This window comes from Streptomyces sp. NPDC091209 (assembly GCF_044757755.1).
Lineage (GTDB): Bacteria > Actinomycetota > Actinomycetes > Streptomycetales > Streptomycetaceae > Streptomyces.
In genome coordinates, this window is the sequence record NZ_JBIVVR010000001.1 from 482,820 (window position 1) to 535,993 (window position 53,174).

Here is a 53,174-nt window from a genome sequence, read left to right on the forward strand (position 1 = left end):
GTTGCCTGCTCGTGAGTGAACCTCCGAGCCGCGTAGGTGCGACCGAGGACCAGCAGGAAGGCGATGAGGCCGCCCGTCACATGCAGTCCGTGGAAGCCGGTGGTCAGGTAGAACACCGAGCCGTACGGGTCGGAGGACAGCGAGAGCCCGTCCTTCTTGACCAGTTCGGTGTACTCGAAGACCTGACCGCCGATGAAGATCGCACCCATGACGAAGGTGACGATGAACCACATCCGGAGCTTCTTCACGTCCCCGCGCTCGGCGGCGAACACGCCGAGCTGACAGGTCAGGGAGGAGAGCACCAGGACCGTGGTGTTCGTCGCCGAGAACGGAAGGTTGAGATGGCTAGCCATCTCCTTCCAGTGATCCGGCCCGGTCACCGATCGCAGGGTGAAGTACATCGCGAAGAGGGCCGCGAAGAACATCAGCTCGGAACTCAGCCAGATGATGGTTCCGACGCTGGTGAGGTTCGGCCGATTGACCGACGGGTGCGCGTGCCCGGTTTCTACTGTCGTTGCTGTCGCCACGACCGACATTATGTCGGTCGCTTATCCCGCCCTCACCCCGGGGGGTGCCGTTCGGGGTGTTGACGGGGTGTGTCCAGCCCGTATGGCCCATCGAAGCCCTGTCCGAACCGGTGTTGACGAGGTGTTCAAGGGAGTAGCATCCGCGCATCGGGCCGGGGACGATCAGCCCGATCGCGTGCTGTCCGTACGACGCTGACGTCTCGGAGGAAGAATGCAGCCGACCGCCACGGTGCTGGTCTACAGCGACGACTCCAACACCCGCGCACAGGTGCGGCTCGCCACCGGGCGCAGGCCCGCACCGGACGTTCCCCTCGTCGAGTTCCTGGAGTGCGCGACGCCGGCCGCCGTCATCAAGGAGCTGGACAAGGGCGGCATCGACGTCTGCGTGCTGGACGGCGAGGCGGTGCCGATGGGCGGCATGGGGGTGTGCCGGCAGATCAAGGACGAAATCTTCAACTGCCCGCCCGCGCTGGTGCTCATCGGGCGCCCTCAGGACGCCTGGCTGGCCACCTGGAGCCGCGCGGACGCCGCGGTGACCCTTCCGGTCGACCCGGTGGAGTTCGCCGCCTCACTGGCCTCCCTGCTGCGCCGCAGGAACCTGCAGAGCGCCTGACGAGCCCGCGCCCCGCGAGGGCCTGTCCGACCCTGCGCGTCGTCGCCCGAAGGGCGGACGGGATGGGGCGGACAGGCCGTGGGACGCGGCCTCACACGCTCTCGGGGCGCAGTCTGGCGCGCTGGGCCGGGCTCGGGGCGTCCGGGGATCCGCCCACCAGGGCGCTGCCCGCGCGCCAGTTCTTCCAGCCGAGGTTCCAGTCGCCGAACCCGTTGCCGAACGCGTCCATCGTCTTGCCGTCGGAGTTGACGACCTTGACTATGTCGCCCTCGTTGAACGTGTCGAAGAACCACTCGGCGTTCTCGGTGCTCATACCGGTGCAGCCGTGGCTGACGTTGGCGTACCCCTGGGAGCCGGTCGACCAGGGCGCGGCGTGCACGTACTCGCCGCTCCAGGTGACCCTTGTCGCATAGCGCACCTCCAGGTCGTAGGAGTCCGAACTGCCCTCGGCGATACCGATGCTGGTCCCGCGCATCCGTACGAGGGACTCCTTGCCGAGCACGACCTTGACGCCGTTGCGGGTCTCGAAGCCGGGCTTGCCGGTGGTGACGGGGATCTCCTTGATGTCCTCGCCGTTGCGGTAGACGGTCATCGAGTGCGTGGCGGCGTCGGTGACGGCGATCAGGCGGTCGCCCGTGGTGATCTTCACAGGCTTGGCGTCGCCGCCCCAGAGGCGTTCTCCGATCCTGACGCCGGCGAGGTTGCTGTGCGCCGTGATCGTGGCGTGGACGGGCCAGTAGTCCTTGGGGCGGTAGTGCAGCGTCTTGTCGTCCACCCAGTGCCAGGTGCCGTCCACCGCGGGGGTGGAGTCGACCCTGAGGGCGCGCTCGACGACGGTGCGGGCCGCCTTGTCCTTGACGGGGGCGCTCAGTTCGGCCGTGATGGGCTGGCCGACGCCGTACTTGCCCGTCGTGGGCCCGAACGCGACGTTCAGCAGCTTCTTGGTCTTGGGCGTGCTGGTGTCGAAGCCGATGACCTTGCGGCCGGGGGCGCCGTCCTCGTCCTCGGTGCTCACGCGCACCGTGTAGTGGGCGCCTGCGGCGAGGGGGGAGGTGCTGTGCCAGCGGCTGCCGTCGGCGGCCAGTTCGCCCACGACATAGCGTCCTGACGCGTCCGTGGCGGTCACGTCGGTGATGCGCCCGGCGTCACTCTCGGAGGTGATTTCCAGGGGCTTGTCGGGGTCCACCCTCGTCGACTTGCCACTGTCTCCGGAGAGGCCCTTGAACGAGATCTGTCCCGCCGCGTCGTACGGCTTCGCCGAGAGCGGGTGGCCGTCGGAGCCGCAGGCGGTGGCGCCCGCTCCGAGGGCGACCACCAGCGCGGTGCAGCTGACGACCGTGCGGATTCGCGGTGAGTGGTTCATGAGCTCACGTTATGAACGCTCGTCAAGCACGGCGCGCCGAGTGAGCCGAGTGAGGGACAGAAGCCGCGGCAAACGAGGGAGCCCGGACTCTCCTGACGGAGTGTCCGGGCTCCCGGGCGTTCAGCGCGTGCTACTGGGTGCGGTTCTCACCGTGGTAGTACTCGAAGACCCAGCCCCACAGGCCGAGCACGATGAGCGGTGCCGAGAAGTAGAGCAGCCACCAGCCGAAGACGACGGACGTGAAGGCGAGCGCGCCACCGACACCGAGCGAGAGCGGCTGCCAGCTGTGCGGGCTGAAGAAGCCCACCTCGCCGGCCTCGTCCGCGACGTCGGCCTCCTTGTTGTCCTGCGCCAGCTTGTCGACCCGCCGGGCCGTGAAGGCCAGGTAGTAGCCGATCATCACGCAAAGGCCGAAGCCCATGAAGAGGGCCGTCGAACCGGCCGGCTCCTTGGACCACACGCCGTAGACGATCCCCATGATGAGGATGAACACGGCCAGCCAGAGGAACATCTTGCCTTGGACCTTCACTTGCCGGCCTCCTTTCCGCCAGGAAGGGCCGACGAACCGTGACCGGCGTTCTCGAGCTGGTCGAGAGCGGCGATCTCCGGGTGGTGCAGGTCGAACGCCGGGGATTCACTGCGGATCCGCGGCAGGGTGAGGAAGTTGTGCCGCGGCGGCGGGCAGGAGGTCGCCCACTCCAGCGAACGGCCGTAGCCCCACGGGTCGTCGACCTCGACCTTCTTGCCGTACTTCGCCGTCTTCCACACGTTGTAGAGGAACGGCAGGATCGACAGGCCGAGCAGGAACGAGCTGATCGTCGAGATCGTGTTCAGCGTGGTGAAGCCGTCGGCCGCGAGGTAGTCCGCGTAACGACGCGGCATGCCCTCGGCACCCAGCCAGTGCTGCACCAGGAACGTGCCGTGGAAGCCCACGAACAGCGTCCAGAAGGTGATCTTGCCGAGACGCTCGTCGAGCATCTTGCCGGTCATCTTCGGCCACCAGAAGTGGAAGCCGGAGAACATCGCGAACACCACGGTGCCGAACACGACGTAGTGGAAGTGCGCCACCACGAAGTACGAGTCGGACACGTGGAAGTCCATCGGCGGCGAGGCCAGGATGACGCCGGTCAGACCACCGAAGGTGAACGTGATGAGGAACCCGACGGCCCAGAGCATCGGTGTCTCGAAGGACAGCGAGCCCTTCCACATCGTTCCGATCCAGTTGAAGAACTTCACGCCGGTCGGTACGGCGATGAGGAACGTCATGAAGGAGAAGAACGGGAGCAGAACGCCACCGGTGACGTACATGTGGTGCGCCCACACGGTCACGGAGAGACCGGCGATCGCGATGGTCGCGCCGATCAGGCCCATGTAACCGAACATCGGCTTGCGCGAGAACACCGGGATGACTTCGGAGATGATGCCGAAGAACGGCAGGGCGATGATGTACACCTCTGGATGGCCGAAGAACCAGAAGAGGTGTTGCCAGAGCAGGGCTCCGCCGTTTGCCGCGTCGAACACATGCGCACCGAATTTTCGGTCCGCCTCCAGCGCGAAGAGCGCCGCCGCGAGGACGGGGAAGGCCAGCAGCACCAGAACCGCGGTGAGCAGGACGTTCCACACGAAGATCGGCATACGGAACATCGTCATGCCGGGAGCGCGCATGCAGATGATCGTGGTGATGAAGTTGACCGCGCCGAGGATGGTGCCGAAGCCGGAGAAGGCCAGACCCATGATCCACATGTCGGCGCCGATGCCCGGCGAGCGGACCGCGTCCGACAGCGGGCTGTAGGCGAACCAGCCGAAGTCGGCCGCACCCTGCGGGGTGAGGAAGCCACCGACCGCGAGCGACGAGCCGAAGAGGTACAGCCAGTAGGCGAACATGTTCAGCCGCGGGAACGCCACGTCGGGCGCGCCGATCTGCAGCGGCATGATCCAGTTCGTGAAGCCGGCGAACAGCGGCGTCGCGAACATCAGCAGCATGATCGTGCCGTGCATCGTGAACGCCTGGTTGAACTGCTCGTTCGAGAGGATCTGCAGTCCGGGACGCGCCAGTTCCGCACGCATCAGCAGCGCCATGACGCCGCCGATGAGGAAGAACGCGAACGACGTCACGAGGTACAGCGTGCCGATCGTCTTGTGGTCAGTGGTGGTGAGCCACTTGATCACGACGCTGCCGGGCTGCTTGCGCCGTACCGGCAGCTCGTTCTCGTACGAGTCTTCGGCTGCGGCGGCACCCTGGGGTTCGTTGAGGATGCTCACAGGTTGTTCGTCTCCCGGTTCTTCTCGTGGCCCGTCTGCTCAATGCCGGCCGGGACGTAACCGGTCTGTCCCTTGGCCGCGAGCTGCTTGAGGTGGGCCTCGTAGCGCTCGGGGGAGACGACCTTCACGTTGAAGAGCATCCGGGAGTGGTCGACGCCGCACAGCTCGGCGCACTTGCCCAGGAAGGTGCCCTGACGGTTCGGGGTCACCTGGAAGGAGTTGGTGTGCCCCGGGATGACGTCCTGCTTCATGAGGAACGGCACCACCCAGAAGGAGTGGATGACGTCACGCGAAGTGAGGACGAACCGGACCGTCTTGCCCTCGGGGAGCCAGAGGGTCGGACCGGGGTTGCCCGTCTGCGGGTTCTTCGTGGCGGGCGTGCCGACGTCGTAGACACCACCGGCGTTCGGCGGGAAGTCCTTCTTGAACCGGTCCGGAATGGCGGCCAGGTTCGGGTCGATCTTGGCGTTCCCGGAAGAACCGGGGACGTTCTCGATGTAGTTGAAGCCCCAGCTCCACTGGAAGCCGACCACGTTGACCGTGACGTCGGGCTTCGGGCTGAGGCTGAGCAACTTCGTCTCGTCACGGGCGGTGAAGTAGAACAGCACCGAGACGATGATGAGCGGGACCACCGTGTACAGCGCCTCGATGGGCATGTTGTACCGGGTCTGCGGAGGAACTTCGACCTTGGTCCGGCTGCGCCGGTGGAAGATGACGCTCCACAGGATCAGGCCCCAGACCAGCACGCCCGTGGCGAGCGCGGCCGCCCACGAGCCCTGCCAGAGGGAGAGGATCCGCGGAGCCTGCTCCGTGACCGGGGTGGGCATACCAAGGCGGGGGAAGTCTTCCCAGTTGTACGAGCAACCAGTGGCTGTCGCCAGGACCAGGCCCGCAGTCATTGCCTGCAGCAGCTTCCGCCGCATCGGGCGCCGCGGCGAGCGGTCGGAGCCGTTGGGACTCACGTAGCGCCTTCCCGAGAGTCTCGCCCGCGCTGTTGGCTGCGGCCTTCTCGCTGGTCCGGTCGCCGCCCTGCGTCGGGCAGGGGTTTGGATGTTTATGCGGACCAAACCCTACTGGACGCTATTTGGGGTCGCGCGGGGAGGGTGCCCAACGCGCCGCCCGACTCCCCGAAGGAGTGCTGTTTCGCCCGCAAGGCCATGTCAGGACACCTGGAATGCCCCAGTCCGCTGGCTTCTGACGCCCCCTTGGGAGGACGGGCTAGCGTGGTGGCGTGTCCTACTTCGACGCCGCGTCCGCGGCCCCGCTGCACCCCGTCGCCCGACAGGCCCTGCAGGCCTCGCTCGACGAGGGGTGGGCCGATCCCGCCCGTCTCTACCGTGAGGGCCGGCGGGCCCGGCTGCTCCTCGACGCGGCGCGCGAGGCGGCGGCCGACGCGGTGGGCTGCCGCCCCGACGAACTGGCCTTCACCGCCTCCGGCACCCGCGCGGTGCACTCCGGGATCGCGGGTGCCCTGGCGGGCCGGCGGCGCGTCGGACACCACCTGATCGTGTCAGCCGTCGAACACTCGTCGGTACTCCATTCGGCGGACGTCCACGAGGCGTCGGGCGGTGCGGTGACCCTGGTTCAGGTCGACCGCGCGGGCAGGGTGTCCCCTTCCTCCTACGCCGCGGCCCTGCGCCCCGACACCGCGCTGGCCTGCCTGCAGTCCGCCAACCACGAGGTGGGCACGGAGCAACCGGTGTCCGAGGTGGCACAGATGTGCCGGGGGGCGGGGGTGCCCCTGCTGGTGGACGCGGCGCAGTCGCTGGGCTGGGGGCGGGTGGAGGGCGACTGGTCCCTGTTGACGGCGAGTGCCCACAAATGGGGCGGCCCGTCGGGCGTCGGGCTGCTCGTCGTACGCAAGGGGGTACGGTTCGCGCCCCAAGGGCCCGCGGACGAGCGGGAGTCGGGGCGGGCGGCGGGGTTCGAGAACATCCCGGCGATCGTGGCCGCGGCGGCTTCGCTGCGTGCCGTCCGCGCGGAGGCGGCCGTGGAGGCGGCACGGCTGCGCGAACTGACGGAGCGGATCCGCGCGCGGGTGCCCGCTCTGGTGCCGGACGTCGAGGTGGTCGGCGACCCGGTCCGGCGGCTCCCGGGGATCGTCACCTTCTCCTGTCTCTATGTCGACGGAGAGACCCTGCTGCACGAACTGGACCGCACGGGCTTCTCGGTGTCCTCGGGCTCGTCCTGCACGAGCAGCACCCTCACCCCCAGCCATGTCCTCAAGGCCATGGGTGTCCTGAGCGAGGGCAATGTGCGGGTGTCGCTGCCGCCCGGCACGCCGGAGGAGGACGTCGACCGCTTCCTGTCGGTCCTCCCGGCCGTGGTCGCGGGGGTCCGCGAGAAGCTGGGGGCGCCGACGACGGTGACGAAGGTCCCCGCATCGGCCGACACCGTGGTGGTCGACGCGCTGGGCAGGCGCTGCCCGATCCCCGTCATCGAGCTGGCCAAGGTCATCGGGGACGTGCCGGTCGGCGGCACGGTCCGGGTCCTGTCCGACGACGAGGCGGCCCGCCTCGACATCCCCGCGTGGTGCGAGATGCGGGGCCAGGAGTACGTCGGGGAGGAGCCGGCGGACCACGGCTCGGCGTATGTCGTCCGCCGGCTGTCCTAGGGCAACCCGCGCACCGGGGCCCGGCCTCCGCCGGACAAGAGCACGGGCCCGCCTCCGCCGGACGGAAGGCGGGCCCGGACCCGGGTCGGGTGTCCGCGACTAGGAGAGGTGCGCCCGGACCTCGGTGGCGGCGTCGTCGCCGTACGCCTTGGTGAAGCGGTCCATGAAGTGGGCGCGGCTGAGCTGGTACTCCTGCGTGCCGACCGTCTCGATGACCAGGGTGGCGAGCATGCAGCCGACCTGGGCGGCGCGCTCCAGGGGGACACCCCAGGCGAGACCGGAGAGGAAGCCGGCCCGGAACGCGTCACCGACGCCCGTCGGGTCCGCCTTGAGCTCCTCCTCGGGGCAGCCGACCTCGATCGGGTCGTCGCCCGCGCGCTCGATACGGACACCGCGCGAGCCGAGGGTGGTCACCCGGTGGCCGACCTTGGAGAGGATCTCCTCGTCGGTCCAGCCCGTCTTGGACTCGATGAGTCCCTTCTCGTACTCGTTCGAGAAGAGGTACGTCGCGCCGTCCAGCAGGACCCGGATCTCGTCGCCGTTCATGCGCGCGATCTGCTGCGAGAAGTCGGCGGCGAAGGGGATCGCGCGCGAGCGGCACTCCTCGGTGTGGCGGAGCATCCCCTCGGGGTCGTCCGCGCCGATCAGGACGAGGTCGAGACCGCCGACCCGGTCCGCGACGGCCTTGAGCTCGATGAGGCGGGCCTCGCTCATCGCGCCCGTGTAGAAGGAGCCGATCTGGTTGTGGTCGGCGTCCGTGGTGCACACGAAGCGCGCGGTGTGCAGCACCTCGGAGATGCGCACGGAGGCGGTGTCGACCCCGTGCCGGTCCAGCCAGGCGCGGTACTCGTCGAAGTCGGAGCCCGCCGCCCCGACCAGGATCGGACGGGTACCGAGCTGGCCCATGCCGAACGCGATGTTCGCGCCGACCCCGCCCCGGCGGACATCGAGGTTGTCGACCAGGAAGGAGAGGGAGACCGTGTGCAGCTGATCGGCGACCAACTGGTCGGCGAAACGGCCGGGGAAGGTCATGAGGTGGTCGGTGGCGATGGAGCCGGTGACTGCGATACGCACGGCTAGGACACGCTCCTGCGAGGGGAGGGGGATTGACACTTAACGCTACCGGGTCCGCACACGACCCCTGAAGGGCCAAAACTACCCGATAGTAGATCTTTCTTCGTGACGGCAACGGTGCATACGGTTCCGGTATGACGAACCTCAAGGTCCATGACACCGCTCCGCTCGGCCCGGTCAGTGACCTGGAAGGCGATCTGGCGTCGCTGCGCGGCGACTGCGCCCGGATGGCCGGGCACTGGTCGGCTCCCGCACCGGTCCCTCCCCTCCACGTCTCCCTCTCCCTCATCCACGGCGTGACCGTTCCGCCCACCTCGGCACGGATGCTGGACGCGATGTCCGACTACGGCGACTGACCGGCGGTGGCCCGCGCGGTGCCGCCGTACGGGTGAGAGCCCCGGCGGCGCCGAACGGGTGAAGACGGAGTGCGCTCGCAGGGAACCGTGCGCTCCCCCGCTGCGTCCCATCGCCGTCCCCTGTATGGGGGATGCGCTATACGACCCTGGAGAGCCCGTCATTGACAGGGCCGGGTCATGCGACAGCAGTGGAGCCGAAGGAGCGATGCGGTGAGCACCGAGCGACCCGACTACGACGCGACCGATCCCGTCCAGGGTCACGCCAGGGGTCCCGTCGAGGACGCCGTCACGGGTCCCGCCGACGCAGGTCCCGCCGACGCGGCCGACGAGACGGTGGAGGGTTCCGCGGACGGAACCACCCCGGGCTCCGTCGCGGCTTCCGGCGAGACCGCCGACGAGGGCCCCGGCAAGGGCCCCGGCGAGAGTACGCCCGAGGGCGCCGACGCGGGTCCCGGCGCGGACGCCGTCGAGGGGGCCGGCGAGGGGAGCGCCAAGGCTTCCGCCGACAGTCCCGCCGAGAGCACCGGCGAAGGTCCCGCCAAGGAAGCCGTCGACGTGACCGTCGAGGGGACCGGCGGGGCTTCCGCCGACGGTCCCGGCGAGGGCGTCGGCGGGGGCCCAGGCGAGGACGCCGGCGGCGTGACCGCTGAGCGGACAGCCGACGCTTCCGCCGAGGGCACCGGCGAAGACCCCGGCGAACACTCGGCCGAGGGCGCCGTCGGAGGTTCCGGCGACGGAGCAGCCGAAGGTCCCGCCGAGAGCGGTGTCGCAAGGGACGCCGAGGAGGTCGGCGCGGATTCCGCGGAGGGCTCCGCCGAAAGCGACCTCGACGGTTCCGACGCGGGTTCCGGTGGGGCCCCCGTCGGAGGTCACGCGCAGGGCCCCGGCGACACTTCCGCCGAGAGCCCCGGCGAAGGTGACACCGAACGCCCCGTCGCGGGTCTCGCCGAAGCCGCAGCGGAGACTCCCGCCGCCGGTGGCGTCGCGGGTCCGGGCGAAGGTGCTGTCGCGGGTACCGCCGAAGGCGGCGTCGAGAGTCCTGGCGAAGGCACTGCCGACGGGCTCGCTGGGGGCACGCTCGATAGGCACGCCGAAAACACGCTTGAGCGGCACCCAGAAAACGCTGCCGACGGGCATGCCGAAAGCACTGGCGACGGGCAGGCCAGGGGCGCGCTCGGCGGGCAGGCCGATGGTGTTGTCGTGGGTGCTGGTGGTGGGTCCGGCGGTGAGCAGGGCGAAGGGGCGCTCGGCGGGGCTGTTCCGGAGATCGTCGGGAGTCACGGCAAGGGGGCCGGGGCCGGTGGGGGGCGTCGGCGGCGCACACCGGCGGCCGTCGCCTCGGTCGTCGCCGCCGTGCTGCTCGTCGGGGGCGGCGGCGCGTACTTCGCCGCGACGGCGTCCGGCGGCCGTTCCGGGACGCCCGGCGCCGACGCCACTCCCCCGCAGTTGGCCCTCGACGGCTACACCGGGAGTACCGCGGGCACCGGCACCACGGGCGGTACCGCCGGCATCGCGCCCGGCGAGCCCGACCCCTACGGCGCGACCTATCACGTGGTCGGCACGCTCCCCACGGGACCGCGCTCGGCGCACGTCCAGTGGGCCGAGGGCAAGGTGACCCGGGCCGAGGTGGCCCGGCTCGCGAAGGCCCTGGACCTGGCGGGCACACCCCGGCTCGACGGGAACGCCTGGACGGTCGGCACGACCAAGGACGGCGCCGAGCCGAACCTGCGGGTGAACGCGGACGCCCCGGGGAACTGGACCTTCCTTTCCTACATCCCGGGGACCGACAACTGCGCCAAGGGCAAGATGTGCCGGCCCGTCGGCTCCGGTTCCCTGGCCGGGACGGGCCCGGGCCCGGTGAGCGAGGCCACGGCCGAGAAGGCGGCGGCTCCCGTGCTGAAGGCGGTGGGCCAGGACGACGCGAAGCTGGACGCGAGCCAACTCATGGGCCGCGTACGGGTGGTGAACGCCGACCCGGTGGTGGGCGGACTGCCCACCTACGGGTGGACGACCGGCCTCCAGATCAACGTGGAAGGTCAAGTCATCGGCGGAAGCGGCCAGTTGAAGACGCCGGTGGAGGGAGACGCGTACCCGGTCGTCGGCGCGCAGAAGACGCTGGACCTGATGAGCGGGTCGGCGCCGGCGACGCACGACCCGCGTATGGGCATCGGCGGCTGCGCCAGTCCCGTACCGCTGAAGGACCGGGACGAGATGCCGTGCGGGCACCCGTCCCCGGCGCTGAGGCCGGAGTCGGTGACGGTCGTGAAGGCCACCTTCGGACTGGCGGCGCACCGTGCGAACGGGCGGCAGGCACTGGTGCCGTCCTGGCTGTTCGAGGTGCGGTCGCCCGGCGCGGACAACACCTACACCGTGACGCATCCCGCGGTCGACCCGAAGTTCCTGGCCTCGCCGGCCTCCTCGGCACAGCCGAGTCCGGATCCGACCGTGCCGTCGAGCGAGCCGTCCTCGCCGACGGCCACCCGTGACGTCGACGTCCAGGGCTACACCGCGGACGGCAAGGACCTGACGGTCAGCTTCACCGGCGGTGTGTGCGCCGACTACACGGCGTCGGCGAGCGAGAGCGCCGGCAAGGTCACCGTGACCGTGACGGAGCGGCCCTGGAAGAACAAGATCTGCATCATGATCGCCAAGATCTACGAGAAGACGGTGCGCCTGGACGCGCCGCTCGGCGGCCGCGAGGTCGTGGGGACGGACGGCAAGACGGTCCACCACGGCAGCGTCGACCTCCCCGGGACGTCCGGAACGGCGTCGGCGGGGACCCGGTAGCGGCTGCCCGGTCCCGGATACGCGAAGGCGGCGTCCCCCTCGGAGGGGGACGCCGCCTTCGTCCGTACTCGGCGTGCGCGCACGCGGTCGGCCGGAACCGTGAGCCGCGGGCTCGGCTCAGTGGCAGTCGGGGCCGGCCGAACACGGGCCCGGAACGATCTCGGGCCCCCGCCGGTTCCCGGACTAGCTGAAGGAGTCGCCGCAGGCGCAGGAGCCCGTCGCGTTCGGGTTGTCGATCGTGAAGCCCTGCTTCTCGATGGTGTCCACGAAGTCGATCGAGGCGCCGCCCAGGTACGGGGCGCTCATGCGGTCGGTGACGACCTTCACACCGTCGAAGTCCTTGACGACATCGCCGTCGAGCGAACGCTCGTCGAAGAAGAGTTGGTACCGCAGGCCGGAGCAGCCGCCGGGCTGAACGGCGACGCGCAGCGCCAGGTCCTCGCGGCCTTCCTGGTCGAGCAGGGCCTTGACCTTGGCCGCGGCGGCGTCGGACAGCATGATGCCGTCGCTCACGGTGGTGGTCTCGTCCGATACGGACATCTGCTTCTCTCCCGGGTTGTACGGAGACTGCTTGCCGCTGGTTGCAACCGGCGGGGCCGCGGATTCATTCCGGGGCCGAGCTCATGTCTTGTGCCTTCTCTCTTCATGCTCGCACATACGCCCGCGCACGAACACCGGCCTGTGGACAACCCCACGGACACCCGGGTGTCACCCGCCGGAGAGGCGACCGGGATTCACGTCACATGGACGCTATGGCCATCGTCAACGTGACGTGAAGCGGTTATGATAGATAGCGTCAATTCGACGAAAAGGCATCGATACGCCGGGCCCGCTCCCTTACGGGCCCGGCGACCCGCAGAACAGAAAGGGTGCGTGTCGTGACCACCGCCCAGACCCAGGAGCTCGACGTACAGCCGACGCCCCTCGCCCTGCTGCTGCTCGGCCGCCAGGCCGACCCGAAGAGCGAGCGGGGTGTCGAGTGCCCCGGCGACCTGCCCTCGCCGTCCGACCCGGACCTGGTCGAGCGCGCGCGTGCGGCCAAGGCGAAGCTCGGCGACAAGGTCTTCGTACTCGGCCACCACTACCAGCGCGACGAGGTCATCCAGTTCGCGGACGTCACGGGTGACTCCTTCAAGCTGGCCCGCGACGCGGCGGCCCGTCCGGAGGCCGAGTACATCGTCTTCTGCGGTGTGCACTTCATGGCGGAGTCCGCGGACATCCTCACGGGCGACGCCCAGAAGGTCGTCCTGCCGGACCTCGCCGCGGGCTGCTCGATGGCCGACATGGCCACCGCCGAGCAGGTCGCCGAGTGCTGGGACGTACTGACCGAGGCCGGCATAGCCGAGCAGGTCGTGCCCGTCTCGTACATGAACTCGTCCGCCGACATCAAGGCGTTCACCGGCAAGCACGGCGGCACGATCTGCACGTCGTCGAACGCCCAGCGGGCCCTTGAGTGGGCCTTCGAACAGGGTTCGCAGGTGCTGTTCCTGCCCGACCAGCACCTCGGCCGCAACACCGCCGTCCGCGATCTGGGCATGTCCCTGGACGACTGTGTGCTCTACAACCCGCACAAGCCGAACGGCGGGCTGACCACGGAGCAGCTCCGCTCCGCGAAGATGATCCTGTGGCGCGGCCACTGTTCCGTGCACGGCCGCTTCAGCGTGGACTCGGTGAACGACGTCCGCGAGCGGATCCCGGGCGTCAACGTCCTCGTGCACCCCGAGTGCAAGCACGAGGTCGTCGCAGCGGCGGACTACGTCGGCTCCACGGAGTACATCATCAAGGCCCTGGAGGCCGCCCCCGCCGGCTCCAAGTGGGCGATCGGCACGGAGCTGAACCTCGTACGGCGTCTGGCGAACCGTTTCGCGCCCGAGGGCAAGGAGATCGTCTTCCTCGACAAGACCGTCTGCTTCTGCTCGACGATGAACCGCATCGACCTGCCGCACCTGGTGTGGACGCTTGAGTCCCTCGCCGAGGGCAACCTCGTCAACCGCATCGAGGTCGACAAGGAGACCGAGGCGTTCGCGAAGCTGGCGCTGGAGCGGATGCTGGCGCTCCCGTAGACCCGACGGTTCAACTGCAAGGGGCGCCCCTCGGTCATGAGGGGCGCCCCTTGCCGTTGTCGTAGGGCGGTCAGCAGTAGAGGTTGGCTCCCGGCGTGACGCCGAGGATCGACGTGAAGCGCTGGTAGGCGTCCACGCGGCTCTGCACCTGCGCGGGGTTCCTGCCGTCGCACTCCAGCGAGCCGTTGATGCTGCGGATGGTCTGGCCGAAGCCCGCGCTGTTGACCATCGCGTTGTGCGGGGTCATGGTGCCGGGGCCCGACTGGGTGTTCCAGTACCAGAGGCCGGTCTTCCAGGCCACCGCCGAGTCGTTCTGGACGAGCCAGGGATTGCCCAGCAGGTCGATGCCGAGCGCGTCACCCGCGGCCTTGTAGTTGAAGTTCCAGCTGAGCTGGATCGGGCCGCGCCCGTAGTACGCCGCCTGTCCGGCCGGGCAGCCGTAGGACTGGCTCCAGTCGCAGTAGGTGGGGTAGTTGGCGGTGTTCTGCTCCACCACGTAGACGAGTCCGCCGGTCTCGTGGTTGACGTTCGCGAGGAACGCGGCGGCCTCCTGCTTCCTGACCGTGTCGCTGCCGGTCGTGGTGAAGGCGGGGTAGGCGCCGAGCGCGGCGGTCAGGCCGCTGTACGTGTAGAAGGAGTTCCGGTTCGGGAACATCTGGTTGAACTGGGCCTCGGAGACGACGAATCCGCTCGGGGTGCCGCCACCGCCGGTGGCCGGAGCCGTCCACTTCTGGTTCGCGCCGCCGGTGCACGTCCAGATCTGCAGCCGGGTGGAGTTGGCCGAGTTGTTCCCGGTGACGTCGGCGCACTTGTCGGCCTGGGGGTTCACGATGTCCCGGGCGGCGGTGACGACCCACTGCTGGTTGGGGCCGCCGGTGCAGTCCCACAGCTGGAGCTGGGCGCCGGAGGCGGTCGAGTTGCCGGTGACGTCCAGACACTTGCCGAGCGCCCGGATCGTGCCGTCCGCGCCGACGTTCCACTGCTGTGCGGGGGTGCCGTTGCAGTCGTAGAGCTGTACGGCCGTGCCATTGGCGGTGCCCGCGCCGGCCACGTCGACGCACTTGCCCGCGAGGCCGCTGATCTGCCCCGTGGCGGCGGCCGCCGGCGAGGCCGGGAGCACGCTGAGCAGCCCGAGGACAAGGGTGCCGACCGCGGCGACCGCCGCACGTCGCCATCGAATTTGCATGCCCATGTCATACCTTTCGCCGATGTGTGCTCCGGACGTTCCGGTGGGGGGGCCGAAAGAGAGGTGTTCATCAGTCGTTTTAAGGCGCAAGCAAAGCGGCGTCAAGGCTTTGGTATGGACCAATTCCGGAAGGCTGCGAAGTGGCCGGAATCCCAGTGACCCGGGTGCGGCCGAAAAGAAGCGGGCCCCCGCCCCGGCGCGTGAACACCGGGGTGGGGGCCCTTTCCTGGAACCGGATCAGACTCCGGCCGGCTCCGGGGACTTGTCCTCGTCGCCCACGGCGCTCTCGCCGGACTCGGCGTCCTTCGCCGCCGACTCCCGCTTCGCCGCCCGCTTCTTCGCCCGGCGCTCCTTGCGCAGTTCGAGCATCGCGTAGAGCGTCGGAACGAGCAGCAGCGTCAGCAGCGTCGACGTGATGAGACCGCCGATCACCACCACCGCGAGCGGCTGCGCGATGAAGCCGCCCTCGCCGGTCACGCCCAGCGCCATCGGCAGCAGCGCGAAGATCGTCGCCAGCGCCGTCATCAGGATCGGGCGGAGCCGGTGCCGGCCGCCCTCGATGACGGCCTCGACCACGCCGTAACCCTGGGCGCGGTACTGGTTGACGAGGTCGATCAGCACGATCGCGTTCGTCACCACGATGCCGATGAGCATCAGCATGCCGATCATCGCGGGGACACCCATCGGGGTGCCCGTGACGACGAGCAGGCCGATCGCGCCGGTCGCCGCGAACGGGATCGACACGAGCAGGATCAGCGGCTGGACCAGCGAGCGGAAGGTCGCCACCAGCAGCATGAAGACGATCGCGATCGCCGCGAGCATCGCCAGGCCCAGGTTCTTGAACGCGTCGCTCTGGTCCGACGAGACACCGCCGATCGCCGCCGTGGCGCCGGTGGGCAGCTTCAGCGTCTTGAGCTTCGCCGTGAGATCCGCGCTGACCGCGCCGGTGTTGTCACCGGTCGGCTTGGCCGTGATCGTGGCGGCCCGCTGGCCGTCGATCCGGGTCATCGAGACCGGCCCGTCGACCAGCTTCACGTCGGCGATGTCACCGAGCTTCACCGCGCCGAGCCGCAGCCCGCGCAGCTCCTGGAGCGTGCCGACCGGCTCGGCCGTCTTGATGACGACGTCCCGCTCGGTGTTGTCCAGGATCGCCTTGCCGCTGGTCGTGCCGCGGACCGCCTGGGTGACGGCCGCGCCGAGTGTGGCCTCGTTGAAACCGGCCGCCGCCGCCTTGGAGTTGGCCGTGACCGAGATGCGCGGCACGCTCTGGGAGAGGTCGCTGGTGACGTCGGTGACGCCGTCGAGCTTCGCGACCTCGTCGCGGACCTGGCCGGCCGCCTTGCGCAGCACGTCCCCGTCCGCCGCCTTCACGACGACCTTGAGGTCCTGGCTGCCGAACCCGTTGCCGGCCGAGACCGTGAGGGTGCCGGCGCCGGAGAGCCCGCCGAGCCCCTTCTCGATACGGGCCTGGACGTCCTTGGAGGACGCGGAGTCCTGCAGCATGACCTGGTACGACGCCTGGTTGGTGTCCGTACCGCCGCCGAAGGCCGCCAGGAAGCCGGACGAACCGATGGTGACCTGGTAGTCCTTGACGCCCTTGACGCCGGCGAGGACCTTCTCGACCTTCCGCGCCTGCGCGTCGGTCGCGGCCAGGCTGGTGCCCGGCTTCAACGCCTGCTTGACGGTGAGGACTTCCTGATCGCCCTGGTCGAAGAAGTTCGTCTTCAACAGGGGCGCCATGCCGAACGTGCCGACGAGGATCGCGGCCGCGATCAGCACGCTGGTCAGCCGGCGACGGGTCGCGAAGCGCAGGACGGGGACGTAGAAGCGCTGGAGACGGCTGCGCTCCTCCTTCTCCTCGGCCAGGCGCCGGGCCTCCTCGGCGTCCGCCGGGGTGCCCTTGGGGGCGCGCAGGAACCAGTACGAGAGCACCGGGACGACCGTCAGCGAGACGAGCAGGGAGGCGAGGAGCGCCGCCGTGACCGTCAGGCTGAAGGAGCCGAACAGTTCGCCGACCATGCCGCCGGTCAGACCGATCGGCAGGAAGACGGCGACCGTGGTGAGCGTCGAGGAGGTGACCGCGCCGGCCACCTCGCGGACCGCGGTGAGGATCGCCTCCTGGCGCTCCTCGCCGTATCCGAGGTGCCGCTTGATGTTCTCCAGGACGACGATCGAGTCGTCGACGACCCGGCCGATCGCGATGGTGAGCGCGCCCAGCGTCAGCATGTTGAGCGACAGGTCACGGGTCCACAGCACGACCAGGGCCAGCACCACGGACAGCGGGATGGACACCGCGGTGACCAGCGTCGAGCGGATCGACGCGAGGAAGAGCAGGATGACCAGGACCGCGAAGAGCAGGCCCAGGGCGCCCTCGGTGGTCAGCCCGTGGATGGACTTGGAGACCGCCGGGCCCTGGTCGCTGACGACGGTGATCGCCGACCCCGCGCCCAGGTCGGCCCGCAGGCCGGGCAGCTTCTTCTTGACCGCGTCGGAGATGGCGACCGCGCTGCCGTCGTGGGACATGGTGACGGTCACGGCGAGGCTCGGGCGGCCGTCGGTGCGCGTGATGGAGTCGGCCTTGGCCTCCTCCTGCCTGACGGTGGCGACACTGCCGAGGCGCACGGGCTTCTTGCCGGGCAGCCCCGTGACCATCAGGTCCTGGATCTGCTGCAGCGAGGTGAAGCCGCCGCCGACCCGCACGGTGCGGTTGCTGCCGGCCTCGTCGAAGGAGCCGGCCGGGACGGTCGCCCCGCCCGCCTGGAGGGCCTGGCCGAGGGCCGCCGGGTTGAGACCGGCCTTCGCCATCTTCTTGTCGTCGGGCGTGACGGTGACCTGGAGGTCCCGCACACCGGCGACATCGACCCGGCCGACGCCGTCGATGCCCTCGAGGGTGGGGACGACCGTGCGGTCGAGCCGGTCGGCCAGGGCCTGCTGGTCCTGGCCGGAGGTGACGGCCAGGACGACGGTCGGGATGTCGTCCGTCGAACCGGCGATGACCTGCGGGTCGACACCGTCCGGGAGCTGGGCGCGGGCCCGGTTGACGGCCTGCTGGACGTCGGCGACGAGCTGCTTGGTGTCGTTGCCGTAGTCGAAGGACGCCATGATCACGGCGTTGCCCTCGCTGGCGGTGGAGGTGACACCGGTGACGCCGTCGACGGCCTTGAGGCTGTTCTCGACGGGCTCGACGACCTGCTTCTCGACCACATCCGGAGACGCACCCTGGTACGGCGCGAGCACGGACACCACGGGCAGTTCGATGGTGGGCAGCAGCTGCTGCTTGAGCTGGGGGATCGCTATCGCCCCGAAGACGAGCGCGATGATCGACATCAGCCCTATGAGGGCCCGCTGCGCGAGGCTGAATCTGGACAGCCAGGACATGGGTGGTGGGTCTCTCTTCCGTGGTTCGAGCGGAATACGGGGGACGGGGGAACTCCCCATGTCACACCCTGGGCCATGAGCGGGCGGTGATCCGTAGCCCCTGGGTCCATTTCCTTACCCGGAACCTACTCCAGGCGCAGTACGAGCAGGTAACGCTCAGTCCACCCTCGGGCGTACCAGGCCGGACTCATAGGCGATGACGACCAGTTGTGCCCGGTCACGGGCGCCGAGCTTGGCCATGGCCCGGTTGACGTGCGTCTTCACCGTGAGCGGACTCACTTCGAGGCGCTCGGCGATCTCGTCGTTGGAGTGGCCCGCGGCGACCTGGACGAGCACCTCGCGCTCGCGCCCGGTGAGCGCGTCGAGCCGCTCGGAGCGGGCGGCGGCGCGCCCGTCGTCCGCGCCGTCGCCCTGCGCGAGGAACCTGGCGATCAGGCCCTTGGTCGCCGCCGGGGACAGCAGCGCCTCGCCGCCCGCGGCGATCCGGATGGCGTTCAGCAGTTCCTCGGGTTCGGCGCCCTTGCCGAGGAACCCGGACGCGCCGGCCCGCAGCGACTGCACGACGTACTCGTCGACCTCGAAGGTCGTCAGCATCACGACTCGTACGTGCGCGAGGCCCGGGTCGGCGGTGATCAGCCGGGTGGCGGTGAGACCGTCGGTCCCGGGCATCCGGATGTCCATCAGCACCACGTCGGCCCGCTCGTCCCGGGTCACCGCCACGGCCTGGGCGCCGTCGGCCGCCTCTCCCACGACCTCCATGTCCGGCTCCGAGTCGACCAGCACGCGAAACGCGCTGCGCAGCAACGCCTGGTCGTCGGCGAGCACGACACGGATCGTCATACGGGGTCCCCCAGGGCAGGCGCGTGGTTCTTGACCGGAAGGATCGCATGGACGCGGAAGCCGCCTCCGTAACGGGGACCGGCCGTGCAGTTCCCGCCGATCGCGGTGACACGCTCCCGCATGCCGAGCAGTCCGTGGCCGCCGCCGTCCCGCGGGGCGGTGTCCTGTCCGGGGTCGTCGTCGCGTCCGGGGCCGTTGTCGAGGACGGTCACCTCCACCACGGGTCCGACCCGGACCACACTCACCTCGGCCTTCGCCGCCGGTCCCGCGTGCTTCTGCACATTGGTCAGGGCTTCCTGGATCACCCGGTACGCGGCGAGGTCGGCGGCCGCGGGCAGAGCGGTGCCGTGGTCGGAACGGGCCACCTCCACGGGGAGCCCCGCGTTGCGGAAGGTGTCGGCGAGCTCGTCGAGCCGGGCCAGTCCGGGAGCGGGCTCGGTCGGGGCCTCGGGGTCGCCGGACTGGCGCAGCAGGCCCACGGTGGCGCGCAGTTCGTTCAGCGCGGACCGGCTGGCCTCCCGTACGTGGGCGAGGGCCTCCTTGGCCTGGTCGGGGCGCTTGTCCATCACATGGGCGGCCACTCCGGCCTGCACGTTGACGAGCGCGATGTGGTGGGCGACGACGTCGTGCAGATCGCGGGCGATCCGCAGCCGCTCCTCGGCGACGCGGCGACGCGCCTCCTCCTCGCGGGTGCGCTCGGCTCGCTCGGCCCGTTCCTTGATCGCGTACACGAAGGCGCGGCGGCTGCGGACGGCGTCACCCGCAGCGGCGGCCATGCCGGTCCAGGCGAAGACGCCGAGGTTCTCCTGCGCGTACCAGGGCAGCGGTCCTGCGAGCATCGCGACGGCCGTCAGGACGGTCATGGTCGCCAGGCCGACCCGCCAGGTGGTGGGGCGGTCGGTGGCCGAGGCCACGGTGTAGAGGGCGACGACGGCGGACATCGCGACCGGGGCGCGGGGGTCCGCGGTCACCAGCTCCACCAGGGAGACGGCGACCGTCGCCGCGAGGACCTTCATCGGGGAGCGGCGGCGGAAGACCAGGGCCGCGGAGCCGAGGACCATGAGGGCGAGGCTGAGGGCGTCCGGGGTCCGGACGCCCCAGGTCGTACCGTCGGGACCGTGCGCATCGACGAAGGAGCCGGCCACCATGCTGACGAGGACGCCCGCGGCGAGCGCGGCGTCCAGGGCGAGGGGGTGGGCCCGCAGCCAGTCCCTCATGCGCTCCAGGGTGCTCACCCGGTCCACGGTACGGGGCCCTGCCGGGCTTGAGACCGGCCGGTACGACGCCGTTCCCCACCCGGGAAGCCGACCGCGCGGCTCCCCGGGTGGGGAACGGACGTGCGGAGCCACCGACCCAGGGACGGGCCGATCGAGCTCGCCGGGCCCGGCACTGCCGTGCAGGCTCACCGGACCCGGCACTGCCGGTGCGGAGTCACCAGACCCCGGACGGGCGATGCGGAGTCACCGGGCCCCGGGGCGGGCCGATCGGGATCACCGGGCCGGGGGCGGACGATGGAGGCTCGCCGGACCCGGGGCGGACGAGCAGGGGCACCGGGCCCGGGGCCGGGCGGATCGGGGTTGCGGGGTCCGGGGGCTGGGTGTGCTTGCCCGGCGGGCGGTGGTTGTCTCGGCTTCGGGGCGGGTGTGCCGCGGGCCGCTCTCCCGCAGGGTCGGGAAGCGGGGTCGGCGTACCGCAGGAGTCAGCCGGGGATCAGGCCGTCGTCGCTGAGCATCTCGCGGACCTCTTCGAGGGTGGCGTCCGGAGACGGGAGGATCAGCTCCGACGGCTCCAGCGAGTCGTCGGGGAGCCGGGTCCCCGCGCCGCGCACCGCGTCCAGGAGTGCTCCGAGAGTACGGCGGAAGCCGGACTCGTCGCCCCTCTCCATTTCGGTGAGCAGTTCGTTGTCCAGCTTGTTCAGGGTGGTGAGGTGGCCGTCGTCCAGCCTCACCTGCCCCTCCCCCATGATCCGTACGATCATGTCGCCCTCCTCAGGCATGGGCCCGCTCAGGTCACTGCTTGTCGAAGCGCGGAGTGTCCTGCGGCTGCGTCGACGACTGGGCCTGACCCGTGCCGCCCTCGAGCGCCTGCTGCTGCGACGAGGAGCCACCGGCCAGCTCCGCCTTCATGCGCTGCAGCTCCAGCTCCACATCCGTACCACCGGAGATCCGGTCCAGCTCGCTCTGGATGTCGTCCTTGGCGAGCCCGGACTGGTCGTCGAGCGCTCCGGAGGCGAGCAGCTCGTCGATCGCGCCGGCCCGCGCCTGGAGCTGCGCGGTCTTGTCCTCGGCACGCTGGATGGCAAGCCCCACATCGCCCATCTCCTCGGAGATGCCCGAGAAGGCCTCGCCGATCCGGGTCTGAGCCTGGGCCGCCGTGTACGTCGCCTTGATCGTCTCCTTCTTCGTACGGAAGGCGTCGACCTTGGCCTGAAGACGCTGGGCCGCGAGGGTGAGCTTCTCCTCCTCGCCCTGCAGGGTCTGGTGCTGCGTCTCCAGGTCGGTGACCTGCTGCTGGAGCGCGGCGCGGCGGGACAGCGCCTCACGGGCGAGATCCTCGCGGCCGAGCGCGAGGGCCTTGCGGCCCTGGTCCTCCAGCTTGGTGGACTGGTTCTGGAGCTGGTTCAGCTGCAGTTCGAGGCGCTTGCGGCTGGTCGCCACGTCGGCGACACCGCGCCGGACCTTCTGGAGCAGCTCCAGCTGCTTCTGGTATGAGTAATCGAGGGTTTCGCGCGGGTCCTCGGCCCGGTCAAGGGCCTTGTTCGCCTTCGCGCGGAAGATCATCCCCATACGCTTCATGACACCGCTCATGGGCTTCGCGCGCCCCCTTCTGACGGACTCCAGCTCCAGGTACTGCAACAGGACCCACAGTACGGGCCCTGCATCCATTACCGCACTGTTCGGGGACGGATGCGCTCATCCCCAAGGACGACTGCGGCCGCCACCGCTCCGGCGTAAGGAGTAGGTGGTACCCGGGGTCCGCCCGGGGACGACATCCCCTCTGTCCCACTACAGACGCACGGTGTTGCCGGATCGTTCCCCACTCGATCGACGTCCATGCCCGCCGACCCCGTACCCTTGGGTTTTGTGTTCCGAAGCCGTGCGAAGGAAGAGAAGGCCCCCGCCGACAAGGCGCCGGTGACCGACTCCAAGATGACCCGTGACCCTCAGGCCCCCAAGGGCCGCCCCACGCCCAAGCGCAGTGAGGCCCAGACCCAGCGCCGCAGCGTCGCCCAGACGCCGTCGACGCGCAAGGAGGCGGCCAAGCGGCAGCGTGACGATCGCCGTGTCCAGATGGAGAGGCAGCGCCAGGCGCTGGCCAGCGGCGACGAGCGCTATCTGCCCGCGCGCGACAAGGGCAAGGTGCGCCGGTTCGCGCGCGACTTCGTGGACTCGCGGTTCTGCATCGCCGAGTTCTTCCTGCCGATGGCCGTGATCATCCTCGTCCTCAGCGTGGTGCCGATCCCCGCGCTGAAGAACGTCGCGCTGCTGCTCTGGCTCGTCATCATCGTGATGATCGTGGTCGACTCGATCGGCATCACGATCCGCCTGAGGAAGCAGCTCACCGCGCGCTTCCCGGACCAGCCCAAGAAGGGCGCGGTTCCCTACGCGCTGATGCGTACTCTCCAGATGCGTCGACTCCGGCTTCCGAAGCCGCAGGTCAAGCGCGGAGAGAAGCCCTGAGCACTACGTCGTTCTCCGGGGGCGCGGCGGATGCCTGGCTGAGCAAGCTGGGCGGGCTGCGGAATGTCGTACGGCAGGAGCTGGTGGCCCGGCAGCTCGATGAGCAGATAACCGGGCGGTATCCGGTGGGGCAGCGCCTACGGGTGCTCGACGTCGGGACGGGCCAGGGCACACAGGCCCTGCGGCTCGCTCGGGCCGGTCACCAGGTGACCGGGCTCGAGCAGGACACCACGATGCTGGCCATGGCCCGTCAGGCGCTGGCCGCCGAACCCGAGGGCATCCGGAGCCGGGTGCGCCTCATCGAGGGCGACGGGCGCGAGACCGGTGTGCACTTCCTGCCGGGCAGTTTCGACGTGGTGCTGTGCCATGGCGTGCTCATGTACGTCGAGGAGCCGGACGCGCTGCTTGCGGGGCTGGCGCGGATGCTGGCCCCGGGCGGGCTGCTCTCGCTGCTGGTGCGCAACGCGGACGCGCTGGCCATGCGGCCCGGAATCGGCGGGGACTGGGCGACGACGCTGGCCTCGTTCGACACGACCGCGTACACGAACCGGCTCGGTCTCGGCGTCCGCGCGGACCGGCTCGCCACGCTGACCGGCACGCTCGCCGGGATCGGGGCTCCGCTGCACGCCTGGTACGGGGTGCGCGTCTTCACGGACACGGCGGCCGACGGCGCGCCGGTTCCGCCGGACGCGGAGACGCTGCTGGCCGCGGAGGAGCGGGCCGGGCGGACGGATCCGTACCGCCAGGTGGCGGCGTTGCTGCACCTGTGCGGCGTACGGGGCTGAACCCGCGGGGCGGGGCTGCTCCCCTCGGGCGGGGCCGAGACAACTCGCCCGGACGGGGCCATCCCCCTCCGGGCGGGGCTATTCCCGCCCGGGGCACTGGGACGAGCCCTTCGGCACGGGGCCGGCCCCTTCCGGGCGGGGCTGACCCTCTCCGGGCGCTCCGAGACAACACCTTCGGAACGGGGCTATCCACCTCCGCTCGGGTGGATCCGGACGGCCGGCTCCTTCCGGTGGAGCCTCGGTGGCGGGTTGCCGGGGTGTGGCCCCGGCAACCCCTACCGGCCTACTCCGGTTCGGCGTGCAGGCTCATCGGACCGTAGATCTGTGTGCTGTCCTCGAAGAGGAACACCTGGTCCGCGCCGCCCGCCAGAAGGTCCTTCCACACCTCGCCGATCCAGGACTCGGCGTCGCCCTGAGTGGTGAACTCCTCGGGCTGGACCGCGGGTTGGACCTCTGTCCCGTCGGACTTCTCGAACCGCCACGTCCATGCCGCCATGTACGCCTCCAAGGTGTGAGCACACTGCACAGCGGAAGCCGGACAAGATCCGTCTTCCGTCAGAAGCCTAGCCGGACGCGCAAGACCTGCGGGGACACGGAAAAATCGGCGGCGTGGAACTGACTCTGCTCGGCACCGGAGCCCCCGCGGGCCTGCCCCGCCCCGACTGTCCCTGCGCCTCCTGCGCGACCGCGCTCGGCGAGAGGGCGCGGGCGGCGACCGCGCTGCTCGTGGACGGCACACTGCTGCTCGACCTCACCCCCGGCGCCGCGTTCGCGGCCGCCCGCGCCGGACACTCGCTGGGCGGCGTACGGCAGGTACTGCTCTCGCATCCGCACGACGGGCCCGCCGTGGAGGTGCCGGCCGGGCTGCCGCAGCCCGGCCGGGTGCCCGACGGACGGGAGTTGGCGCTGCTGACGGGACACCGGGTGCGGGCGGTGCCGATGGACGCTCCCGGCACGGGGTACGCGGTGACCGGCCCGGACGGGCAGCGGCTGCTGTACCTTCCTCCGGGCGCCGCGCCGGCCGGTCTGGACGAGAAGGGGGACGCCTACCACATGGTCCTCCTCGACGTGGTGGGACGTCCGGACGCCCTGGCGAAGCTGCGCGCGGTCGGCGCGGTCGACCCGACGACGGACGTGATCGCGGTGCACCTCGACCACGACGTGCCCCCGGGGCCCGAACTGCGGCGGCGGCTCGCCGCGGCGGGCGCCCGGGCCGTGCCCGACGGGACGACGCTCGACGTGGGGGTCTACGAGGACGTACCCGATGTGCCGCGCAGGACGCTGGTGCTCGGCGGGGCGCGTTCCGGCAAGTCGGTCGAGGCGGAACGACGGATGGAGGCCTTCCCGGACGTCCTGTACGTCGCCACGGGAGGTACGCGCGGCGGCGACTCCGAATGGGCGCAGCGGGTCAGCGTCCACCGTGAGCGGCGGCCCGGCTCCTGGCGGACCGTCGAGACCTGCGACCTGGCCCCCCTGCTCGCCGGGGACGGGCCGCCCCTGCTCGTCGACTGTCTGTCGCTGTGGCTGACGGACGCCATGGACTCGGTGAACGCCTGGGACGACGCCGAGTGGTCCGGCGGCGGCGAACGCGCCCTGCGCGCCCGCGTGGAGGAGCTCGTCGGCGCGGTCCGGAACACCCGCCGCGCGGTCGTCGCCGTGTCCAACGAGGTCGGCTCGGGCATCGTCCCCGCCACGGCCTCCGGACGCCGCTACCGCGACGAACTCGGGCGGCTGAACGCGGCGTTCGCCGGGGAGTGCGAGCACGTGCTGCTGGTGGTGGCGGGACAGGCCCTGAAACTGCGGGGCTGACCCCGGCCCGCTTCCCGTCCGTCCCGCACTCGCCCATCCCACGCGCCACCGTCCGTCCCGCGCTCGCTCCCGCCCGCCCCCGGCTCACTGCGGGCGGCGGGCGGCCGACGGCGGGCTCAGGGCTCCCTGCGGGCCACGACGCGGTACGCGTTCGAGAAGCGGGTGCGGCGGAGCAGGGGGGCCATCAGGCGGTCCAGCGCGGCGGTCGAGGCGAGAAGCGGGGCGGACGCCCGGGTCAGCGCCAGGCGCGCGGTGCGCTGGAAAGGGGTCGGGGGTGCCGGACGCCAGGGGGCGTCGAGGCCGGGGAGGGCGCGCCCGAGCGCCAGGGCGAGGGCGCCCGACAGGTCGTGGGGAACGTGCGGCTCCCGGCGGTCCGTCGCGACGACCACGCAGCCGAGGGACTCCAGCTCGCCGAGCAGATTGGGCAGCGGCATCAGATGCAGATGGCGCGGCTGGCCGTACGCCACCCACCACTTGCCGAGCAGCAGGCCGAACGCGCAGTCGGGGTCGGGCACTTCGACGAGGAGATGTCCGCCGGGGCGCAACAGCTCGAGCGCGGCGCGCAGTTCCTCACGCGGGTCGGGTGTGTGCTCCAGATGGTGGAACATGCTCACGACGTCGTAGCGGGCCCGCAGCCGCTCGGCGATCCGCGGGTCGGTGAGCCGCCCGACGTGCGCCTCCTCCACCCGTCCCGCCGCCCGTGCCCGCTCGACGCGCCGCGTCGGGTCGAGCCCGTCGAAGGACGTGTACGGGTGGACCTCCTTGGCCGCCTCCGGGAAGTACCCGAGCCCGGTGCCGATGTCGAGCCAGCTCTCCGGCTCCGGGAAGGACAGCATGGCGCGGGCCGCCGCGCGGTGGCGTCCGGCTCCGCCGCGGGCGCCGAGCAGCCGTTCGGCGAGGCTGTCGCGGGCGTCCTCGCGGAGGTCCCGGTGGTAGAAGGCCAGCCCCTCCGGGGTGAGCCGGGGATTCTGGAAGGCGTGGGCGCAGTCCCCGCATTCGTCGACGACGAAGGTCCCCGGCTTGCGCTGCCGCAGATCCGGCGTGCGCAGCCGGGTGCGCAGGCGCTTCGAGCCGCACCAGGGGCAGTCGGCGCGGCGCGGTTCGTGGAACCGCGCGGTGCCCTGGGCGAGTTCGGCCGCGTAGGCGGCCCGGCGTTCGGAGATCGGCTGCGGGGTGTTGGGCATGGGCGCTCCTGTCGGGGACGAGCCATACGACAATCCGACACAAACGGTACGTATCCCCGGGGGATCCGGAGTGCAACGACGTGGCGCGGACGCGTTCGATCGCTGCCGGTACTGTTCGGCGAATGAGCTCGCTTAATCTCGACGACTTCACCGATCTGATCGAGCGTCCCGACGGAGGCGTACGCCGTGACGCCGAGGCGTACCGGGAGCGCCGGACCGTGCCGCCCGGGGCGCTGGGCCGCCTCGACGACCTGGGTGAGTGGCTGGCGGCGGCGCAGTCCGCGGTGCCGGTGCGGCCGATCGAGCGCCCGCGTGCCGTGCTGTTCGCGGGCGACCACGGGATCGCCGCCCTCGGCGTGTCGGCGCGCCCCGCGGGCAGTGCCGGCCGGCTGGTGCGGGCGGTCCTGGAGGGCGCGAGCCCCGCGTCGGTGCTGGCCCGCAGGCTCGGCGTGCCGGTGCGCGTGATCGACATGGCGCTGGAGGCCGATCCCGAGGGGCTGCCCGACGAGGTCGTACGGCACCGGATCCGGCGCGGTTCGGGCCGGATCGACGTCGAGGACGCGATGACCCTGGAGGAGGCGGAGGCCGCGTTCCGGGCCGGGGTCGCCATCGCGGACGAGGAGGCGGACTCCGGTACGGATCTGGTGGTGCTCGGCGACATCAGCGTGGGCGGGACCACGGCGGCGGCCGTCCTGGTCGCGGCGCTGTGCGGGACCGACGCGTCCGTCGTGACCGGGCGGGGCGGGCAGGCCATCGACGACCTCGCGTGGATGCGCAAGTGCGCGGCCGTGCGCGACTCGCTGCGGCGGGCCCGGCCCGTGCTCGGGGACCAGTTGCAGTTGCTCGCGACGGTGGGCGGGGCCGACCTGGCGGCGATGACCGGGTTCCTGCTCCAGAGCGCGGCACGGAAGATGCCGGTGATCCTCGACGGGGTCGTCTCGGCCGCGTGCGCGCTGGTCGGACAGCGGGTCGCCTTCCGCGCGCCGGACTGGTGGCTGGCGGGGCAGCGCAGCGGGGAACCGGCCCAGGCGAAGGCGCTGGACCGGATGGCCCTCGAACCGCTGCTCGACCACGGGGTGACGGTGGGCGAGGGTGCGGGCGCCCTGCTCGCCCTGCCCCTGGTCCAGGCCGCGGCGAGCCTCGCCGCGGACCTGCCGGAGGCCCCCGCCCCGGAGGCGGAGTCGGCACCGGAAGCGGAGCCGAAGCCGGACTCCGAGCCGGACGCCACATCCGGCGCCACATCCGGCGCCGCATCCGGCGCCACATCCGGCGCCACATCCGGCTCTGAATCCGACACCGAGCCAGAGACCGACACCGAGGCCGACTCCCAGCCCAAGGCCTGACGGAGGATCCAGCCCAAGGCCTGACGCCGGGTCCGGCCCGCCCCGGCGTTCAGGCCGCGCCCAGGCCCGACCCCGACTCCACGGGCCCCGGCCGGGACGAGTGGCCGGCCCGTTCCTGGGCAGCGCCCGAGCCCGACACCGACCGTCCGGTCCGGGCGAGGGCGATTCGCTGGACGAGCCGGGCTGCCTCGCGCCCGAAGGGGCACCCCGTACGGCACAGGCCCTCCGGACCCCGACCGGGAAACCCACCGACTCCGGGGCCCGCCACCCCGACCCCGACGACGCACCCCCGGTGACGACCCAAGCAGTCCGAACGCCGACCGCAAGATTCACCGACCAGGGTCGCACCCGCCCCGACCCCGACCCCGACGACGCACCCCGCACGCCCCAGGCCCTCCGGACCCCTTCCGGGAGATTCACCGACCGGGGCGACCGCGGCTGGGTGACTCGGCCCGAGGGGGCGTCCAGGGCCGGCGGTCGTTCTCCCCACCCCGGCCGGGGCCGGTGGCCGAGTGGGGCGGGGCCGGGCGGGTGGGTGTCATCGGATCCGGTACCCCTGCCGGGGCGGGCCGGCAGGGCGAGGACCCGCCGCCCGGCGGGGCACCACCCGTACCGCCAGTCCCCCGCACGGGCCACCCCGCCCCATATCATCGCGCTTTATGGGAGATGCCCGAATTGCCGCTGACCAGGAACGGGCGTCGGCCCGCCGGAGTGACGGGGACCGGCGGTCCACGGCTTCCTCCCGGCGGTCCGCCGCCTTCGCCGTGTGGTACCTGCGCGCGGTCACGTTCATCAACTTTCTGAGCGCCGCCTGGGTGTCGCTCGGACAGGACGTCCGACGGCACAACACCGAGAACTACTTCACGCCCTATCTGCTGACCGCGGGCTTCGCCTCCGGTGTGTTCACGATGTTCCTGGCCATCACGATGCGGCGGCGCAAGCGGGCCGCGTGGATCCTCAACTCCGTGCTCAGCGGGCTGTTCCTGCTGCTCTTCGGCGTCGCGATGGCGTTCCCCGAGATCCGCCAGTACGCCCAGAACTGGGTCTCGCTCGCGCTGACCGCGGCCTTCGTGGGCTCCCTGGTCCTGGGCCGCCGGGAGTTCTACGCCAAGGGCGACCGGTCGAACCCGAAGCTCGCCGCGGCCGTCGCGGTCGGCGGGCTGCTGGTCACCTCGCTGCTCGCCGCGCTGCTGGTCACGGTCACCAACAACGCGCACGACGCGCACCGTTCGACCTTCCTGGACCGCTGGCGCTACGGCACCCTGCGGCTCGTCTCGGTCGCCGCCGACGACTCCCACTACCCGGGGATCGCGACGCCGAACTGGGTCAACGTCACCATCAACGTGCTCAGCACCCTTCTGGTGCTCGCCGTCCTCTACGCCGCCTTCCGCTCCCGGCGCGCCGTCGACCCGCTCACCGAGGACGACGAGAAGCGGCTGCGCGCGCTGCTCGACCGCAACGGCGACCGGGACTCGCTGGGCTACTTCTCGTTGCGCCGGGAGAAGAGCGTGGTCTGGTCACCCACCGGCAAGGCGGCGGTGGCGTACCGCGTGGTGGGCGGGGTCTCCCTGGCGAGCGGCGACCCCATCGGCGACCCCGAGGCCTGGCCCGGCGCCATCGAGCCCTGGCTCGCCGAGGCCCGGGAGCACGGCTGGATCCCGGCGGTGATGGGCGCGAGCGAGGAGGCGGGCACCATCTACTCCCGTCATGGACTCGACGCCCTGGAGCTGGGCGACGAAGCCCTCGTCGAGACCGCCGAGTTCACCCTGGAGGGACGGGCCATGCGGACCGTCCGGCAGGCCTACAACCGGGTCAGGCGGGCCGGGTACCGGGTACGCATCCGACGGCACGAGGACATCCCGGCCGCCGAGATGGCGTATCTGCTGGAGCGCGCGGACGACTGGCGCGACGGCGCGACCGAGCGCGGCTTCAGCATGGCGCTCGGCCGGCTCGGCGACCCGGAGGACGGGCAGTGCGTGATGCTCGAATGCACGGACGCCGAGGGCGAGTTGAGGGCGGTGCTGTCCTTCGTGCCGTGGGGCCCCGGCGGGCTCTCGCTCGACCTGATGCGGCGCGACCGCGACGCGGAGAACGGGCTCATGGAGTTCATGGTGATCGAACTCCTGCGGCGCGCCGGGGAGATCGGGATCACTCAGGTCTCGCTCAACTTCGCCATGTTCCGTTCGGTCTTCGAACGTGGGGCGCGTCTCGGCGCGGGCCCGGTGCTGCGACTGTGGCGCTCGCTGCTCAGCTTCTTCTCGCGCTGGTGGCAGATCGAGTCGCTGTACCGGGCCAACGCCAAGTACCGGCCCATCTGGGAGCCGCGGTTCCTGCTCTTCGAGAAGAGCGCGGACCTGCTGCGCATCGGTGTCGCGTCCGCGCGCGCCGAGGGGTTCCTGGAGGCGCCGGGGCTGCCGAAGTGGCTGCACCGCAAGCACCTGGAGTCGCACAGATGAGACCGCCGGGACCGGTCAGGGCCGACGTGAGGAGAGCCGTGGGGACGACCGGATGAGGACACTCGCCCGCTGGGCCCGCGCCGAGTGGGGTCTGCTGTACGCCACCGTGCGCCGGGCTCTGATGGCGAGGGGGTGGCGGGCGGTCCCGATGACCCTCGGCGCGGTGTGTCTGACGGCCGTCCTGCAGTTCGTCCAGAACCAGTCCTGGGGCTATCGGCTGGTGCAGAACACGGGCGCCGTGCGGGCCGAGGACCCGTTGTGGCTCGCCCTGCTGCGCACCCCGCTCTCCTTGTTCGTACCGGCGCTGGATCTGCCCGTGTGGGGAGCGCTCGCGCAGATCCTGGTCGTCTTCGGGATCGCCGAGATCTGTCTGGGCTGGTGGCGCACGCTCGTCCTCGCGTACGTCGCCACGCTGGCCGGGACGCTGTACGCCCGGGTCGGCATCGCGCTCGGCCCGCACCGTCCGCTGGGGCTGCCCGGGGCGGACTCGCTGGTCGTCGACACCGGGCCGTCGGCTGCCGTGGTGGGTCTGGCGGTGTTCCTGGGCTGGCGCTACCGGGCGTATGTGACGGCGGGGGTGGTGATCGGGGCGATGGTGACCGAGGTGCTCGTCAAGGACAACCTGGCGGGCAAGGAGCATCTGGCGGCCATCGCCGCCGTGCTGGTCGTGTGCTGCCTGTCCGCGGTGCGTCACCGCCGTTCGGGAAGGGAGCGGTCGGGCGCGGGGTCGGGTTTACCGCCGATCCACTCCTGAACCCTGCGGCTGGGGCCCGCCCAGCGGCGGTCGTGCCGGTAGGTACGCAGCCTCGACCGGGCGCGGGCACGCGGCCGGCGCCGGTAGAAGCGCTTGGCCCACGGTGAACCGGGCTTGGCCAGCCGCAGTGTGCCGATGAGGGCGACGAAGGGAACGATCACCCCGAAGATGGCCATGCGTACCTTGCCCTTGCTGAGGCAGAGCAGCGCGAAGAGGAAGTTCAGGGCGATGGTCACGATCGCGCCGGCCCGGTCCTGCGCCTCCTGGTTGCTGACGTCGTTGACGCCGAACGGCGAGAAGCCGCTGAGCATCAGACCGACGAGGGCCGCCGTGACCACCACCACCTCGACGCTCTTGCGCCCCGCCTCGGTCCAGTAGACGTCGTCGAGGTGCAGGATCAGCGCGAACTCGTCGAGCACGAGGCCCGTGCCGATGCCGAACACCACGGCGCTGGCGCACGCCCCGAACCCGTACCGGCTGCTGGCCACCGCGCCGAAGCCGCCGATCACCGTGAGCACGACCCCGGGCACCACATGGTGGATGTGCAGATCACCGGCCTTGACGTTGCCGAAAGGCCCCTTGCCGGCCCGGATGAGCCGCACGATGACGCGGGTGACCACGAAGGTCACGACGAACGAGGCCAGCGCAAGCAACTGGGGGAGCTTCCCGGGCTCGACGATGTTCCGATACAGCCAATGACCCATATGTGAACTTTATCCAGCACCGCTGTATCCGCCCTCCGGGCGTCCGGGTACCCTGCGCCGGTGTCCAAGACCGCCTCCGGGGCCTCCCTCGCCGACAGCCTCCGTTTCGCCTTCGGCACGCTCACCGCGCTCCCCGTGAGGGTGAGCCGCTGGGACCGCGACGCGGCGCGCGGCGGCATGCTGTGCGCTCCCCTGGCCGGTCTGACGGTGGGGGCGGGGGCGGCCCTGGTGGGCGTGGCGCTGCTGGCCATGGGCGCCGGCCCGCTGCTCGCGGCCGTGGCCACCGCCGCCGTGCCTGCCGCGCTCACCAGGGGCCTGCACCTCGACGGTCTCGCCGACACCGCGGACGGACTGGGCAGCGGCAAGCCCGCCGAGGACGCGCTGCGGATCATGAAGCAGTCGGACATCGGCCCGTTCGGCGTGATCACCCTCCTGTTCGTCCTGCTCGCCCAGGTGGCCGCACTCTCCCAGGCGTACGAGGCCTCGTGGGGCCGGGGCGTCCTGGCGGCCGTCGTCTCGGCGACCGCGGCCCGCCTCGCCCTCACGCTCGCCGCCCGCTCCGGGGTGCCCGCGGCCCGCCCCGAGGGTCTGGGCGCGGCGGTCGCGGGCACCGTGCCGGTGCGCGGCGCGCTGCTGGTGGCGGCGGCCGTCACCGGCGCGGCGGCCGGGGCGGGCGCGCTGGTCGGGACGTACGACCTCGTGCGTGCCGCGGTGGCGGTGGGCGTCTCCTGCCTGGCCGCGGAACTGCTCTTGCGGCACTGCACGCTGCGCTTCGGCGGTGTCACCGGTGATGTGTTCGGCGGCCTCGCGGAGACGGCGGCGACGACCGCGCTGGTGGTTCTCTCGCTGGGCTGATCACCACGGTCACGGGGCGGGGGCGAGGGTGTGCGGCAAGGTGCCCCAGGGATGGTCCCCCCGGCCGGGGACCGCGCAGTACAGGGCGGCCCCGCGCTCCCGCGCCAGGGCCGCCGTGTCGACGCCGGCCGGTACCCCGTGGACGAGGTGGCACAGAGTCGCCCCGGCGCCCGTCCACGGCGGCGGGGGCCTCCTCCGGTAGGTGGCCCAGGTGCCCTCGAAGGTGACGAGGACGTCCGCGATACGGGCGTACGAAGGGTGCGGTGCCGTGCCGTGGTTGAGGACGAGGGTGCCGGTGCCGAGTCCCCGGACGGCCGTCGCCAGCCGCCGGTAGTAGCCGAACCCGCTTTCGGTGACTGCCACTTGGTCGAGGAAGGTCCCGTCGGCGCCGAACCAGTCGCGGTGCCGGGTCAGTTCGCGCAGGACGTTCGCGAGCGGTCTGCGGCCGTAGTCCGTGTCGACGTATCCGAGCACCCGGACGTCCGCCGCGCGCAGTCGCCCGGCGACCGCCGCGAACGCCGGGTCGAGGCGGTCGCCGGGTCCGCTGGCGGGGTTCAGCACCACGCCGTGGAGCCGGGGCGCGGCGGCGACGAGCGCGTCCCACTCGGCAGGGCGGACGGCGGGGTGTTCGTAGTAGGGGACGAGGAGGGTCTTCGAAGTGCCGGGCGTACGGGTGGCGTTGGGCGCACGGGCCGCCGCGGGGGCGGTTCGCGATCCGCGCGCGCCGGTGTCCGGCGGGTTCAGCGGGTTCACCGGTGGGCCGTCACCTTTCCCAGCCGGGCGCAGAGGAGCGCGGTCTGGGCGACGGCCGCCGCGCCGTACACGATCAGGCCCACCCAGTGCGCGTCGCCCGTGCGGGTGGCCAGCGCCGCGGTCTGGGCGAGGGCGGCCCCGCAGACGACGGCCGCCGTGCCGGTGACGGCGCCGAAGGACTGGAGCAGCAGCCCGGTCCACATGACCGCGCCCAGCAGGAGCAGTCCGCCGAGCCGGACCCCTTCGGCCGCCGCGGGCGCGTGCGGCCACAGCGCGGAGGTGCCGAGGCCGAGCACGAGCAGCGTGGCGAGGTATCCGGCCAGGCACCGGACGAGCGTGCCGGCGGTGGCCCGCCGGAAACTCCTCGCCGAGGTGCTGGAGCGCAGCCCGGCGAGACTCCCGCTGCGGAACCGGAACAGCAGCCACTCGGCGGGCCCCATGCTGAGGGTCAGCGCGACCGCGGCCGGTGCGGCGACAGCCGTACGGGCTCCCGTCAGGACGTCTCCGAGTGCCGCGTGGAGCACCAGGACACCGCTGCCGAGACCGAACAGGGCGTACGGAAGGGTTCCGGCGTGCGGGCGGGTGGCGGACCGGCGGGTGCGCAGCCGCGCGGCGACCGGTCCCGGGCGGGCCGGGGCGGTCTCGGGCTTCCCGGCCGGCCGGCCCGCGGAGGCCGCCCGCGGCTCACCGGTCCGCCCGGACGGCTCGGCGCCGCCCCGCGGCTTCTCGTACGGCAGCAGCGCGAGCAGCCCCGCACTCCACTTGCCCTGGCCCAACTCCCGTACGACGGGTGCTACTTCGAGCAGGCCCAGGAGGGCGACCGCTGCCAGCGAGCCGAGGAGCAGGGCCACGCGTGCCAGGTCGGGAACCGGGTGGAACACGGTGACGACCGCGCCCGCCGTCATGGGCGCCAGGGCGGCGAGCAGGGTGCGCTCCCTGCCCATCACCAGCAGGACGGTGGCCGCGCCCAGATAGCCGGACTGCCCGGCGGCGAAGGCGACGGCGCCCCGGCCGGCCGAGCCCGCCGCCGCGAGGGCCACCAGGGAGCCGAGCAGGACCCCGGCCGGGGTCCCGACGAGCAGCGCGCGGCGGGCGGCGGTGCGGTCGCCGAGTCCCATCCAGGTGTACGCGCGGTGCGCGAGCCCCTGGTTCCAGGTCCAGCCGCACAGCACCCCGGCGAGCATCGCGACGGTGCCGGCCGGGAGTCCGAACGCGCCCCGCGGCCCGGCGAGAAGCGGTGCGGCCAGGCCATAGCCGAGGCCGGGGAGGGCGAAGACGATGCCCCGCAGGAGACAGCCGAGGAGACCGATCCGCCAGGGGTCGTGGGCCGGCCCCGGCGGTTCGGGATAGTCCCGGTCGACGCGCCCGAACAACTCCTCGGCCAGGGCGAAGGAGTCGGTGACGCCGTACCGTTCGCGGATCTGGTCGTCCGACAGGCCGTCGGACTCCAGGAGCGCGGCCACCTCGTCGGGGTGGACGGCGGCGGACACGGACTCCCCCAGGTTCTCGGCGAGTTCGTCGATCGGGTCGGGCTGTGCCCAACTCGTCGAGCGGCGCTGGCCGGGCACCAGAGGACGGGTCGCCCCGGGTGCCCCGGGCCGCGTGCGCAGGGAGCCGCTCACCAGCCGGTCCCGTCCGTGGCGACGGCCTGGTACCAGGGGTCGCGCAGTTCGAGGGTCCAGTCGGCGACGGTCTCCACGGCGGGCTCGTACACCTCGGGCCGGCCCGCCAGTTCCTGGTAGACGGTCCGGAAGGCGTCGACGGAACGGCGCAGCGTGAACCGGTCGATGACCCGCTGACGGGACAACTCGCCTAGGTCCAGGCGCCGTTCGTCGTCGCGCAGCAGGGTGAGGGCGGCGGCGGCCATCTTCTCCGGCTCGCGCGGCGGGACGACGATGCCGGTGTCGCCGACCGCCTCACGGACCCCGCCCACGTCCGTGGAGACGGTCGTACGGCCGCAGGACATCGCCTCGATGATCGAGAACGGGAAGCCCTCGGAGATGGAGGACAGCATGACGACATGGCCGGCCGCGTAGGCGCGCCACACCTCGGTGATCCGGCCCTCGAAGCTCAGCCCGTCGGTGACGCCCAGTTCGGCGGCGAGCTTCTCCAGACGGGTCCGGTACGCCTCGCCGCCGGGCGGCACGGGTCCGAACAACCGCAGCCGGGTGTCGGGCAGTTCGGCGCGCACCATGGCGTACGCGCGCAGGAGTGTCTCCAGGTCCTTGATGGGGTCGACGCGGCCGCACCAGGTGAGGGTGGGCACGGCGGGTTCGGGTCCCGCGTGCGGGAAGGCGTGCGGGTCGACGCCGTTGTAGACCGTGCGGATCCGGTCGCCTTCGGCGCCGCCGCGCTCCTCCCAGCGGCGGTTGTACTGGTTGCAGGGGGTGATGAGGTCGGCGGCGCGGTAGCCCAGGGAGTTCAGTTCGCGGTAGAAGCCGAGCATGAACGCCTTGACGGGCCAGCGCTGTTCGGCGCCGCGGTAGCCGAGGTAGCGCTCGCGCAGATAGATGCCGTGCTCGGTGAGCAGGAACGGGACCCCGTCCAGGTGGCGCGCGGCGAGGGCGGGCAGCGTGGCGAGGCCGCTGCTGACGGCGTGGGCGACGGAGTCCTCGGGGATCCGGACGCCGAGCGGGCGCAGCGCGTGCTCCAGCAGGTCCGTCGCGGTGAGCGCGTCGTGCACGGTGGGCTGTGCGGCGGCGGTCGGCAGGTGCGGCATCGTCCAGATCCACATCAGCGAGCGCAGCGCCGACTCGCCGCGCAGGGCGGCCGAGAGGCGGCCGTCGCGGGCGAGCCCGGCCAGTTCGTAGAGGGCGTCGCCGAAGTCCTCCGGCGAGTCCGGATCGAGGAAGGAGAGCAGGAAGCGTTCGTAGATCTCGGAGAATCGGCGCAGGGCGCGGCCCAGTGGCGGCCGCGCGCGCCCGGGCCGTGGTCCCCAGGTCGGTACGCGGGTGTGCCGGTAGACGTTGGGCGGCAGCTCCCAGGTCACGGGTTCGCGGCCGCTGCCGGTGAGCGAGACGATGTGGAAGTCGACCTCCGGCATGCCCTTGACGAGTTGGTCGCACCAGGTGCTGACCCCGCCGTGGACATGTGGATAGGTGCCTTCGGTGAGCATGGTGACATGACGGCCGGTGCGCATCATGTGTGGTTCCCCCCTGGGACTGTTTGTTCCGGAGAGCCCCCCGGCCCCCCGTCGCGCGGCTCGCGGGCGCACCCCGGCCGGGTGGGCCGGGGTGCGCGTCGCGAGCCGCGGCGCTGCCGTGCTTACGCGGGCAGGTTCAGCTTCACTGCGGACTGAAGGAGCTCCGGCTTGGTCCAGTCATTGCGCTGTCCCGCGTAGGGCGTGCCGAACGCGGTGGTGCCGACAAGGAGTTGCTTCGTGGTCCCCTCGGGCACGGTCACCGGGATCTGGGTCCCGGACGGGGCCGTGACGGTGACGGTGTTGCCGATGCGGTAGGCCGTGACCTTGCCGCTCGCCAGGGCCGTCTGCCAGTCGGTACGGCGCTGCAGTTCGGTGCCGATCGCGCTCTCGCGGGGGTTCTGCAGCGGGGTGTTGTCGGCGTAGATGGCCTTGTAGTCGGAGAGCACCTTGTCCAGGACCGGGTACAGGATGCGGTCCTCGGCCAGGTTGGACTGGTGGACGTAGTGCGGGCGGGGGTCGTTGCCGATGGCGTGCGTGAGGGCGTTGCGCGCCTCGACCGGGACGATGTAGTCGGCGTAGCCGGTGGCCGTGTTCAGCGGGGCCGGCAGGCAGGTGGACGTGGCGTTGTTCTCGCAGAGGCCGCTGCCGCCGTCGGCCTTCGAGGTGTAGATGTAGTTGTACTCGTCGGCCATCTCGTCGGCCTTGCCGGCGTTGTAGTAGATGTTCATCGGGTAGCGGGGGACGGTCATCACGCCGTTGCCGACCGAACGCTGCTCGGGCTCACGGGAGTTGTCGGACCCGGTCCACTTGACGCCGTTCGCGGAGAGGGCGCGCGCGAGGTTCGGGTTGTCGTCGGGCTGCTGGGGCAGCGTCTTGAGGCCCGAGTGCTCGCCGGTCACCAGCTCGGTGCGGTCGGTGGACAGGCCGTGGGAGGCCGCCCAGTTGTTGTTGTTGGCGATCTCCGCGGAGATGTCGGCCCGGCTCACGTACTTCGTCGAGCCGTCGGCGTTCTTCGAACAGGTCCAGGGGACGGTCGTGGTGTCCTGGACGCAGCCGAGGAACAGGTGCGTGTAGGTGTGGTTCATCCAGCGGAACTTGGCCTTGTCGGCGAGCAGCCGGTCCGTGAGGGCGTCCGTGCCGCCGTTCTCGGTCTTCCACTCCTCGCCCGCGCCGGCGTTGAAGACCATGTCGAGCGTGAACCCGTGGTCGGCCTCCCACTGGGCGGCGTAGGCGGCGTCGTCCGCGGTCATCCGGATCGGCGTGGTGGTGTCCTCGCCGTTGCTGCCCGCGCAGTCGATGTCGCCCGGCGTGCAGTTGAGCTGGGAGTCCCAGCGGGCGTCGGGCGCGAAGACGTCGTCGACGTGGACGGAGAAGTAGTTCCTGCTCTGTCCGAGGTGCACGCCCTGCGTGAGCCATTCGACGATCCCGCGCGCCAGGACCTTGAACTGCTTCTGGTACTGGTTGTACGCGAAGGTCACCACGAGTTCGCGGCGCCCGTCGTGCGCGTACTGGCCGAGCATCGAACCGCCGGTGGGCGCGTCCAGGTAGCTGGTGAACCCGTCCCTCGGGTGGGCCGCGTAGCCGTAGGTCTCCTGGACGGCGGGGTCGTTGTCCTCGAAGGTCAGCGGTCCGTCGAGGTAGCGGAACGGGCCGGCCGTGCCCGCCGCCGTGACCTGGGTGCGTGCCCCGTCCAGCACACCGGACCAGCCGCCGTTCTGGTCGGTGTAGTCGAGACCGACCTCGGGGTGTGCCCAGGTGTAGGCGTCGACCTGGGGAATACCGAACGTCTTCTCGTACGTCTCCAGTGCGGTCTGTTCGGCCGAACCGGGGCCGAACGGCGCCTCGTTCGGCAGGACGACGCCCTGGTACTTGGCGCGCGGCGCGCCGTTGACGGTGTCGCTCAGGAATGTCGCGCTGATGGTCGGTCGGTTCGCGTCACCCAGATTGACGGTGGTGTACGGGACACCGGAGTTCTTCAGCTCCGCGGTGATCGCCCCGACCTGGCCCGCGCCGTTGTCGACGACCAGGACCTTGAGATCGATCCGCGGCGTTGCCGCCGCGGACGCGCCGGGTGCCCCCACTCCCAGCGCCAGGAGTCCGGCGGCCCCCAGGACGGCGGCCGTCCCTCTCCACCGATGCAGACTCTGTGCCATGTGTTGCGCCTCCCCCTCGAAGATCCCCCTTCGGGTGGAAACCGTGGGGGATCTGTGGAAATCGTGCAAACCAGTGGGCGCCTGCCCACCGGAACACGATGAGTGTGTCTCAGGTCACCAGGAGTGAGGGGCGGGAATTCGTCACCGCGCCACTTGTGGGTGAACGTCCGCAGAAATGAGCGAAACCCGACCCCGAGCGTAGGCTCGTCCCGGGTACTCGCCCGCCCTGTCAGGGGCCCCGGCAAGGACCGCCCCCGAGGACGGATCTAGGGTCAGCCGTCGGGCCCGGTCGACCCATCCCTCTCGGCCACACGAACTTCAATGGAAGCGGAGATTTCACCACCGTGACTGCTCTCACTCTCAGCACCGCCGCGGCGTCAGGTCTGCGGGCCGACGCGATCGTCGTCGGTGTCGCGAAGGGCCCCAAGGGCCCGGTCGTCGCACCGGGCGCCGAGGCCGTGGACAAGGCGTACGACGGCGGGCTCGCCGGAATCCTGGAGACCCTCGGCGCCTCCGGGTCCGAGGGCGAGGTGACCAAGCTGCCCGCGCCGTCCGGATTCAAGGCCCCCGTCGTGGTGGCCGTCGGCCTGGGAGCGGTCCCCGAGGACGAGGACGGCTTCGACGCCGAGGTGCTGCGCCGCGCGGCCGGTGTCGCCGCCCGCGCGCTGGCCGGAGCCAAGAAGGCCGCCTTCGCGCTGCCGATCCAGGACGCCGCCGACGCCGGTGCCGTCGCCGAGGGCGCCCGCCTGGGCGCGTACGGCTTCGACGCCTACAAGGAGACCGGCCGGGGCGACGCCGCCAAGAGCGGCAAGGGTCCGCTCGGCGAGGTGACGCTGCTCGGCGGCAAGCCCCGGGACGCGGCGTACAAGGCGGCCGTCGCACGCGCCACCGCCGTGACCGAGGAGCTCAACCGCGCCCGCGACCTCGTCAACACCCCGCCGAACGACCTCAACCCGGAGTCCTTCGCCGCCGTCGCCACCGCGGCCGGCAAGGAGCACGGCATCAAGGTGACGGTGCTCGACGAGAAGGCCCTGGCCAAGGGCGGCTACGGCGGCATCCTCGGCGTCGGCGCCGGAGCGGTCGCCGGTCCCCGCCTGGTGAAGCTGTCGTACACCTCCGCCAAGGCCACCAAGCACCTCGCCTTCGTCGGCAAGGGCATCACCTACGACTCGGGCGGCATCTCGCTGAAGCCCGCCGGGCACAACGAGACGATGAAGTGCGACATGGCGGGCGCCGCCGCGGTCTTCGCCGCCGTGGTCACCGCCGCGCGCCTCGGCCTGGACGTCAACGTCACGGGCTGGCTCGCGCTCGCCGAGAACATGCCGTCCGGCTCCGCCACCCGTCCGGGTGATGTGCTGCGCATGTACAGCGGCAAGACCGTCGAGGTCCTGAACACCGACGCCGAGGGCCGGCTGGTCCTCGCGGACGCGCTGTGGAAGGCGTCCGAGGAGAAGCCGGACGCGATCGTCGACGTGGCGACGCTGACCGGCGCGATGGTGCTGGCGCTGGGCAACCGCACCTTCGGCGTGATGGCCAACGACGACGCGTTCCGCGCCTCGATCGTCGAGGCCGCCGAGGAGGTCGGCGAGGAGTCCTGGCCGATGCCGCTGCCCGAGCACCTGCGCAAGGGCATGGACTCCCCCACCGCCGACATCGCCAACATGGGCGAGCGCATGGGCGGCGGCCTGGTCGCCGGTCTGTTCCTGCGCGAGTTCGTGGGCGAGGGCATCACCTGGGCCCACCTGGACATCGCGGGCCCCGCGTTCAACGAGGCCGGCCCGTTCGGCTACACCCCCAAGGGCGGCACCGGTTCCGCGGTGCGCACCCTGGTCCGTCTCGCCGAACTGACGGCGGCCGGCGACCTGGGCTGAGCCCCCGTACCGCGCACGGCCCCGGGCGTCGTCTCGCCCGGGGCCGCTCGTATGGCCGTACGGAGGTTTCGCCCTCGACGAAATCCGCGGGTTCACCCGGCTCCGTACCCCGTCGACGTGATGGATCAGACGTCCCACACACCGGCCCGGCGTCTCGCTCGCCCTCGACAAGTGCGAAGATGGGTTCTCGGCAGGACAGGGCCCCCACCACAGGGCCGTAGAAAGAGCGGCCGGACACCAGCCGACCGACCGGTCAACCACCCGTAAGGGACAAAGGTGCCCGGCGTTACGGCGCACATGCATGGAGGACGTGACGTGGCGAACGACGCCAGCACCGTTTTCGACCTAGTGATCCTCGGCGGCGGTAGCGGCGGTTACGCCGCGGCGCTGCGCGGAGCGCAGTTGGGCCTGGACGTCGCCCTGATCGAGAAGGACAAGGTCGGCGGTACCTGCCTGCACCGTGGGTGCATCCCCACGAAGGCCCTGCTGCACGCGGGCGAGATCGCCGACCAGGCCCGCGAGAGCGAGCAGTTCGGCGTCAAGGCCACCTTCGAGGGCATCGACGTACCCGCCGTCCACAAGTACAAGGACGGGGTCGTCTCCGGTCTGTACAAGGGTCTGCAGGGTCTCATCGCGTCCCGCAAGGTGACGTACATCGAGGGTGAGGGCCGTCTGTCCTCCCCGACCTCCGTCGACGTGAACGGTCAGCGGATCCAGGGCCGTCACGTGCTCCTCGCGACCGGCTCCGTGCCGAAGTCGCTGCCGGGCCTGGAGATCGACGGCAACCGCATCATCTCGTCGGACCACGCGCTCGTCCTGGACCGCGTGCCGCAGTCCGCGATCATCCTGGGCGGCGGCGTCATCGGCGTCGAGTTCGCCTCGGCGTGGAAGTCCTTCGGTGCCGAGGTGACGGTCATCGAGGGCCTCAAGCATCTCGTCCCGGTCGAGGACGAGAACTCCTCCAAGCTTCTTGAGCGCGCGTTCCGCAAGCGCGGCATCAAGTTCAACCTGGGCACCTTCTTCTCGAAGGCCGAGTACACCGAGAACGGTGTCAAGGTCACCCTCGCCGACGGCAAGGAGTTCGAGGCCGAGCTCCTGCTCGTCGCCGTCGGCCGCGGCCCGGTCTCGGCCGGTCTCGGCTACGAGGAGCAGGGCATCGCGACGGACCGCGGCTACGTCCTGGTCGACGAGTACATGCGCACGAACGTGCCGACCGTCTCGGCCGTCGGCGACCTCGTCCCGACGCTCCAGCTCGCGCACGTCGGCTTCGCCGAGGGCATGCTGGTCGCGGAGCGGCTGGCCGGTCTGAAGACCGTCCCGATCGACTACGACGGCGTCCCCCGCGTGACGTACTGCCACCCCGAGGTCGCCTCCGTGGGTATCACCGAGGCCAAGGCCAAGGAGATCTACGGTGCGGACAAGGTCGTCGCCCTCAAGTACAGCCTCGCGGGCAACGGCAAGAGCAAGATCCTCAACACCTCCGGCGAGATCAAGCTCGTCCAGGTGAAGGACGGTGCCGTGGTCGGCGTCCACATGGTCGGCGACCGCATGGGCGAGCAGGTCGGCGAAGCCCAGCTCATCTACAACTGGGAAGCGCTGCCGGCCGAGGTCGCTCAGCTCATCCACGCCCACCCGACGCAGAACGAGGCGCTCGGCGAGGCCCACCTCGCCCTCGCGGGCAAGCCGCTGCACGCGCACGACTGATCAGCCCCGGCCGGTCCGCCCGGCCGTCGGCCGTACCCAGTCCCCGCGCCGAGCAGGGCGCGACGACGACCACAGACTTCCGCACTTCCCCTAGCTCTCGATTCGGATCGAGCAGGGGAGACCCCAATAAGGAGCAACAGAAACCATGCCGGTTTCCGTAACCCTTCCGGCACTCGGTGAGAGCGTCACCGAGGGCACTGTCACCCGCTGGCTGAAGGCCGAGGGCGAGCGCGTCGAGGCCGACGAGCCGCTGCTGGAGGTGTCGACGGACAAGGTCGACACCGAGATCCCCTCTCCCGTCGCCGGCATCCTGGCGTCCATCAAGGTCGCCGAGGACGAGACCGTCGAGGTCGGTGCCGAGCTGGCCGTCATCGACGACGGCACGGGCGCGCCCGCCGCCGCTCCGGCCCCCGCAGCCGCCGAGGCTCCGGCCCCGGTCGCCGCTCCGGCCGCCCCCGCCCCGGTCGCCGAGGCCCCCGCGGCCCCGGCCGCTCCCGCTCCCGCCGCCGCCCCCGCCGCTCCGGCCGGTGGCGCCTCCGGCACCGATGTCGTACTGCCCGCGCTGGGCGAGTCGGTCACCGAGGGCACCGTCACCCGCTGGCTGAAGCAGGTCGGCGAGGAGGTCGCGGAGGACGAGCCGCTGCTCGAGGTCTCCACGGACAAGGTCGACACCGAGATCCCCGCGCCGGTCGCCGGCGTGCTGCTGGAGATCGTCGTCGGCGAGGACGAGACCGCCGAGGTCGGCGCCAAGCTGGCCGTCATCGGCGCTCCGGGTGCGGCTCCGGCCGCCGCCGCGCCGGCCGCCCCGGCTGCCCCCGCTCCGGCTCCGGCCGCCCCCGCCATTCCGGCTCCGGCTCCGGCTCCGGCCCCCGCTGCTCCGGCCGCCCCGGCCGTCGCCGCCCCGGCTCCGGTCCAGCCGGCCGCTCCGGCCGCGCCCGCCGCTCCGGCCCCCGCGCCGGTGGCCGCGCCCGCCCCCGTCGCCCCGGCTCCGGCGCCCGCCGCGCCCGCTGGTGACGACGGCGCCTACGTGACCCCGCTGGTGCGCAAGCTCGCCGCCGAGAACGGCGTCGACCTGGCCGCCGTCAAGGGCACCGGCGTCGGCGGTCGTATCCGCAAGCAGGACGTCATCGCCGCCGCCGAGGCCGCGAAGGCCGCCGCCGCCACCCCGGCTCCGGCCGCCGCCCCGGCCGCCGCCGCCAGGAAGGCCCCGGCGCTCGAGGCCTCCCCGCTGCGCGGCCAGACCGTCAAGATGACCCGCATCCGCAAGGTCATCGGCGACAACATGGTGAAGGCCCTGCACGAGCAGGCGCAGCTGTCCTCGGTCGTCGAGGTCGACATCACCCGGCTGATGAAGCTCCGCACGCAGGCGAAGGACTCCTTCGCGGCCCGCGAGGGCGTCAAGCTCTCCCCGATGCCGTTCTTCGTGAAGGCCGCCGCCCAGGCGCTGAAGGCCCACCCGGCCGTCAACGCCCGGATCAACGTGGACGAGGGCACGATCACCTACTTCGACACCGAGAACGTCGGTATCGCGGTGGACTCCGAGAAGGGCCTGATGACCCCGGTCATCAAGCACGCGGGCGACCTGAACATCGCCGGTATCGCCAAGGCCACCGCCGACCTGGCGGGCAAGGTCCGGGCGAACAAGATCACCCCGGACGAGCTGTCCGGCGCGACCTTCACCATCTCCAACACCGGCTCGCGCGGCGCGCTCTTCGACACGATCATCGTGCCGCCGAACCAGGTCGCGATCCTGGGCATCGGCGCCACGGTCAAGCGTCCGGCCGTAATCGAGACGGAAGAGGGCACCGTCATCGGCGTCCGCGACATGACCTACCTGACGCTCTCCTACGACCACCGTCTGGTGGACGGCGCCGACGCGGCCCGTTACCTGACCGCGGTCAAGGCGATCCTGGAGGCGGGCGAGTTCGAGGTCGAGCTCGGCCTGTAGACAGCACCGCTCGCACGCTGACTCGGCACCCCCGTCCGGACCTCCGGACGGGGGTGCCGTGTTTGTGCGGGGCCGGGGTTCCCGCGGCCGCCGTTCTTCCGCCGGACCCCGGGTTCGGCGGTCACATCGACGGCACGAATCCGGACTTCACCCGGTACGGGCCCGTACGGCAGGGAACACTCTGACAGCGTGTAAGCCTCGTCTCACCTGCGGGAAAGCGCCGCCATGCACCCCTCACCGACCGGGACGCGGCCTTATTGTCTAAAGGTCAAACGCCCTCGGGGCCCGCCCGTCGCCCGACCACCGCCCCTCATCGAGGCCCTCCGGGCCGCAGTATTGGATTCAGCCCCTCCCAAAGGAGCCTTCATGACCGCGCCCGTCGTCCACTCGCTGCGCGAACAGATCCGCGAGCACATCGTGGAGGGGATCGTCAGCGGGCGCTGGAAGCCGGGCGAGCGGATCGTGGAGCGACGGATCGCCACCGAGCTGGAGGTCAGCCAGACCCCGGTGCGGGAGGCACTGCGCGAGCTGGAGTCGCTGCGGCTGATCGAGTCGGCGCCGAACAAGGGCGTCCGGGTGCGGAACCTGACGGCCGCAGACCTGGAGGAGAGCTACCCCGTACGAGCCGGTCTGGAGGCCATCGCGGCGGAGCTGGCGGCCGGCAGGCTGGCGGAGGACTGCTCCGCCCTTGAACCGCACGTGGCGGCGCTGTACGAGGCCGACCGGCTGGCGGACGGGACCGGTCAGGTGCGGCACACCGTGGGGTTCCACCGCGAGCTGGTCCGGGCCGCCGGGAACTCCGTCCTCCTGCACACCTGGGAGGGCCTGGGCATCGAGGTCTTCACGGCCCTGTCCATCCGCTGGCTCGGGACCGTGCAGCAGTCGTACGCGGAGGAGCACGAGGCCCTCGTGGACGCCTTCCGGCGGCGCGATCCGCTGATCGCCGACCTCGTGAAGGCCCATGTCCTCGGATGCGCCCCGCGCCCGTGAGGCACGCCCGGACGACACCGGCGCAGGGGAGCGCACCCGCGCTCAACCGTGCTCCCACCTGCGAAGACCATCGCTTTTCAAGGCACCCGGTGCCTGTCTCCAAGGCACCCCGTGCCGACTTTCCGATCTGAAGAGGATTTCCCTCGGAATCCTTTGATCGATCATCGATCAGGGGGTTACAGTCCTCGACGGGCTCCTACAAGAGCCCGTCGCCCTGTCCTGCCATAGACCAAGGGCACCCCCGAACACCCCTTGCCGATGAGGGAACCCCCCTCCGCATCCGGAAGGCGGCGCAATGACCGACCCCACCGCAATCCAGCCGAGCGAGCTCGACCAGCTCCCGGACCGCGACCCCGAGGAGACCGCCGAATGGCAGGCCTCCCTGGACGCCGTCACCCAGGCGGCCGGGCCGCACCGTGCCGCGTACCTGATGCGCCGCACGCTGGAGCGCGCCGAGGGCAACGGTCTCGCGCTGCCCAAGCTGCTCGAGACCGACTACGTCAACACCATCCCCACCGCCGCTGAGCCCACCGTGGACGGCGACGAGGCGATGGAAGCCAGGATCACCGCGTGGAACCGCTGGAACGCGGCCGCGATGGTGACCCGGGGCGCGAAGCACGGCGTCGGCGGCCACATCGCCACCTTCGCCTCCGCGGCCTGGCTCTACGAGACCGGCTTCAACCACTTCTTCAAGGGCAAGGAGGGTGACGGGTCCGGCGACCAGCTCTACATCCAGGGCCACGCCTCCCCCGGCATCTACGCCCGCGCCTTCCTCGACGGGCGCCTGAGCGAGCAGCACCTGGACAACTTCCGCCAGGAGGCGGGCGGCAACGGTCTGCCGTCGTACCCGCACCCGCGCCGGCTGCCCTGGCTGTGGGAGTTCCCGACCGTCTCCATGGGCCTCGGCCCGCTGTCGGCGATCTACCAGGCCCGCTTCAACCGCTACCTCACCAGCCGCGGCGTCAAGGACGTCTCGGCGTCCCACGTGTGGGCGTTCCTCGGTGACGGCGAGATGGACGAGCCGGAGTCGACGGCGGCCCTCGCCCTGGCCTCCCGCGAGGGTCTGGACAACCTGACCTTCGTCATCAACTGCAACCTGCAGCGCCTCGACGGCCCGGTCCGCGCGAACTTCAAGATCGTGCAGGAGCTGGAGGCGCAGTTCCGCGGCGCCGGCTGGAACGTCGTGAAGTCGCTGTGGGGCAACGCCTGGGACGAGCTGTTCCGGCTCGACACCACGGGCGCGCTCGTCCGCCGCCTGCGCCAGGTGCCCGACGCGCAGGTGCAGACGTACCAGACCCGCGACGCCGCCTACATCCGTCAGGACTTCTTCGGCGGAGACCCGGCGCTCGTCGAGCTGGCGAAGCTGCTGAGCGACGACAAGATCCTCGAGTGCTTCCACCTCTCCCGCGGTGGCCACGAGGCACGCAAGGTGTACGCGGCCTACCGCGCCGCCCTGTCCCACAAGGGCGCGCCGACGGTGATCCTGGCCCAGACGGTCAAGGGCCACACCCTCGGCCCGGGCTTCGCGTCGAAGAACGCCAACCACCAGATGAAGAAGCTGTCGACGGACGAGTTCAAGCAGATGCGTGATCTGCTCGAACTGCCCATCTCCGACAGCCAGTTCGTCGACGGCGTGGTGCCCTACGGCCACCCGGGCGCCGACTCGCCCGAGGTCCGTTACCTCCAGGAGCGCCGCGCGGCCCTCGGCGGCCCGGCCCCGGCCCGCCGCACGCACGCCCTGGCCCCGCTGCCCGCCCCCGCCGACAAGACGTTCGCGTCCTTCGACAAGGGCTCCGGCACGCAGAACCTGGCGACGACGATGGCGTTCGTCCGGCTGGTCAAGGACCTGGTCCGCGACAAGCAGACCGGCCGCCGCTGGGTGCCGATCGTCCCGGACGAGGCCCGCACCTTCGGTATGGAGTCGCTGTTCCCGTCCCTCGGCATCTACTCGCCCAAGGGCCAGACGTACGAGCCGGTGGACCGCGACCAGCTCATGTACTACAAGGAGGCCAAGGACGGCCAGATCCTCAACGAGGGGATCACCGAGGCCGGTTCCATGGCGGACTTCATCGCCGCGTCGACCGCGTACTCCACGCACGGCGAAGCGATGATCCCCTTCTACATCTTCTACTCGATGTTCGGCTGGCAGCGCACGGCCGACCAGATGTGGCAGCTCGGCGACCAGCTCGGCCGCGGCTTCCTGGTCGGCGCCACGGCGGGCCGTACGACCCTGACCGGTGAGGGCCTGCAGCACGCCGACGGCCACTCCCCCGTCATCGCCGCGACCAACCCGGCGGCCCTGTCCTACGACCCGGCGTTCGCGTACGAGATCGCGGCGATCGTCAAGGACGGTCTGCGCCGGATGTACGGCGAGGCGGCCCCGGGCGAGGACCAGGACGTCTTCTACTACCTGACCGTCTACAACGAGCCGATGCCGCAGCCCGCCAAGCCGGCCGGTGTCGACGAGGGCATCCTCAAGGGCCTGTACCGCTTCAACACGGCGGAGTCGGCTGGTCTGAACGTGGCCGCGGCGAACGCCCCGCGTATCCAGCTGCTCGGCTCCGGTACGGCGATCCACTGGACCCTGGAGGCCCAGCGGCTGCTCGCCGAGGAGTGGGGCGTGGCCGCCGACGTGTGGTCCGCGACCTCCTGGACCGAGCTGCGCCGCGACGCGCTGGAGGCCGACGCGGCCCTGCTGCGCGGCGAGGAGCGGGTGCCGTTCGTCCGCCAGGCGCTGCAGGGCGCGGAGGGCCCGGTCCTCGCGGTCTCCGACTACATGCGCCAGGTCCCGGACCAGATCGCGCAGTGGGTCGAGCAGGACTGGTCCTCGCTCGGTGCCGACGGCTTCGGCCTCTCCGACACCCGTACGGCGGCCCGCCGCCACTTCGGCGTGGACGCTCAGTCGATCGTCGTCGCGGCGCTGGCGCAGCTCGCCCGCCGCGGTGAGGTCAAGGCGTCCGCGGTGAAGGAGGCCCGGGAGCGCTACGGCCTGTAGCACCCGGAGTGGAACGCGGAGAAGGGGTACGGCGGTCGCCGTACCCCTTCTCGTTGTCCCCGCTTCTCGTTCCCTCCGCGTTGTCAGTGGTGCCCGGCATGATGAACACATGCGTGCCGCTCGTCTGATCAAGATGGTGCTGTTGCTCCAGGCCCGCGCGTCGATGACCGCCGCCGAGCTGGCGCGGGAGCTGGAGGTGTCCGAGCGCACGATCACGCGGGACGCGCAGGCGCTGTCGGAGGCGGGCGTTCCGGTGTACGCGGACCGGGGGCGGACCGGCGGCTACCGCCTGGTCGGCGGGTACCGGACGCGGCTGACGGGGCTGGCGCGCAGCGAGGCAGAGGCGCTGTTCCTGAGCGGGGTGCCGGGGGCGCTGCGCGAGATGGGCCTGGAGGACACCGCGTCGGCGGCCCGGCTGAAGGTGTCGGCGGCGCTGCTGCCCTCCGTGCGGGACGCCTCGCGCACGGCGGCGCAGCGGTTCCATCTGGACGCGCCCGCCTGGTTCAGCGAGCCGCGCACGCCGGAGCTGCTGCCGTCGGTCGCGGACGCGGTGTGGGACGACCGCCCGGTCCTCGCCCGCTACCGGCGGGGCGGGTCGGAGGTGGAGCGGACGCTCGAACCGTACGGGCTCGTCCTGAAGGCGGGCCTCTGGTATCTGTGTGCGCGGGTCGCGGACGCGGATGCCTTCCGGGTGTACCGGATCGACCGGTTCACCGCGGTCGCGCTCGGCGGGGAGCGGTTCCGCCGGGACGACGGGTTCGACCTGCCCGCGTTCTGGGAGGAACGGGCCGAGGAGTTCGCCCGGTCCGTCCTGCGGTCCGAGGTCGTCGTACGGCTGTCCCCGGAGGGCGTACGACAGCTCCCGTACGCCCTTGATCCCGTGTCCGCGAAGGAGGGGCTCGGCACGTCCGGTGTCCCCGACGGGCGGGGCTGGGTGACCCTCACCCTGCCGGTCGAGTCGCAGGAGGTCGCCCGCGTGCAGCTGCGGGGGCTCGGGCCCGAGGTGGAGGTGCTCGCTCCGGCGGCCCTGCGGGAGCGGTGCGCCGAGGACGCGGCCGGATCGGCGGCGCTCTACCGGTGATCGCGGCCGGACGGGCGGCGCTCCGCCGTTGACCGCGGGTCCCGTGAGGCCACTCCGCGTCACCCGCTTGAAATCCGTACGAACCCGGCGGTTTTACCTTGGGCATGTGCATGCATAACAATCTGCGCCACTCCGCGTGCGTCCCTCCCGTCCAGGCCCGATGCTGGACCCGTGATGGACGAGACGGAGTTCTGGCAGCTGGTGGACACGGCCCGCGAGACTGCCGAGGGCGACCCCGAGGAACAGGCCGATCTGCTCGTCGAGCGGCTCGTCCAGCTCGACCCGGACTCCGTCCTGGACTTCGCCCGGCACTTCGAGTCCCGCTACAACCGCGCGTACCGCTGGGATCTGTGGGGCGCGGCCTGGGTACTGCTCGACGGGGCCAGTGACGACGCCTTCGACTTCTTCCGGTGCTGGCTGATCGGCCAGGGCCGGGAGGTCTTCGAGGGCGCGATGCACGACCCCGACACACTCGCCGAGCTCCTGGAGGACTTCGACGAGGAGATCGACGGCGACGGCGAGGAACTGGGGTACGCGGCCGACGAGGCCTACGAGCAGCTGACCGGTGCGGTCGCGCCCGCCCTGGGCATCCCGGCCGCGGCGGCGGAGCCCGAGGGCACCCCGCTCGAATTCGAGAACGAGTCCGTCATCGCGGAGCGCTACCCCAAACTGTGGGAACGGTTCAGGGAGGACTGACGGGACCGGCGGGACCGGTCGCGGAACGGCTGCGGGATCGGCGGGCCTGGCGTCTCAGGCGTCGCCGGCCCGCTTTTCAGACCGAGTTCCGCCGGCGCCCGACCGTGATTCACCGAGTCCGGACAGCGCTCCGTCTGCCCGGGCAGTGGTCCGTCGACGCCAGGCCGTGGTTTCGTCGGCGCCGGGCAGCGGGCCGTCAGCCCGGGCAGCGGTCCGTCGGCTCTAGGCCGCGGGGCGTCGGCGGGTGAGGTTCGAGGGGATGTACGCCTGGGGCTGTCCGGCGTGCACCGTGTGGTGCATCGGGGCCGCGTTGGCCTGGTCCAGGGCTGACGCCGTGACCGCCGCCGGGCCCAGGACGACCGTCGCCACCGCGCAGACCACCGCCCACGGGCCGCGCGCGCTCCTCACCCGGCCGTCGGCCGGTTCCGCGTTCCCCGTGTCCCATACGCCCGCGATGGACCCCACCGTGCGCCCCGCGTGCGCCCCGCTCTCCGTGCGGCGCGCGGGCTCCGTCCGAGTGATCCTCATGATCCCCACCTCCGGTCAGTGCGTACGCCGACCGTAGGACGCGCGGCTCTGGGGAGTCTGTGAGCGGCCGGGGGCGTACCTGTGACTGTCGAAGCGGGGCTCGACGGGGCCGTCAGCGGCCCTGGTAGCGGGCGGCCAGGGCGCGGATCTGGGGGAGGCGGGCGGTGAGTGCGGCGCCCGGGCAGCTGGTCATGAAGGCGGCGTTGTGGCCGGAGACGGTGGAGAGCACGGTGGCGGTGCCCGCCGCGTACCGGCTGAGGCTGTTGCTGGAGACGAGGCGGACCGTGCCCCGGGGGTCGACGCCGGCGAGCCCGAGTTTCCAGGCCACGAGGCGGGCTATCGCTTCGGTCATCGCCTTCGGCACCGGCGCTCCCCCCGTGAAGGTGCCGATCGCGGCGATCCCCGCGGAGCGATGGTTGAAGCCCTGCGTGTGCGCCCCGGTGACCGGCCGGTCGATGCCGCCCGCGCGACCCTCGTAGATCGTGCCGCAGCGGTCGACGAGGAAGTTGTAGCCGATGTCGTCCCACTGTTTGGCGCCGGTCTGGCCCGCGTAGACGTCGCGGATGATGCGGGGCACGTCGGCGCAGTCGTAGCCGTTCGGCGAGTCCGTGTGGTGGATGAAGACCGCGACGACCCGGTCGTCGTAGCGGGGCGGCGGCTGCTCGCGCGTGGTCGCCGCGTCGAGCCACTTCGACCGCGGCACGATGGGCGGCCGGGCGACAGGGCGGGGCACGGAGAGCCGGGCCGCGACCGGGGGCGGTTCCGGGACGGCCGCGCGGGGTGCCGTACGGTCCACCCCTGCCACGCCCATCACCAGCGCCAGGAGGGCGAGCAGGCCCGGTACGCACCCGAAGAGGATGAGCAGCGGTCTCGGCGGCCCCACCCGCGCACGCCGGGGCACGCCGGACGGCAGGGAGGCACGGGGCGCTCGCCCCGCTCCTGTGTGATCCTCGCGGCCCCGGGGCGCCGGCCGTCCGTGGCGCCCATGACGCACGGGACGGGACGCTCGCTCCCCGCTCCGTATTCGAGGCCCCCGCGGCTTCCGGAAGACACGCATGGAGCCACCCTGACCCGGATCCGCGCGGCCCGCGATGTGTGGTGTGCCACCTGGTGGAACCATCAGGCGTGTCCGGGACGTTTCTACAGGTCCACGGGTGTGTGGCCGTTTCCGCGGCACCGAACGCGCGTGGCTGATCACTGGGCCCGCCCGACGCGTACTAAGGGGCCCTAGAGAAAGGCGGCTCCGTGGACGTGCTCGACCTCCTGCTGATGCTGGTGATCCTGGTCTACGCGGCGTCCGGATACCGCCGCGGCCTGGTGGCCGGCTGTGTCTCGCTGGCCGGTTTCGTGGGCGGCGCCGTCATCGGCGTATGGGTGCTGCCCTGGATGATGGAGCTGGTCACGGCGGGGACACCGGCGGCGACGGTGACGGCGGTGCTCACGGTGCTGGTGCCCGGCGTGGTGGGCCACGAGCTGGCCGGACGGCTGGCGCTGAAGCTGCGCCGCGAACTGGACCAGGGGCCGTTGCGGGTGGCCGACGGGATCGGCGGAGCGGCGGCGAACACGCTGGCCGTGCTGCTGGTGGCCTGGGTGGCGGCGAGCGTCCTCGGCGCGTCCTCCTCGGCGGTGGTGACGCAGTCGATCCGCAACTCGGCGCTGCTGGGCGCCGTGCAGAAGACGATGCCGGAGACCACGCCGACCTGGTTCTCGCGTGCGACCGCGGCACTCACGGAGGCGGGCTTCCCGCAGGTCTTCAACCCGTTCGAGAACGAACCGACGGCCGGTGTCGCCAAGCCCTCCGGGGACAGCGTGACGCCGTCCGCGACGAACGCCGCCAAGCTGAGCACGGTGAAGGTCGAGGGCGTCTCGGGCAACCAGGGCCGGGAGGGCAGCGGCTTCGTCTACTCGGCCCGGCATGTGATGACCAACGCGCACGTGGTGGCTGGCATCGACCGGCCCACCGTGCGGGTGGGCGGGGTCGGCCGCCTCTACCAGGCGCGGGTGGTGCTCTTCGATCCGCAGAAGGACGTCGCCGTCCTGTACGTGCCGGGTCTGCGGGCGCCTGTCATCCCGTTCGACGGGGTCGCCTCGCGCGGCGACTCCGCGGTGGTCGCGGGCTACCCGCAGGACGGCGGGCTCGACCTCCAGGCGGCCACGGTCGCGAACCGCATCAACGCGACGGGCCAGAACATCTACAACTCCGGCACGGTCACCCGCGAGATCTACTCGATCCGCTCGACCGTCCGTCCGGGCAACTCCGGCGGTCCGCTCCTCACCACCGACGGCAGGGTGTACGGCGTGGTCTTCGCCCGTTCGACCTCGGACAACGAGACGGGGTACGTCCTGACGGCGCACGAGGTCGCGGGCGACGCCAAGAAGGCCGCACACGCCACGGCCCGCGTGAACACGGGCGACCTCGTCACCTCCTGACCCGGACGGGCCCTGGCCCCGGCCACGGGGCGCGACCTGCCGCCGGCCGGGGAACAGCGCCTGCCCCTGCGGGGAGCGCGCCATGTTCCCGGCCGGGGAACGCGACATGCCCCCGAGGCCCGAGGGGGTACGGCCGCCCCGGCGCGGCCCCGGGGGTACGGCCCTCACGGCGTGGGTCCCAGCGGAGCGGCGACGCTCGGGCACACGACGGCACGGCGACGCTCGGGCACACCACGGCACGATGGCGCTC

At 71.5% G+C, this 53,174-nt stretch carries 42 protein-coding genes (1 of these 42 only partly in view); 20 read left to right on the top strand and 22 right to left on the bottom strand.

Annotated features, from left to right (window positions below):
* Window positions 1–536 carry the 5' portion of a heme-copper oxidase subunit III gene (locus ACIQRL_RS02160; RefSeq protein ID WP_401325815.1) on the bottom strand. It extends 85 nt beyond the left edge of the window, so 536 of the gene's 621 nt are visible here — the first part of the coding sequence; it begins with the start codon at window positions 534–536; its stop codon lies off the left edge, out of view.
* A gap of 202 nt (window positions 537–738) precedes the next feature.
* Here ACIQRL_RS02160 and ACIQRL_RS02165 point away from each other — a divergent pair, with 202 nt between their 5' ends.
* Window positions 739–1,140 carry a hypothetical protein gene (locus tag ACIQRL_RS02165; protein WP_401325818.1) on the top strand — a complete coding sequence of 134 codons (402 nt, stop codon included), beginning with the start codon at window positions 739–741 and terminating at the stop codon, window positions 1,138–1,140.
* Window positions 1,141–1,231: 91 nt separating this feature from the next.
* On the opposite strand, the gene ACIQRL_RS02170 is transcribed toward ACIQRL_RS02165, so the two are convergent.
* From ACIQRL_RS02170 to coxB, 4 genes are all read right to left on the bottom strand, one after another.
* Window positions 1,232–2,503 carry an Ig-like domain-containing protein gene (locus tag ACIQRL_RS02170; RefSeq protein ID WP_401325820.1) on the bottom strand — a complete coding sequence of 424 codons (1,272 nt, stop codon included), beginning with the start codon at window positions 2,501–2,503 and terminating at the stop codon, window positions 1,232–1,234.
* 130 nt (window positions 2,504–2,633) lie between these two features.
* The gene (locus ACIQRL_RS02175) at window positions 2,634–3,032 is read right to left on the bottom strand and encodes a cytochrome c oxidase subunit 4 (protein WP_401325822.1); all 399 of its coding nucleotides are present in this window, start codon (window positions 3,030–3,032) and stop codon (window positions 2,634–2,636) included.
* Window positions 3,029–4,765 (bottom strand): cytochrome c oxidase subunit I, encoded by a 1,737-nt coding sequence (gene ctaD / locus ACIQRL_RS02180; RefSeq protein ID WP_401325825.1) that lies wholly within the window; start codon window positions 4,763–4,765, stop codon window positions 3,029–3,031. The genes ACIQRL_RS02175 and ctaD overlap by 4 nt, the downstream gene beginning before the upstream one ends.
* Window positions 4,762–5,727: a cytochrome c oxidase subunit II gene (gene coxB, locus ACIQRL_RS02185; protein WP_401325828.1), complete on the bottom strand. Its 966-nt coding sequence runs from the start codon at window positions 5,725–5,727 to the stop codon at window positions 4,762–4,764. Before coxB ends, ctaD begins: the two co-directional genes overlap by 4 nt.
* 269 nt (window positions 5,728–5,996) lie before the next feature.
* Between coxB and ACIQRL_RS02190 the strand changes: the two genes are divergently transcribed.
* On the top strand, window positions 5,997–7,379 hold the full coding sequence (locus ACIQRL_RS02190; protein WP_401325830.1) for a cysteine desulfurase/sulfurtransferase TusA family protein: 1,383 nt from the start codon (window positions 5,997–5,999) through the stop codon (window positions 7,377–7,379).
* Window positions 7,380–7,478: 99 nt separating this feature from the next.
* On the opposite strand, the gene ACIQRL_RS02195 is transcribed toward ACIQRL_RS02190, so the two are convergent.
* Window positions 7,479–8,453 carry a carbohydrate kinase family protein gene (locus ACIQRL_RS02195; protein ID WP_401325833.1) on the bottom strand — a complete coding sequence of 325 codons (975 nt, stop codon included), beginning with the start codon at window positions 8,451–8,453 and terminating at the stop codon, window positions 7,479–7,481.
* 134 nt (window positions 8,454–8,587) lie between these two features.
* Here ACIQRL_RS02195 and ACIQRL_RS02200 point away from each other — a divergent pair, with 134 nt between their 5' ends.
* A complete protein-coding gene (locus ACIQRL_RS02200; RefSeq protein WP_401325835.1) occupies window positions 8,588–8,809 on the top strand; it encodes a hypothetical protein in 222 nt (73 codons plus the stop codon).
* A 210-nt stretch (window positions 8,810–9,019) separates the two neighbouring features.
* Complete coding sequence (locus ACIQRL_RS02205) at window positions 9,020–11,596, top strand: hypothetical protein (protein ID WP_401325837.1); 2,577 nt, start codon at window positions 9,020–9,022, stop codon at window positions 11,594–11,596.
* A 183-nt stretch (window positions 11,597–11,779) separates the two neighbouring features.
* On the opposite strand, the gene erpA is transcribed toward ACIQRL_RS02205, so the two are convergent.
* A complete protein-coding gene (gene erpA, locus ACIQRL_RS02210) occupies window positions 11,780–12,136 on the bottom strand; it encodes an iron-sulfur cluster insertion protein ErpA (protein ID WP_351557066.1) in 357 nt (118 codons plus the stop codon).
* A 338-nt stretch (window positions 12,137–12,474) separates the two neighbouring features.
* On the opposite strand from erpA, the gene nadA reads away from it, so the two are divergent.
* Complete coding sequence (nadA, locus tag ACIQRL_RS02215) at window positions 12,475–13,659, top strand: quinolinate synthase NadA (protein WP_401325840.1); 1,185 nt, start codon at window positions 12,475–12,477, stop codon at window positions 13,657–13,659.
* Between the two features lie 70 nt (window positions 13,660–13,729).
* Here the strand turns inward: nadA and ACIQRL_RS02220 are convergent, their stop codons facing one another.
* The 6 genes from ACIQRL_RS02220 to ACIQRL_RS02245 all read right to left on the bottom strand — a co-directional run bounded on the left by ACIQRL_RS02220 (window position 13,730) and on the right by ACIQRL_RS02245 (window position 21,870).
* Window positions 13,730–14,845: a glycoside hydrolase family 19 protein gene (locus ACIQRL_RS02220; RefSeq protein ID WP_401325843.1), complete on the bottom strand. Its 1,116-nt coding sequence runs from the start codon at window positions 14,843–14,845 to the stop codon at window positions 13,730–13,732.
* 237 nt (window positions 14,846–15,082) lie between these two features.
* Complete coding sequence (locus ACIQRL_RS02225) at window positions 15,083–18,223, bottom strand: efflux RND transporter permease subunit (protein WP_401325846.1); 3,141 nt, start codon at window positions 18,221–18,223, stop codon at window positions 15,083–15,085.
* 156 nt (window positions 18,224–18,379) lie between these two features.
* The gene (locus tag ACIQRL_RS02230) at window positions 18,380–19,063 is read right to left on the bottom strand and encodes a response regulator (RefSeq protein WP_401325849.1); all 684 of its coding nucleotides are present in this window, start codon (window positions 19,061–19,063) and stop codon (window positions 18,380–18,382) included.
* Window positions 19,060–20,298 carry a sensor histidine kinase gene (locus tag ACIQRL_RS02235; RefSeq protein ID WP_401325852.1) on the bottom strand — a complete coding sequence of 413 codons (1,239 nt, stop codon included), beginning with the start codon at window positions 20,296–20,298 and terminating at the stop codon, window positions 19,060–19,062. Before ACIQRL_RS02235 ends, ACIQRL_RS02230 begins: the two co-directional genes overlap by 4 nt.
* Window positions 20,299–20,762: 464 nt before the next feature.
* Window positions 20,763–21,041: a hypothetical protein gene (locus ACIQRL_RS02240; RefSeq protein WP_401325855.1), complete on the bottom strand. Its 279-nt coding sequence runs from the start codon at window positions 21,039–21,041 to the stop codon at window positions 20,763–20,765.
* Window positions 21,042–21,072: 31 nt separating this feature from the next.
* A complete protein-coding gene (locus ACIQRL_RS02245) occupies window positions 21,073–21,870 on the bottom strand; it encodes a PspA/IM30 family protein (RefSeq protein ID WP_401328016.1) in 798 nt (265 codons plus the stop codon).
* A gap of 246 nt (window positions 21,871–22,116) precedes the next feature.
* Between ACIQRL_RS02245 and ACIQRL_RS02250 the strand changes: the two genes are divergently transcribed.
* Together ACIQRL_RS02250 and ACIQRL_RS02255 are read left to right on the top strand one after the other, a co-directional pair.
* Window positions 22,117–22,743 carry a DUF3043 domain-containing protein gene (locus tag ACIQRL_RS02250; RefSeq protein ID WP_401325857.1) on the top strand — a complete coding sequence of 209 codons (627 nt, stop codon included), beginning with the start codon at window positions 22,117–22,119 and terminating at the stop codon, window positions 22,741–22,743.
* 83 nt (window positions 22,744–22,826) lie between these two features.
* Window positions 22,827–23,528 carry a class I SAM-dependent methyltransferase gene (locus ACIQRL_RS02255; RefSeq protein WP_401325859.1) on the top strand — a complete coding sequence of 234 codons (702 nt, stop codon included), beginning with the start codon at window positions 22,827–22,829 and terminating at the stop codon, window positions 23,526–23,528.
* 283 nt (window positions 23,529–23,811) lie between these two features.
* Here ACIQRL_RS02255 and ACIQRL_RS02260 read toward each other — a convergent pair whose 3' ends face one another.
* Window positions 23,812–24,024, bottom strand: coding sequence for a hypothetical protein (locus ACIQRL_RS02260; RefSeq protein ID WP_261706966.1), 213 nt, complete (start codon window positions 24,022–24,024; stop codon window positions 23,812–23,814).
* Window positions 24,025–24,137: 113 nt separating this feature from the next.
* Between ACIQRL_RS02260 and ACIQRL_RS02265 the strand changes: the two genes are divergently transcribed.
* Window positions 24,138–25,337 (top strand): bifunctional adenosylcobinamide kinase/adenosylcobinamide-phosphate guanylyltransferase, encoded by a 1,200-nt coding sequence (locus tag ACIQRL_RS02265; protein ID WP_401325862.1) that lies wholly within the window; start codon window positions 24,138–24,140, stop codon window positions 25,335–25,337.
* A gap of 116 nt (window positions 25,338–25,453) precedes the next feature.
* Here ACIQRL_RS02265 and ACIQRL_RS02270 read toward each other — a convergent pair whose 3' ends face one another.
* The gene (locus ACIQRL_RS02270) at window positions 25,454–26,521 is read right to left on the bottom strand and encodes a class I SAM-dependent methyltransferase (protein WP_401325864.1); all 1,068 of its coding nucleotides are present in this window, start codon (window positions 26,519–26,521) and stop codon (window positions 25,454–25,456) included.
* Between the two features lie 122 nt (window positions 26,522–26,643).
* Here ACIQRL_RS02270 and cobT point away from each other — a divergent pair, with 122 nt between their 5' ends.
* The 3 genes from cobT to ACIQRL_RS02285 all read left to right on the top strand — a co-directional run bounded on the left by cobT (window position 26,644) and on the right by ACIQRL_RS02285 (window position 31,074).
* On the top strand, window positions 26,644–27,864 hold the full coding sequence (gene cobT, locus ACIQRL_RS02275) for a nicotinate-nucleotide--dimethylbenzimidazole phosphoribosyltransferase (RefSeq protein WP_401325866.1): 1,221 nt from the start codon (window positions 26,644–26,646) through the stop codon (window positions 27,862–27,864).
* A gap of 659 nt (window positions 27,865–28,523) precedes the next feature.
* The gene (locus ACIQRL_RS02280) at window positions 28,524–30,320 is read left to right on the top strand and encodes a phosphatidylglycerol lysyltransferase domain-containing protein (RefSeq protein ID WP_401325869.1); all 1,797 of its coding nucleotides are present in this window, start codon (window positions 28,524–28,526) and stop codon (window positions 30,318–30,320) included.
* A gap of 52 nt (window positions 30,321–30,372) precedes the next feature.
* Window positions 30,373–31,074 carry a hypothetical protein gene (locus tag ACIQRL_RS02285; protein ID WP_401325871.1) on the top strand — a complete coding sequence of 234 codons (702 nt, stop codon included), beginning with the start codon at window positions 30,373–30,375 and terminating at the stop codon, window positions 31,072–31,074.
* Here ACIQRL_RS02285 and ACIQRL_RS02290 read toward each other — a convergent pair.
* A complete protein-coding gene (locus ACIQRL_RS02290) occupies window positions 31,011–31,778 on the bottom strand; it encodes a hypothetical protein (RefSeq protein WP_401325874.1) in 768 nt (255 codons plus the stop codon). The two genes, ACIQRL_RS02285 and ACIQRL_RS02290, sit on opposite strands and share 64 nt — an antisense overlap.
* A 60-nt stretch (window positions 31,779–31,838) precedes the next feature.
* Here ACIQRL_RS02290 and ACIQRL_RS02295 point away from each other — a divergent pair, with 60 nt between their 5' ends.
* Complete coding sequence (locus ACIQRL_RS02295) at window positions 31,839–32,633, top strand: adenosylcobinamide-GDP ribazoletransferase (protein ID WP_401325876.1); 795 nt, start codon at window positions 31,839–31,841, stop codon at window positions 32,631–32,633.
* A gap of 9 nt (window positions 32,634–32,642) precedes the next feature.
* Here ACIQRL_RS02295 and ACIQRL_RS02300 read toward each other — a convergent pair whose 3' ends face one another.
* From ACIQRL_RS02300 to ACIQRL_RS02315, 4 genes are all read right to left on the bottom strand, one after another.
* Entirely contained in the window at window positions 32,643–33,386 is a 744-nt protein-coding gene (locus ACIQRL_RS02300) for a spherulation-specific family 4 protein (RefSeq protein WP_401325879.1), read from the bottom strand.
* Window positions 33,383–35,008 carry a hypothetical protein gene (locus tag ACIQRL_RS02305; protein WP_401325882.1) on the bottom strand — a complete coding sequence of 542 codons (1,626 nt, stop codon included), beginning with the start codon at window positions 35,006–35,008 and terminating at the stop codon, window positions 33,383–33,385. The genes ACIQRL_RS02300 and ACIQRL_RS02305 overlap by 4 nt, the downstream gene beginning before the upstream one ends.
* Window positions 35,005–36,528 (bottom strand): GT4 family glycosyltransferase PelF, encoded by a 1,524-nt coding sequence (pelF, locus tag ACIQRL_RS02310; RefSeq protein ID WP_401325885.1) that lies wholly within the window; start codon window positions 36,526–36,528, stop codon window positions 35,005–35,007. Before pelF ends, ACIQRL_RS02305 begins: the two co-directional genes overlap by 4 nt.
* A gap of 122 nt (window positions 36,529–36,650) precedes the next feature.
* The gene (locus tag ACIQRL_RS02315) at window positions 36,651–38,681 is read right to left on the bottom strand and encodes a hypothetical protein (RefSeq protein ID WP_401325887.1); all 2,031 of its coding nucleotides are present in this window, start codon (window positions 38,679–38,681) and stop codon (window positions 36,651–36,653) included.
* Window positions 38,682–39,025: 344 nt separating this feature from the next.
* Here ACIQRL_RS02315 and ACIQRL_RS02320 point away from each other — a divergent pair, with 344 nt between their 5' ends.
* From ACIQRL_RS02320 to ACIQRL_RS02350, 7 genes are all read left to right on the top strand, one after another.
* A complete protein-coding gene (locus tag ACIQRL_RS02320) occupies window positions 39,026–40,552 on the top strand; it encodes a leucyl aminopeptidase (RefSeq protein ID WP_401325890.1) in 1,527 nt (508 codons plus the stop codon).
* A 315-nt stretch (window positions 40,553–40,867) separates the two neighbouring features.
* Window positions 40,868–42,256, top strand: a complete 1,389-nt coding sequence (gene lpdA / locus ACIQRL_RS02325) for a dihydrolipoyl dehydrogenase (protein WP_401325892.1) — start codon at window positions 40,868–40,870, stop codon at window positions 42,254–42,256.
* 145 nt (window positions 42,257–42,401) lie between these two features.
* Complete coding sequence (gene sucB, locus ACIQRL_RS02330; RefSeq protein ID WP_401325894.1) at window positions 42,402–44,204, top strand: 2-oxoglutarate dehydrogenase, E2 component, dihydrolipoamide succinyltransferase; 1,803 nt, start codon at window positions 42,402–42,404, stop codon at window positions 44,202–44,204.
* Window positions 44,205–44,570: 366 nt separating this feature from the next.
* Window positions 44,571–45,194 carry a GntR family transcriptional regulator gene (locus ACIQRL_RS02335; protein WP_355983654.1) on the top strand — a complete coding sequence of 208 codons (624 nt, stop codon included), beginning with the start codon at window positions 44,571–44,573 and terminating at the stop codon, window positions 45,192–45,194.
* A 295-nt stretch (window positions 45,195–45,489) separates the two neighbouring features.
* Window positions 45,490–48,189, top strand: a complete 2,700-nt coding sequence (gene aceE / locus ACIQRL_RS02340; RefSeq protein ID WP_401325897.1) for a pyruvate dehydrogenase (acetyl-transferring), homodimeric type — start codon at window positions 45,490–45,492, stop codon at window positions 48,187–48,189.
* Window positions 48,190–48,298: 109 nt separating this feature from the next.
* On the top strand, window positions 48,299–49,270 hold the full coding sequence (locus ACIQRL_RS02345) for a helix-turn-helix transcriptional regulator (protein WP_401325900.1): 972 nt from the start codon (window positions 48,299–48,301) through the stop codon (window positions 49,268–49,270).
* A 174-nt stretch (window positions 49,271–49,444) separates the two neighbouring features.
* Window positions 49,445–49,966, top strand: coding sequence for a DUF4240 domain-containing protein (locus tag ACIQRL_RS02350; protein ID WP_401328019.1), 522 nt, complete (start codon window positions 49,445–49,447; stop codon window positions 49,964–49,966).
* 222 nt (window positions 49,967–50,188) lie between these two features.
* On the opposite strand, the gene ACIQRL_RS02355 is transcribed toward ACIQRL_RS02350, so the two are convergent.
* Window positions 50,189–50,422 (bottom strand): hypothetical protein, encoded by a 234-nt coding sequence (locus tag ACIQRL_RS02355; protein ID WP_401328022.1) that lies wholly within the window; start codon window positions 50,420–50,422, stop codon window positions 50,189–50,191.
* A 184-nt stretch (window positions 50,423–50,606) separates the two neighbouring features.
* Window positions 50,607–51,377, bottom strand: coding sequence for a peptidoglycan recognition protein (locus tag ACIQRL_RS02360; protein WP_401325902.1), 771 nt, complete (start codon window positions 51,375–51,377; stop codon window positions 50,607–50,609).
* 362 nt (window positions 51,378–51,739) lie between these two features.
* Here ACIQRL_RS02360 and ACIQRL_RS02365 point away from each other — a divergent pair, with 362 nt between their 5' ends.
* Window positions 51,740–52,924 carry a MarP family serine protease gene (locus ACIQRL_RS02365; RefSeq protein ID WP_401325905.1) on the top strand — a complete coding sequence of 395 codons (1,185 nt, stop codon included), beginning with the start codon at window positions 51,740–51,742 and terminating at the stop codon, window positions 52,922–52,924.
* The last annotated feature ends 250 nt before the right edge of the window (window positions 52,925–53,174 follow it).

Bases quoted from the DNA above. Each gene is read 5' to 3' on its own strand.
- cobT (WP_401325866.1), top strand. From the start codon at position 26,644: ATGAGCTCGCTTAATCTCGACGACTTCACCGATCTGATCGAGCGTCCC.
- ACIQRL_RS02245 (WP_401328016.1), bottom strand. From the start codon at position 21,870: ATGAGCGGTGTCATGAAGCGTATGGGGATGATCTTCCGCGCGAAGGCG.
- ACIQRL_RS02285 (WP_401325871.1), top strand. From the start codon at position 30,373: ATGAGGACACTCGCCCGCTGGGCCCGCGCCGAGTGGGGTCTGCTGTAC.
- ACIQRL_RS02260 (WP_261706966.1), bottom strand. From the start codon at position 24,024: ATGGCGGCATGGACGTGGCGGTTCGAGAAGTCCGACGGGACAGAGGTC.
- ACIQRL_RS02345 (WP_401325900.1), top strand. From the start codon at position 48,299: ATGCGTGCCGCTCGTCTGATCAAGATGGTGCTGTTGCTCCAGGCCCGC.
- ACIQRL_RS02290 (WP_401325874.1), bottom strand. From the start codon at position 31,778: ATGGGTCATTGGCTGTATCGGAACATCGTCGAGCCCGGGAAGCTCCCC.
- ACIQRL_RS02240 (WP_401325855.1), bottom strand. From the start codon at position 21,041: ATGATCGTACGGATCATGGGGGAGGGGCAGGTGAGGCTGGACGACGGC.
- ACIQRL_RS02270 (WP_401325864.1), bottom strand. From the start codon at position 26,521: ATGCCCAACACCCCGCAGCCGATCTCCGAACGCCGGGCCGCCTACGCG.
- ACIQRL_RS02250 (WP_401325857.1), top strand. From the start codon at position 22,117: ATGCCCGCCGACCCCGTACCCTTGGGTTTTGTGTTCCGAAGCCGTGCG.
- ACIQRL_RS02165 (WP_401325818.1), top strand. From the start codon at position 739: ATGCAGCCGACCGCCACGGTGCTGGTCTACAGCGACGACTCCAACACC.
- sucB (WP_401325894.1), top strand. From the start codon at position 42,402: ATGCCGGTTTCCGTAACCCTTCCGGCACTCGGTGAGAGCGTCACCGAG.
- ACIQRL_RS02335 (WP_355983654.1), top strand. From the start codon at position 44,571: ATGACCGCGCCCGTCGTCCACTCGCTGCGCGAACAGATCCGCGAGCAC.
- ACIQRL_RS02200 (WP_401325835.1), top strand. From the start codon at position 8,588: ATGACGAACCTCAAGGTCCATGACACCGCTCCGCTCGGCCCGGTCAGT.
- ACIQRL_RS02230 (WP_401325849.1), bottom strand. From the start codon at position 19,063: ATGACGATCCGTGTCGTGCTCGCCGACGACCAGGCGTTGCTGCGCAGC.
- pelF (WP_401325885.1), bottom strand. From the start codon at position 36,528: ATGATGCGCACCGGCCGTCATGTCACCATGCTCACCGAAGGCACCTAT.
- ACIQRL_RS02315 (WP_401325887.1), bottom strand. From the start codon at position 38,681: ATGGCACAGAGTCTGCATCGGTGGAGAGGGACGGCCGCCGTCCTGGGG.
- erpA (WP_351557066.1), bottom strand. From the start codon at position 12,136: ATGTCCGTATCGGACGAGACCACCACCGTGAGCGACGGCATCATGCTG.
- ACIQRL_RS02280 (WP_401325869.1), top strand. From the start codon at position 28,524: ATGGGAGATGCCCGAATTGCCGCTGACCAGGAACGGGCGTCGGCCCGC.
- ACIQRL_RS02350 (WP_401328019.1), top strand. From the start codon at position 49,445: ATGGACGAGACGGAGTTCTGGCAGCTGGTGGACACGGCCCGCGAGACT.
- ACIQRL_RS02225 (WP_401325846.1), bottom strand. From the start codon at position 18,223: ATGTCCTGGCTGTCCAGATTCAGCCTCGCGCAGCGGGCCCTCATAGGG.
- ACIQRL_RS02220 (WP_401325843.1), bottom strand. From the start codon at position 14,845: ATGCAAATTCGATGGCGACGTGCGGCGGTCGCCGCGGTCGGCACCCTT.
- ACIQRL_RS02170 (WP_401325820.1), bottom strand. From the start codon at position 2,503: ATGAACCACTCACCGCGAATCCGCACGGTCGTCAGCTGCACCGCGCTG.
- aceE (WP_401325897.1), top strand. From the start codon at position 45,490: ATGACCGACCCCACCGCAATCCAGCCGAGCGAGCTCGACCAGCTCCCG.